Annotated in this window: 38 protein-coding genes and 2 tRNA genes; 28 read left to right on the top strand and 12 right to left on the bottom strand. The window is 65.2% G+C overall.

The features are described 5' to 3' along the window. The 11 genes from QM612_RS09105 to cysN form a co-directional block, all read left to right on the top strand. Positions 1-206 (top strand): hypothetical protein (locus QM612_RS09105; protein ID WP_415253579.1); only part of this gene is annotated, 206 nt, incomplete at its 5' end. Then, a complete protein-coding gene (locus tag QM612_RS09110) occupies positions 203-724 on the top strand; it encodes a hypothetical protein (RefSeq protein WP_415253580.1) in 522 nt (173 codons plus the stop codon). The genes QM612_RS09105 and QM612_RS09110, both read left to right, overlap by 4 nt. A gap of 1 nt (position 725) precedes the next feature. After that, positions 726-998: a hypothetical protein gene (locus tag QM612_RS09115; RefSeq protein ID WP_415253581.1), complete on the top strand. Its 273-nt coding sequence runs from the start codon at positions 726-728 to the stop codon at positions 996-998. A gap of 2 nt (positions 999-1,000) precedes the next feature. Then, positions 1,001-1,627 carry a hypothetical protein gene (locus tag QM612_RS09120; protein WP_415253582.1) on the top strand — a complete coding sequence of 209 codons (627 nt, stop codon included), beginning with the start codon at positions 1,001-1,003 and terminating at the stop codon, positions 1,625-1,627. Between the two features lies 1 nt (position 1,628). Further along, a complete protein-coding gene (locus tag QM612_RS09125; RefSeq protein ID WP_415253583.1) occupies positions 1,629-2,450 on the top strand; it encodes a hypothetical protein in 822 nt (273 codons plus the stop codon). Beyond that, positions 2,447-3,046, top strand: coding sequence for a hypothetical protein (locus QM612_RS09130; RefSeq protein WP_415253584.1), 600 nt, complete (start codon positions 2,447-2,449; stop codon positions 3,044-3,046). Before QM612_RS09125 ends, QM612_RS09130 begins: the two co-directional genes overlap by 4 nt. Beyond that, positions 3,043-3,219, top strand: coding sequence for a hypothetical protein (locus QM612_RS09135; protein ID WP_415253585.1), 177 nt, complete (start codon positions 3,043-3,045; stop codon positions 3,217-3,219). Before QM612_RS09130 ends, QM612_RS09135 begins: the two co-directional genes overlap by 4 nt. Positions 3,220-3,609: 390 nt before the next feature. Beyond that, positions 3,610-3,696 (top strand) — tRNA-Leu (locus QM612_RS09140). 129 nt (positions 3,697-3,825) lie between these two features. Further along, a complete protein-coding gene (locus QM612_RS09145; protein WP_415253586.1) occupies positions 3,826-5,451 on the top strand; it encodes an FMN-binding glutamate synthase family protein in 1,626 nt (541 codons plus the stop codon). Positions 5,452-5,486: 35 nt separating this feature from the next. Further along, positions 5,487-6,392: a sulfate adenylyltransferase subunit CysD gene (cysD, locus tag QM612_RS09150; protein WP_415253587.1), complete on the top strand. Its 906-nt coding sequence runs from the start codon at positions 5,487-5,489 to the stop codon at positions 6,390-6,392. Further along, complete coding sequence (cysN, locus tag QM612_RS09155; protein WP_415253588.1) at positions 6,392-8,296, top strand: sulfate adenylyltransferase subunit CysN; 1,905 nt, start codon at positions 6,392-6,394, stop codon at positions 8,294-8,296. The genes cysD and cysN overlap by 1 nt, the downstream gene beginning before the upstream one ends. A gap of 45 nt (positions 8,297-8,341) precedes the next feature. Here the strand turns inward: cysN and QM612_RS09160 are convergent. Further along, positions 8,342-8,416: transfer RNA gene (locus tag QM612_RS09160), tRNA-Val, on the bottom strand. 76 nt (positions 8,417-8,492) lie between these two features. Between QM612_RS09160 and QM612_RS09165 the strand changes: the two genes are divergently transcribed. The 4 genes from QM612_RS09165 to crcB all read left to right on the top strand — a co-directional run bounded on the left by QM612_RS09165 (position 8,493) and on the right by crcB (position 11,268). Beyond that, positions 8,493-8,639 carry a hypothetical protein gene (locus tag QM612_RS09165; protein ID WP_415253589.1) on the top strand — a complete coding sequence of 49 codons (147 nt, stop codon included), beginning with the start codon at positions 8,493-8,495 and terminating at the stop codon, positions 8,637-8,639. Between the two features lie 142 nt (positions 8,640-8,781). Continuing rightward, positions 8,782-9,399 carry an outer membrane lipoprotein chaperone LolA gene (gene lolA / locus QM612_RS09170; RefSeq protein WP_415253590.1) on the top strand — a complete coding sequence of 206 codons (618 nt, stop codon included), beginning with the start codon at positions 8,782-8,784 and terminating at the stop codon, positions 9,397-9,399. A gap of 115 nt (positions 9,400-9,514) precedes the next feature. Beyond that, on the top strand, positions 9,515-10,876 hold the full coding sequence (locus QM612_RS09175; protein ID WP_415253591.1) for a replication-associated recombination protein A: 1,362 nt from the start codon (positions 9,515-9,517) through the stop codon (positions 10,874-10,876). Then, positions 10,876-11,268, top strand: a complete 393-nt coding sequence (crcB, locus tag QM612_RS09180) for a fluoride efflux transporter CrcB (RefSeq protein WP_415253592.1) — start codon at positions 10,876-10,878, stop codon at positions 11,266-11,268. The genes QM612_RS09175 and crcB overlap by 1 nt, the downstream gene beginning before the upstream one ends. On the opposite strand, the gene QM612_RS09185 is transcribed toward crcB, so the two are convergent. Further along, entirely contained in the window at positions 11,265-11,459 is a 195-nt protein-coding gene (locus tag QM612_RS09185; RefSeq protein ID WP_415253593.1) for an oxidoreductase-like domain-containing protein, read from the bottom strand. The two genes, crcB and QM612_RS09185, sit on opposite strands and share 4 nt — an antisense overlap. 120 nt (positions 11,460-11,579) lie before the next feature. Between QM612_RS09185 and QM612_RS09190 the strand changes: the two genes are divergently transcribed. Further along, entirely contained in the window at positions 11,580-12,887 is a 1,308-nt protein-coding gene (locus QM612_RS09190; RefSeq protein WP_415253594.1) for an amidohydrolase, read from the top strand. On the opposite strand, the gene QM612_RS09195 is transcribed toward QM612_RS09190, so the two are convergent. From QM612_RS09195 to QM612_RS09215, 5 genes are read right to left on the bottom strand one after another with little or no spacing between them, the layout of a single operon-like run. Beyond that, positions 12,872-13,798: a 2-dehydro-3-deoxygalactonokinase gene (locus QM612_RS09195; protein WP_415253595.1), complete on the bottom strand. Its 927-nt coding sequence runs from the start codon at positions 13,796-13,798 to the stop codon at positions 12,872-12,874. The two genes, QM612_RS09190 and QM612_RS09195, sit on opposite strands and share 16 nt — an antisense overlap. After that, positions 13,795-14,685, bottom strand: a complete 891-nt coding sequence (locus QM612_RS09200; protein WP_415253616.1) for an SMP-30/gluconolactonase/LRE family protein — start codon at positions 14,683-14,685, stop codon at positions 13,795-13,797. Before QM612_RS09200 ends, QM612_RS09195 begins: the two co-directional genes overlap by 4 nt. A 13-nt stretch (positions 14,686-14,698) precedes the next feature. After that, positions 14,699-15,850, bottom strand: coding sequence for a galactonate dehydratase (gene dgoD, locus QM612_RS09205; protein ID WP_415253596.1), 1,152 nt, complete (start codon positions 15,848-15,850; stop codon positions 14,699-14,701). Further along, on the bottom strand, positions 15,847-16,476 hold the full coding sequence (locus tag QM612_RS09210; RefSeq protein ID WP_415253597.1) for a 2-dehydro-3-deoxy-6-phosphogalactonate aldolase: 630 nt from the start codon (positions 16,474-16,476) through the stop codon (positions 15,847-15,849). The genes dgoD and QM612_RS09210 overlap by 4 nt, the downstream gene beginning before the upstream one ends. Further along, positions 16,476-17,216: an SDR family oxidoreductase gene (locus QM612_RS09215; protein ID WP_415253598.1), complete on the bottom strand. Its 741-nt coding sequence runs from the start codon at positions 17,214-17,216 to the stop codon at positions 16,476-16,478. The genes QM612_RS09210 and QM612_RS09215 overlap by 1 nt, the downstream gene beginning before the upstream one ends. 227 nt (positions 17,217-17,443) lie before the next feature. On the opposite strand from QM612_RS09215, the gene QM612_RS09220 reads away from it, so the two are divergent. From QM612_RS09220 to QM612_RS09275, 12 genes are all read left to right on the top strand, one after another. Continuing rightward, entirely contained in the window at positions 17,444-18,415 is a 972-nt protein-coding gene (locus QM612_RS09220) for a LysR family transcriptional regulator (RefSeq protein WP_415253599.1), read from the top strand. Between the two features lie 191 nt (positions 18,416-18,606). After that, positions 18,607-21,555 (top strand): TonB-dependent receptor, encoded by a 2,949-nt coding sequence (locus QM612_RS09225; protein WP_415253600.1) that lies wholly within the window; start codon positions 18,607-18,609, stop codon positions 21,553-21,555. 102 nt (positions 21,556-21,657) lie between these two features. Next, positions 21,658-23,838 carry a cellulase gene (locus tag QM612_RS09230; protein WP_415253601.1) on the top strand — a complete coding sequence of 727 codons (2,181 nt, stop codon included), beginning with the start codon at positions 21,658-21,660 and terminating at the stop codon, positions 23,836-23,838. Continuing rightward, a complete protein-coding gene (locus QM612_RS09235) occupies positions 23,835-25,739 on the top strand; it encodes a sialate O-acetylesterase (protein WP_415253602.1) in 1,905 nt (634 codons plus the stop codon). Before QM612_RS09230 ends, QM612_RS09235 begins: the two co-directional genes overlap by 4 nt. Positions 25,740-25,750: 11 nt before the next feature. Next, on the top strand, positions 25,751-27,394 hold the full coding sequence (locus QM612_RS09240) for a DUF5597 domain-containing protein (RefSeq protein WP_415253603.1): 1,644 nt from the start codon (positions 25,751-25,753) through the stop codon (positions 27,392-27,394). A gap of 11 nt (positions 27,395-27,405) precedes the next feature. Further along, complete coding sequence (locus tag QM612_RS09245) at positions 27,406-30,252, top strand: TIM-barrel domain-containing protein (protein WP_415253604.1); 2,847 nt, start codon at positions 27,406-27,408, stop codon at positions 30,250-30,252. Positions 30,253-30,259: 7 nt separating this feature from the next. Next, positions 30,260-32,683 carry a glycosyl hydrolase family 95 catalytic domain-containing protein gene (locus tag QM612_RS09250; protein WP_415253605.1) on the top strand — a complete coding sequence of 808 codons (2,424 nt, stop codon included), beginning with the start codon at positions 30,260-30,262 and terminating at the stop codon, positions 32,681-32,683. 25 nt (positions 32,684-32,708) lie between these two features. After that, positions 32,709-34,199: a xylulokinase gene (gene xylB / locus QM612_RS09255; RefSeq protein WP_415253606.1), complete on the top strand. Its 1,491-nt coding sequence runs from the start codon at positions 32,709-32,711 to the stop codon at positions 34,197-34,199. 34 nt (positions 34,200-34,233) lie between these two features. Continuing rightward, positions 34,234-35,568 carry a xylose isomerase gene (gene xylA / locus QM612_RS09260; RefSeq protein ID WP_415253607.1) on the top strand — a complete coding sequence of 445 codons (1,335 nt, stop codon included), beginning with the start codon at positions 34,234-34,236 and terminating at the stop codon, positions 35,566-35,568. A gap of 33 nt (positions 35,569-35,601) precedes the next feature. Next, complete coding sequence (locus QM612_RS09265; protein ID WP_415253608.1) at positions 35,602-37,035, top strand: sugar porter family MFS transporter; 1,434 nt, start codon at positions 35,602-35,604, stop codon at positions 37,033-37,035. Further along, positions 37,032-39,614: a glycoside hydrolase family 3 protein gene (locus QM612_RS09270; RefSeq protein ID WP_415253609.1), complete on the top strand. Its 2,583-nt coding sequence runs from the start codon at positions 37,032-37,034 to the stop codon at positions 39,612-39,614. The genes QM612_RS09265 and QM612_RS09270 overlap by 4 nt, the downstream gene beginning before the upstream one ends. A gap of 51 nt (positions 39,615-39,665) precedes the next feature. After that, positions 39,666-41,228, top strand: a complete 1,563-nt coding sequence (locus QM612_RS09275; RefSeq protein ID WP_415253610.1) for a sodium/sugar symporter — start codon at positions 39,666-39,668, stop codon at positions 41,226-41,228. A gap of 21 nt (positions 41,229-41,249) precedes the next feature. Here the strand turns inward: QM612_RS09275 and QM612_RS09280 are convergent, their stop codons facing one another. From QM612_RS09280 to QM612_RS09300, 5 genes are all read right to left on the bottom strand, one after another. Next, positions 41,250-43,598 carry a Tex family protein gene (locus QM612_RS09280; RefSeq protein ID WP_415253611.1) on the bottom strand — a complete coding sequence of 783 codons (2,349 nt, stop codon included), beginning with the start codon at positions 43,596-43,598 and terminating at the stop codon, positions 41,250-41,252. After that, complete coding sequence (locus tag QM612_RS09285; RefSeq protein WP_415253612.1) at positions 43,595-43,723, bottom strand: hypothetical protein; 129 nt, start codon at positions 43,721-43,723, stop codon at positions 43,595-43,597. The genes QM612_RS09280 and QM612_RS09285 overlap by 4 nt, the downstream gene beginning before the upstream one ends. Positions 43,724-43,782: 59 nt before the next feature. Then, a complete protein-coding gene (locus tag QM612_RS09290) occupies positions 43,783-45,066 on the bottom strand; it encodes an MFS transporter (RefSeq protein WP_415253613.1) in 1,284 nt (427 codons plus the stop codon). Positions 45,067-45,146: 80 nt separating this feature from the next. Beyond that, entirely contained in the window at positions 45,147-46,238 is a 1,092-nt protein-coding gene (dinB, locus tag QM612_RS09295) for a DNA polymerase IV (protein ID WP_415253614.1), read from the bottom strand. Positions 46,239-46,269: 31 nt separating this feature from the next. Further along, positions 46,270-47,300, bottom strand: a 1,031-nt coding sequence (locus tag QM612_RS09300) for a hypothetical protein (protein WP_415253615.1), incomplete at its 5' end; no start/stop codon positions are given.

Raw genomic sequence — 47,300 nt, forward strand, 5'->3', positions numbered from 1 at the left:
CCGAGGGCAGGACTTACGACACGCTGGTCACCCAGCTTGGTGACCGGATCAATGCGCAGGAATCGCGCCTGATTTCGCTGGAAACAGGGCTAGACCAAGAGCGCGATGCGAGACGGCAGGCGGAAGAAAAGGTGTACGAACTGACCATGCGCATGATGCGCTTGGAGTTTGAGTTGCGGAAACACAACATCGAGGTGCCGGAATGAACGCCCTGCTGCTGCGCGCATTCTGGCCGGTGTTGATCGCATCCCTGCTGGTGTTCGGCGGCTGCCGGTGGCAAGCCAAACTGGATGCGGGCGAGATTGCCGAATTGAAGGCGACGCATGCGGCCACGCTGGCCGAGATTGCGGAAAAGACGCGCGTTGCCGCCGACAAGGCAGTAGCGGCGCGCATTGCTTACAGCGACAAGGCATTGGCCGACCAAGCGGCCTATCAGAAGGGGGTCAATGATGCGTATGCGCGAGGGAATGCTGTTGGGGCTGCTGTTGCTGCCGGGACTGTGCGGGTGCGCGAGGTCTGGCGGGATCAATGTCCGGCCACCGCTGCCGGGAAAGGCTCCGAACCTGCTGGAAGGGATCAGCCCATCACTCAAGGCCGAGCAGACGCTATCGGGCGAATTGTTGGATACGGCGGGCAGTGGGACGCGACCTATGCCCTTGCCATCCATCGATTGAATCAGGCGCAGACCCTGCTGAACGCCTGCTACGAACAACCGGGAGACTGACATGGCAACAACCGAACTGCTTGCGCCGACGACTGCTGCGGGATCAAGCGCCGCCTTCACCGTGACGGATACACCTGTTCCGGTGGCGATCAAGGCAGATTACAAGGACATTGGCTCTGACTGGATTTCCATTGAGCGCAAGACAAGCGGCGGTCACTGGCTGGCCGTGGGTCGCCTGACGCGCGAAGTGCCGGCGCTTGTTGTGGAAGGGGCGGGTGAGTACCGCGCCACCAAGCGGCCATCCGAGCATGCCATCGGAGCCGATCAGGGCTGACGATGGGCAGGCATCGCGTCCCGAAGTGGAATAACCCGCTTGCGTCTGTGGTTGTTGAGGACGGCGCAACCATCGGTGCAACGTTCGGCGTCGATCTTCGCTGGCCGAGTGGCGCGTTGGTGCAGGCATCGGATTTCCAAGGTGCGCAGTCTGGCGCGGGAAGCGTGACGTACTGGCGCACGATCATGGAGACGCCGCCGAATGTCACGGCGCTTGGCGCAACGAACACGACCGGCCTGTATGTCGTGACTGGCGCAGGAACGAGCGTGACGCGGGCGCTGGTTGTTGATGTTGCCGATCTGACGCTTGCGAACGGCAATGGCGCAGCGGGCAATCCTGCGCTGGCGCTGGCCGAAGTCCCGGATGCCGGCGGCGGCGCATTGCTGAAAACCGCCTTCGACACGAAGGGCAGGAAAACGGGCAGTAGTGCCGCCACGACTGACGACCTCGCCGAAGGCGCGGCAAATCTCTACTTCACCGACGCGCGCGCTGACGCGCGCGTTGATGCATTCAAGGCTTCACTTCCTGCACTCACTGACGCTGTTGATGACGCCGCTGCTGCCGTTGCTGGCGTTGCTGTCGGCGGAATGTACCGCAATGGCTCTGCCCTGATGATCCGGATTTCCTGACATGAACATCACCCGCCCGATCATCCAGCCGATCTGCCGTGCGCTTACCGAAGGCGGGGGTGGTAGTGCGCCCGCCCCATCACTCACCGATCAACTCCGCACTGCCCTGTTCTCCAACGGCGAGATGGGCGGCATGTGGGATGCACTGCGTGCCGACGCACTCTGGCAAGACACAGCAGGCACCACCCCGGCAGGCGTGCTTGACCCTGTGGGGCGTATGGATGACCTGTCGGGGAACGGCAAACACGCGGTGCAAGCCGCTTCTGCGAAGCGACCGCAGCGTATCGCTGCGGGCCTGCTGTTCGACGGCATCGACGATAAGCTTGTCACCCCAAGCATCGACCTGTCGGCGGCGCAGTGCGTGATCGCTGCCGCGCTGTTCGAGCCGCTGAGCACAACCGCAAACTACCCGCCATACTTCACGCACTCTGGGTTGCCGTGGCAGGCAAACCCATCCATAGCCTTTTTTGGGCGTTCGTCAAGCGGTATCGTCGTCGCTACCCGAGCAGACTATATGTCTGCCGGAAAAGAACTCGCGGTTGTGCTTGCGCAGCAACAGATGGTTGCTGTCTCAAGACGCAACGCCCCTGCGCTAGCCAGCGCGTTGTACGGCAGATGGCAGGGCGCGAACTTCGTCGCCACGCAGGGTTCTATTCCGGCCACTGCGCTCCCCAACACGCCGGTCTACATGGGCCACGATCCACTGAACTGGGGCTACAACGCTAACTACAAGCTCAAGCGTGCGCTGATCGCTGCGGTTGCATCACCGCCGGATGCAACTCTGATTGATCTTGTCGATGCGTGGCTGGGAGAAGTTGCATGAGCATCGTTGCCATCATTCCCGCTGCCGGCCTGATCGTTGCGAATGCGGCGCTGGAAGCGCAAGGCTTCGGCCCCGGCAATTTCAGCGTCACCAGCTATGCGCTTGGTCGCCCAAGTCATGCAGCGCTGCATGCGTGGCCCGATGCTGCGCTGCAAGCCGCCATCGCTGCGCTTCCGGGCGTCGTCATCGACAACAGCGAGGGCGATCCCGGGCAGCGCACCAAGGCGCTCATCGAAGCACAGGGCGCGCAGTGGGGTAGCCAAGCCCCGGCCTACGCCGGCACGCTCACCGCCGGCACGCTCTACCGCTACAGCGACGACAGCTTGTGGTGGTGCATCCAGCCATACGACACGGCAGTCTTTGCCGATCACCCCAGCACGTACCCGGCACTGATCCGCCGCGCCCGCCGGCCCGGTGTCGCAGAGCCGTGGGTACAGCCGATGGACGCGCTGGACGCCTACAAGCTGCTCGACCCGTTTACCGGTCAGCCAGAGGTCTGCACGCACGCCGGCAAGACATGGCGGGTCAGTCAAGCAGACGGCGCAGGGAACAACATCTGGGAACCGGGAGCATTTGGTTGGAGCGAGGAATCATGAGAAACAGGTACCGCAAGTTCGGCGAAGCGAAGCACTACCGCTTCCGCGTCATCCGGCACCCGAACACGGGCCGGCTAGTGCCGGCGCTGTACACCCGCGATGCTGACCTCGTGGCCGTGGAGCGAGCGGCGAGGCAGCCCGAGGACAGGCCGTGGTGGGCGCGGTGGTTGTAGGTTCCGCATTCGCACACAGCCCCGCGTCACAGCTTGTTATTGGCCGTTAGTAATTTCACTAAACGCGGAAATACAATCGGGTGGCCGGCAGCCTATTTGCTCAAATCCAATTCGGACTGCAAATCCGCGTACGCCGGTTCAATTCCGACCTCGGCCTCCATCTTCCGATGGGAAATCGAAAGCCCCGCTTCGGCGGGATTTTTCTTTGGGCGATGTTGGGTCATCGCGTGCAACCGTGACGGGTAGGCGTACCGGCGACACGCCGCAAGTACGTCCATGTAGGCTAATCGGCGGCATCCGTGCCGCCGATTGTCTCCGGCACGCCTCCACATCACGTTCGCTTTCGCGCATTACGCCTTCGGAAGCCTTCGCGTTAAGCTTCCACCGCAAGCCCGGATGGCGAAACTGGTAAACGCAAGGGACTTAAAATCCCTCGGTGGCAACACCATGTCGGTTCGATCCCGACTCCGGGCACCAGCAAACAGCTCGCAGTTGGGTCTCCATGGCGCGCGGCGGCGCGTTGCAGTGAAGTGCAACGTGTAGCCAGTCGCGGCGCGGTTCGACCCCCACTCCGGGCACCATCTCCACGCCGCCGCAGGAGACGCCGTGTCCCGCTACAGCGCCTACATCGCCAGCATCGTGCTGGCCGTCCTGTCCCTCCTTCTTGCGATGCACATGCCCGGCTGGTGGTGGGGCGTGGCGATCTTCGGCGCGCTGGCCGTGCTGGGCACCATCGACCTGCTGCAACGCAAGAGCACCCTGCGGCGCAACTACCCGCTGCTTGCGCATTTTCGCTACGGGCTGGAATCCATCGGCCCGGAGATCCGCCAGTACTTCATCGAATCCGATCTGGCCGAAGTGCCGTTCTCGCGCCAGCAGCGTGCGCTGGTCTATCAGCGTGCCAAGCGCGTCAACGACGTGCGCCCGTTCGGCACCCAGCGCGACGTCTATGGCATCGATTACGAATGGATCAATCATTCGATGCTGCCCAGCAAGGTGGACGATGCCGATTTCCGCATCGTGATTGGCGCGGAGCGGGCGCAGCCCTATTCGGCCAGCGTGTTCAACATCTCGGCGATGAGCTTCGGCGCGCTGTCGGCGGCGGCGGTGCGTGCTCTCAACGCGGGTGCGAAGCGGGGCGGCTTCTACCACGACACCGGCGAAGGCTCGATTTCGCCCTATCATCGCGAAGCCGGCGGCGACCTGGTGTGGGAGCTTGGCTCCGGCTACTTCGGTTGCCGCAATGATGATGGCAGCTTCAGCGAGCAACGCTTCACCGCGCAGGCCAGCGATGCGCAGGTGAAGATGATCGAGGTGAAACTGTCGCAGGGTGCCAAGCCAGGCCATGGCGGTGTGCTGCCGGCACCCAAGGTCAGCGCGGAAATCGCGGCCACGCGCGGCGTGCCGATGGGCGTGGATTGCGTGTCGCCCGCACGGCATTCGGCCTTCGATTCGCCGCTGGGCCTGCTGCGTTTCGTGGACAGGCTGCGCGAACTGTCGGGCGGCAAGCCCACCGGTTTCAAGCTGGCCATCGGCCATCCGTGGGAATGGTTCGGCATCGCCAAGGCGATGCACGAAAGTGGAATCCTGCCCGATTTCATCGTGGTCGATGGTGCGGAAGGCGGCACCGGCGCTGCGCCTGCGGAGTTCATCGATCACGTTGGCGTGCCGATGCACGAAGGCCTGATGCTGGTACACAACACGCTGGTCGGCCTTGGCCTGCGCGAGCGCATCCGCATCGGCGCAGCAGGCAAGGTGGTCAGCGCCTTTGACATCGCGCGCACGCTGGCGATGGGCGCGGACTGGTGCAATGCCGCGCGTGGCTACATGTTCGCGCTGGGCTGCATCCAGTCGATGAGTTGCCATACCGACCGCTGCCCGACCGGCATCGCCACCCAGAACCCGGCGCGCTGGAAGAAGCTGGTCGTGCCGGACAAGGCCAGCCGCGTGGCGGAGTTCCATCGCAATACATTGCACACGCTGTGCGACCTGCTGTGCGCCGCCGGGCTGGAGCATCCCGACCAACTGGGGCCGGAACACATCCTGCGCCGCGTCTCGCCCACCGAAGTGCGTTCGCTGGCGGCGCTGTACCGCTTCCTGCGTCCGGGCGAACTGCTGGACGGGCGCATTCCGGAGCACGCCGTGTTCCAGGACTTCTGGCAAGCCGCTCGCAGCGATGCCTTCATGCCACCTGAGCATGTCATGCGCCTGCGCAGCGGCAAGTCGGCTTGATACCCTGTGCGGCCTGGCCCAACGCTTGTCCGCACTTGAACGTTTCGCTGTCCCATCTTGATCGCCTCGAAGCCGAGAGCATCCACATCCTGCGCGAGGTTGCGGCGGAGTTCCGCAACCCGGTGATGCTGTATTCCATCGGCAAGGACAGCTCCGTGCTGCTGCACCTGCTGCTGAAGGCGTTTTATCCCGCGCGTCCGCCAATCCCGCTGCTGCATGTGGATACCGGCTGGAAGTTCCGCGAGATGATCGCCTTCCGCGACCGCCGCGCGGCGGAAACCGGTGCCGAGCTGCGCGTACACATGAATCCCGACGGCGTGGCACAGGGTATCGGCCCGATCAGCCACGGTGCCACCGTGCATACCGACGTGATGAAGACGCAGGCGCTGAAGCAGGCGCTGGATGCGGGCGGTTTCGATGCCGCCATCGGCGGTGCGCGCCGCGACGAGGAAAAGTCACGTGCCAAGGAGCGCATCTTCAGCTTCCGCAATGCCCAGCACCGCTGGGACCCGAAGACCCAGCGCCCCGAGCTGTGGAACCTGTACAACGCCCGCATCCACAAGGGTGAGTCGGTGCGTGCGTTCCCGCTGTCCAACTGGACCGAGCTGGACGTGTGGCTTTACATCTACCGCGAGAAGATCCCGGTGCCGTCGCTGTACTTCGCCGCGCAGCGCCCGGTGGTGGAACGCGATGGCGCGCTGATCCTTGTCGATGACGAGCGCCTGCCGCTGCGCGATGGGGAAACGCCGATGACCAGGCGCGTGCGTTTCCGCACGCTGGGCTGCTATCCGCTGACCGGTGCCATCGAATCCCAGGCCGACACGCTGGAAAAAATCATCGCCGAGATGCTCGTCGCCACCACTTCGGAACGGCAGGGCAGGGTGATCGACCACGATCCTTCCGCTTCGATGGAAAAAAAGAAGCAGGAGGGCTATTTCTGATGAGCCTGCACAACGACGCCAACGCGCAGGTTGCCGCCTACCTGCAGCAGCACGAGGACAAGGGCCTGCTGCGCTTCATCACCTGCGGCAGCGTGGACGATGGCAAGAGCACCCTGATTGGTCGCCTGCTGCATGACACCAAGCTGCTGCTGGACGATCAAGTCGCAGCGCTGGAAGCCGACAGCCGCCGTCACGGCACCCAGAACGGCGAGATCGACTTCGCCCTGCTGGTGGATGGGCTGGTCGCCGAGCGCGAGCAAGGCATCACGATAGACGTTGCCTACCGTTTCTTCGGCACCGAGCGGCGCAAATTCATCGTTGCCGATTGCCCCGGCCACGAGCAGTACACCCGCAACATGGCCACCGGCGCTTCCACCGCCGACCTCGCCGTGGTTCTGGTCGATGCGCGCAAGGGCCTGCTGACGCAGACGCGCCGGCATAGCTACATCGTGCAACTGCTCGGCATCCGCCGCGTCTTGCTGGCGGTGAACAAGATGGATCTGGTCGGCTTCGATCAGGCCACCTTCGATGCCATTGCGGGCGAGTACCGCGCGCTTGCAGCGCAACTCGGCATCGACCATGTCGAATGCATCCCGCTGTCCGCGCTGCGCGGCGACAACATGATCGAACGCTCGGCGGCGATGCCGTGGTACGCAGGCCCGACCTTGCTGGAGCATCTGGAAACGGTGCCGGTCGCGCAGGCCGATGCCGCTGCCGGCTTCCGCATGCCGGTGCAATGGGTGTGCCGGCCCAACCAGGATTTCCGTGGCTTCGCCGGCACCGTGGTGGCGGGTCGCATCGCGCCGGGCGATGCCGTGATCGTGCTGCCGTCGGCACGCCGTTCCACGGTGGCGCGGATCGTCACCGCCGATGGCGACCTGCCAGCCGCCATCGAAGGACAGGCAGTGACCATCACGCTGGCGGATGAGGTGGATGCCAGCCGTGGCGACGTGATTGCCGCAGCGTCCAACCCACCGGAAGTCGCTGACCAGTTCGCCGCGCATCTGCTGTGGATGGGCGATGAGCGCCTGTTGCCGGGCCGGCCCTACCTGCTGAAGATCGGCGCGCGCACCGTGGGCGTGTCGGTCACCGAGATCAAGCACAAGATCGACGTCAACACGCAGGAGCAGCTTGCCGCCAAGTCGCTGGAGCTGAACGAGGTGGCGTACTGCAACCTGCATCTCGACCAGCCGGTGCCGTTTGCCCCGTATGCCGAGAATCGCGCGCTGGGTGGCTTCATCCTGATCGACCGCCAGACCAATGCCACCGTCGCTGCCGGCACGCTGGACTTCGCCCTGCGTCGCGCCGGCAATATCCACTGGCAGCATCTGGACGTGGACAAGGCCGCGCGCGCGCGGATCAAGCACCAGCAGCCGCGCTGCCTGTGGTTCACCGGCCTGTCCGGTGCCGGCAAATCGACGATCGCCAATCTGGTCGAGAAGAAATTGCTGGCGCTGGGCAAGCACACCTATGTGCTGGACGGCGACAACGTGCGTCATGGCCTGAACAAGGATCTGGGCTTCACCGACGAGGATCGCGTCGAGAACATCCGCCGCGTGGCCGAAGTCGCGCGCCTGATGACCGATGCGGGCCTGATCGTGCTGGTCAGCTTCATCAGCCCGTTCCGCGCCGAGCGCGACATGGCGCGCGCGTTGTTCGAGCAGGGCGACTTCCTGGAAGTCTTCGTCGATACCCCGCTGGCCGAAGCCGAGCGCCGCGACGTGAAGGGCCTGTATGCCAAGGCCCGGCGCGGCGAACTGCGCAATTTCACCGGCATCGACTCGCCCTACGAAGCCCCGGAAGCCCCGGAACTGCACCTGCGCCCGGAAGATGGCGACGCCGTCGCACTGGCGGATCGCGTCATCGCCGCACTGGGATTGGACGTCCCGGATCACCATCTTTGAACTGCGGATACGAAAAAGCCGGCCATTGGCCGGCTTTCGTTGATCTGGTGGGCGGTGCAGGGTTCGAACCTGCGACCCTTGCCGTGTGAAGGCAATGCTCTACCGCTGAGCTAACCGCCCGGTTGGGCCGCGCATTGTACATGAATGGCGGCGGTGTTCAAGTATCTACACCTTGGCATGCGGGTTTGCTGCAGCGATGGCGATGCGTCTGGACGCGCCGATTCCGTTGCTGCTGGTGGCGTTCGTGCTGCTGTGCATCGGCTGGTATCTGCTGACGCGCAGGCAGGAGCGCGCGGTGGCGTTCTTCCGTCGTCTGCGCGGCGGATCAGCGCACGCCGGTTGACGGACAGATAGATCGCCGGGAGTCCGCTCCGCCGCTCGCAATGCGTCGTCGCGTTCCTCCCGATGCTCTGTATGTGATTCACGCCAACATCCCATTCAGCTTGCGTCGGACACACTCCTCGCCAACGCTGCAGGAGACCCGCATGAAGATCGCGACCGTCACTTTTTCCGCTGCGCTGCTGCTGGCTGCGGGCTTTGCCCATGCCGGTGCGCGCGATGATTTGAACAGCTTCACCAAGGGCCTGAAGGGGCTGGACGGGCAGTTCAGCCAGCAGGTGTTCGACCCGCGCGGCAGGCAGAAGGAAAGCAGCAACGGGCGGGTGGCGGTGTCTGCGCCGCGCCTGTTCCGCTGGGAATACGTCAAGCCCTATCCGCAGGTGATCGTGGCCGATGGCCAGACGGTGTGGGTTTATGACCCCGATCTTGCGCAGGTGAGCCGGCGTCCGCAGGGCGAGGAAGAAGCCAACAGCCCGCTGGCGATCCTGCTCGATCCTTCCAAACTCGACCGCGATTTCATCGTCAAGGAAGCTGGCAAGGCGGATGGCGTGGAGTGGTTGAACATCGCCCCGAAGCAGGCAGAGGCCACCTTCAAGACCGCGCGTCTGGGCTTTGCCAAAGCCGGGCTTGCGCGCATGGAATACGTCGATGCGCTGGGCCAGCGCACCGTGATCGCGTTCAGTGGCTGGAAGCGCAACCCGGCGTTTGCCAGGGACACCTTCGTGTTCAAGCCGGCCAAGGGCGTGGATGTGATCGGCGGTTGATGCATTTTCGTCATTCCCGCGAAAGCGGGAATCCAGGGGCACTGATGCATTGAACAGCAACGTTCATGGATTCCCGCCTTCGCGGGAATGACGGGCAAACGCATAGAATCAACAAATGCCCGTCTCTCGCACGGCTTCCGAACCCCTTGACCTGCTGAGCGGCGGCAGCGACGCACTGCGTCCGCTGGCCGAGCGCATGCGCCCACGGGCGCTGGACGACATGGTGGGCCAGCGCCGCCTGCTGGCACCGGGTTCGGCGCTGCGCCGCGCGGTGGAAGCGGGCAGGGTGCATTCGATGATCCTGTGGGGGCCACCCGGCTGCGGCAAGACCACGTTGGCGTTGCTGCTGGCGCAGTACGCCGATGCCGAGTTCGTGGCGATCTCCGCCGTGCTGTCCGGCCTGCCGCAGGTGCGCGAAGTGCTGTCGCAGGCGCAGGCACGTTTCGATGGCGGGCGACGGACGGTGCTGTTCGTCGATGAGGTGCATCGCTTCAACAAGGCGCAGCAGGATGCCTTCCTGCCGCATATCGAACGCGGCACGATTGTGTTTGTCGGCGCGACCACCGAAAACCCGTCGTTCGAACTGAACTCCGCGCTGCTGTCGCGCTGCCGCGTACATGTGATGGAAGCGGTGTCGGCGGACGATATCGCCATCGCATTGCAGCGTGCGCTGGACGATGCGGAGCGCGGCCTTGGCGGGCGTGGTATCCGCATCGCCGATAGCGCCTTGCGCGAGCTGGCGACTGCTGCCGATGGCGATGTGCGCCGTGCGCTGACCTTGCTTGAAATCGCCGCCGACATTGCAGAAGGCGAGGCCGGCGAGATCACCGAAGCCAGCCTGTTGCAGGTATTGGCCGACCGCACCCGGCGTTTCGACAAGGGCGGCGACCAGTTCTACGATCAGATCTCGGCGCTGCACAAATCCGTGCGCAGTTCCAACCCGGACGGTGCGATCTACTGGCTGGCGCGCATGCTGGATGGCGGCTGCGACCCGTCCTACCTGCTGCGGCGGATGACCATCATGGCGGTGGAGGACGTGGGGCTGGCCGATCCGCGTGCGCTGGAAATGGCGCTCAACGTCTGGAATGCGTTTGATCGCATCGGTGCGCCGGAAGGCTATATCGCGCTGTCCAACCTAGCCATCTACCTTGCCAGTACGGCCAAGTCCAACGCCAGCTACATGGCACTCCGCGCGGCGCGTGCGGACATCGCCGCGCTGGGTACGCAGCCGGTGCCGATGCACCTGCGCAATGCGCCCACCCGATTGATGAAGTCGCTGGGCTACAGCGAGGGTTACCAGTACGACCACGATGTCGAAGGCGGCATCGCCCTCGACCAGACCGCCTTCCCGGACGAGATGGGCGAGCGCGTCTATTACCAACCTGTTGCGCGTGGCCTTGAGATCAAACTCAAGGAAAAACTCGATGCACTGCGCGAGGCGCGGGCGCAGGCGTGCAAGCAGCGGGGCGTGCGTTGATGGGAAGCTGGCCGCAGCAATTGTTGCTGGTGATGTTCGGCGGCGCACTGGGCGCGGCGGGGCGGTTCTGGCTGGGCGGCGCGATGCTGCGGCAGTTCGGCAACAGCATTCCGTGGGGCACGCTGGCGGCCAACCTGATCGGCTCGTTCGCGGTCGGTTTCATCGCGGTGTGGCTGGAAGGTCGCGGGCCATCGGCGCTGTACTGGCGCGCGTTCCTGATCGTCGGTGTGATCGGCGGCCTGACCACGTTTTCCGCGCTGATGCTGGAAACCTTGCTGCTCACGCGCGCGAGCCGCAACGATGCCTTGCTGGCCTATCTCGGCGGCACGTTGCTGGCGGGTTTCCTGCTGGTCTGGGCCGGCGCGCGCCTGGCTGACATGCTGCGCGGTTAATTTCGGCCTGCCTGTTCGTCGGCATCTGGATGGCGCAGCCGCCACGCTGCCAGCGCCTGCCGGTACGCCTCCAGTTCTTCGCTGTAGCTGTCGAACACGCAGGGGTCGCAGCCGCTTTCGCAGCAGTCCGACGGCAGCGGCGCTTCGGGCGGGATCGGGCGCGGATCGATGTCGGCAAGCTGCGTGCTCATGTCCGCTGATTATCGCGCGCACGGTCGGGCTGCGCGTTGCCGCCGATCCGGATCGAGGTGCAGTCGCGGCATGGTAGCGGAAATGGTTAGGATGGCTGCACATCCACCGGGGAAGCTGCCATGCACGCAAGCAAGAAACTGCTCCTGTCCTGCATTCTGATGGCTTCGGCCTGTGGTGTGGCCGCGCAGGATGCGCAACGCCCCGAGGTTGCGGCATCTGCACAGCGCCTGCAGGGCAAGGTGGTGGCATGGCGGCGCGACATCCACCAGCATCCGGAACTTGGCAATCGCGAAACGCGCACGGCGCAGCTGATCGCCGATCACCTGCGCAAGCTTGGCCTGCAACCGAAGACCGGCATTGCCACGACGGGTGTCACTGCGATATTGAAAGGCGGCAAGCCCGGCCCGCGCATCGCACTGCGCGCCGACATGGATGCGCTGCCGGTCACCGAACGCGCGGATGTGCCGTTCGCCTCGAAGGCCACCAGCACGTTCCGTGGCGAAACCGTCGGCGTGATGCATGCCTGCGGCCATGATGCGCATGTTGCGATCCTGATGGGCGTGGCCGAGGCGCTGGTGGCGATGAAGGATCAGTTGCCGGGCGAAGTGTTGTTCGTGTTCCAGCCTGCCGAGGAAGGCGCGCCGGATGGTGAGGAAGGCGGTGCCAGCGAGATGCTGGCGCAGGGCATCTTCCGTGATTTCAGGCCCGAAGCCGTGTTCGGCCTGCACGTGTTCTCCACGCTCAACGTCGGCCAGATCGGCGTGCGTGGCGGGCCGCTGATGGCGGCGTCGGACCGCTTCAACATCGTGGTCAAGGGCCGGCAGACGCACGGCTCGCGGCCATGGGGCGGCATCGACCCGATCGTCGCCGCCGCCGACGTGGTCGGCACGGCGCAAACCATCGTCAGCCGTCGGCAGAACATTTCGAAGCTGCCGGTGGTGGTGACCTTCGGGGCGATCAAGGGCGGCATTCGCTACAACATCATTCCCGATGAAGTGGAACTGGTCGGCACCATCCGCACCTTCGATGACGGCATGCGCCAGCAGGTGTTTGCCGATCTCGACAACGTCGCCAAACATGTGGCTGCCGCGCATGGCGCAAGCGTGGTTGCGAAGGTGCCGGACTCGACCGGAAACCCGGTGACGGCCAACGATGCGGCTTTGACCGCCAGGCTGCTGCCCAGCCTGCAGGCCGTGGTTGGTGCCGACAACGTCATCGATCCGGGCCTGAACATGGGCGCGGAAGACTTCGCCTATTACGCCAGGGAAGTGCCGGGCCTGTTCTTCTTCGTGGGCGCAACCCCGAAGGGGCAGGACGCCGCCACCGCACCCAGCAACCACTCGCCGGAGTTCTATCTGGACGAAGGCGCGCTCGACGTTGGCCTGCGCTCGATGCTGCAGCTGACGCTGGATTATTTGCGCGAATGATGTGCCGCGCGCCGCTTCCACAGGGCGTGCAGGCCGCTGGCGACCAGATCTTCCGGGTGCCGTTGCACGCCGATGCCCAGCGCGATCAGCGCGTGCGCGTATGTGGCCAGCAGGCGGTCGCTGCCCACCAGATGCACTTGCGCGGGGCGCGGCGTGCGCGGCGGCGCATCCGCGGCGATCAGGGCGGCGGTATGCAGTTCGTGGCCGATCAGCAGGCCTGACAGGTAAGACGGCAGGGCGGTTTCGCTGAATTGCTTGAACAGGCCGGTGGTGCGCACGCCGAACAGCTGGTGCAGCAGACCGCCTGTTTCCATGCTGCGCTTGATGCCGGCATCGAATGCCAGCGGGTCGAAGCGGGCATCCTCGGCGGGCATCAGCTTGCCCAGGATGCTCTGATGGCGCAGCAATGCGTAGAGTTCACCGGTGATGGCGGTGGCGATCCGCACGATGCGGCCATCGCGCAGGCAGACCCATTTGCTGTGGGTGCCCGGCAGGCAAACCAGATGCGTGCCGCTGGGCAGTGCGTCCAGCAGTGCGACCAGCTGGGTTTCCTCGCCACGCATCACGTCCGGCACGGAGTCGGAGGTCATGTCGCACATGCCGGGCACGATCCATGCCTCGCGTCCGGGCAGGGCCTTCGTCGTAAGGCGCAGCATGCCGCGCGCCAGCTCGTCGCTGCCGGCAGGGCACGGGAGGTAGGGCACTTCCTGCCAGCCGCCACGCGCGCCGACCATGCCGCACAGCAGGATTTCGGTATCGTCCCAGCCGCTGATTTCAGCGGCCAGTACTTCGCCGAAGCGGCCCGCGCAGGCCAGTGCGCCCTGGTCGCTGCGGCGGCGTTCGCGCACGCGGCCATCGCCGTCCATGCGGTACAGGCGCAGGTTGGTGCTGCCCCAGTCAACGGCGATCATTGCAGCCGCACCCGGTCTTCGCCGCGCTCGAGCACGCGGTCAAGCTTGCAGGCAAACACGCTGCCGGCGTGGGGCTGCGCTGCCAGCGCTGCCGGGTCGAGTTCGTCACGGGCGGTGCTGATGTACAGCGTGTCGCCTTGCAGCGTGCAGCAGGAGGGTTGCGACGTGGGCAATTGCACGATGGCGCTCATGCTGCCGTCGGGCAGGTAGCGCACCACCCGGCACGCGCCCCATTGCGCGTTCCACAATGCGCCTTCGGCATCGATGATGGCGCCGTCCGGCGAAGCATTGGCTGCGTCCAGTTCGACGAAGGTCCGCACGTCGGCCACCTGCGCCGTCGCCGCGTCGTAGTCGCAATGCAGGATGCGCGGTTCGAGTGAATCGCAGAAATACATCCGCGTGCCGCTGGCATCGAAGCAGATCGAATTGGGAATCGCCGCAGCTGGCAGCGCCAGCTGGCGCAGGCCGTGCGCGGCAGTGAACTGGTAGAAGCGGCCAGCGCGACGCCGATCCGGCCATTCGCTCTTGGTGCCGAACACGAAGCCGCCATGGCGGTCGGCGCGGCCATCGTTGATGCGCGTGTGCGCATCACCGGCCTCGACATCGGTCAGTTTTTCAAGCAGCAGCTGCGGCGCATCCAGTTGCGCTTCCACGTCGCTGGCATAAAGGCCTTTCGCCAGGCCCAGCAGCAGCCGGCCATCCTCGGCCAGGGCCAGGCAACCCAATGACGCGGGCAGCGGCCAGTGGCGGGTGTCGCCGGTGGCCGGGTCGTGCCGCCACAGTTGCGCGGCGATGATGTCGGCCCAGTACAGCACGCGCCGGCGTTCGCACCACAGGATGCTTTCGCCCAGCGTGCAGGGGCTGTCGATGGCAAGCGTTGCGTACATCGTGGTTATCACGTCACCACTCGGCCACGCTGCCGTCGGCGTGTCGCCACACCGGGTTGCGCCAGCGTGGCGGCTGCTTGCTGGCTTCGATCAGGCGGGCTTCGTCGATTTCAACGCCCAGTCCCGGTTTCGGCAGGGCGGCGATGCAGCCCTGGTCGTCGCAGCGGAAATCTTCCTTGTTGAGCACGTAATCCAGCAGGTCCGCGCCTTCGTTGTAATGGATGCCGATGCTCTGTTCCTGGAGCATCGCGTTGTAGGAAACGAAATCCACCTGCAGGCACGCGGCCAGCGCCACCGGGCCAAGCGGGCAGTGCGGGGCCAGTGCCACGTCAAAGGCTTCGGCCATCGCGGCGATCTTCACGCATTCGGTGATGCCGCCGGCATGCGACAGATCCGGTTGCAGGATCGACAGGCCACCTGCGGCCAGCACCGGCTTGAACTCGGTGCGCGAATACATGCGCTCGCCGGCGGCAAGCGGGATGGGCGTGGCATCGGCCAGCGTGCGGTAGTGCTCCCATTGCTCGGCCAGCACCGGTTCCTCGACGAACAGCGGCCGGAACGGAGCCAGTTCGTGCAGCAGCACGCGCGCCATCGGCACGCTGACGCGGCCGTGGAAGTCGATGCCGAAATCGACCGTATCGCCCAGTGCCTCGCGGATGTGCGCCACCTTCGCCACGGCGGCATCCACCGCGCGCGGGCTGTCGATCAGTTTCAGCTCCTCGGTGCCGTTGAACTTGAAGGTGTCAAAGCCCTGCGCCCGGTATTGGCGCATCTGCGCCACGATGTCCGCCGGACGGTCGCCACCGACCCAGCGGTAGGTCTTCATGCGGTCACGCACGCAACCGCCCAGCAAGGTGTGAACCGGCACGCCCAGGGTCCTGCCCTTGATGTCCCACAGCGCCTGGTCGATGCCGGCGATCGCGCTCATCAGGATCGCGCCACCGCGATAGAAGCCACCGCGATACAGGACCTGCCACAGGTCGTTGATGCGCGCGGGATCCTGGCCGATCAGATAGTCCGCCAGTTCATGCACGGCTGCTTCCACCGTGCTGGCGCGGCCTTCGATCACGGGTTCGCCCCAGCCGGTCACGCCCTCGTCGGTCTCCATCTTGAGGAAGAGCCAGCGCGGCGCGGCATGGAAGGTGCTGATGCGGGTGATCTTCATGCAGTGTGATCCAGATAGGCCTGACGGAAACGCCGCGCGTGTTCGCGCGTGCGCTCGACCGGTTGGCCGGGTTTGTAGAGTTCGCCGCCGATGCCCGCGCCCACGCAGCCGGCGGAGAGGTAACTGGCGATGGCCTCGGGCGTCACGCCACCGACGGCGAAAATGGGCGCCGGCGGCAGCACGCTGCGCAGGCTGCGCACCATGTCCGGGCCGTAGAGTGCGGCAGGGAAGAGCTTGAGTATCTGCGCGCCGGCATCCAGTGCTTCAAAGGCCTCGCTTGCGGTGGCGAAGCCGGCGGCTACCTGCAGGCCGCGCTTGACCGCATGCCGGATCACCGGCTGGCAGGTGTTGGGGGTGACCATCAGGCGTCCACCCGCGTCCACCAGCGCATCCGCATCCGCGTTGGTCAGCACCGTGCCCGCGCCGATCATCGCGCGCTCGCCAAACGCGTCCACCGCGCTGCGCACGCTGCGCGCCCAGTCCGGCGAATTGGTCGGGATCTCGATGGCGTCGTAGCCTTCTTCCACCAGTGCGCCCACATGCGCGGGCACCTCGGCAGGCGTGATGCCGCGCAGGATCGCGATCAGCGGCAGGCGGAACGGCAGGCTGGGTGCTGGCGTGACCATCAGTCGTGATACACCTGCGAGCGGCCACCGTCGATCAGGATGTCGGTGGCATTGATGAAACGCGCCTCGTCGCTGGCAAGGAACAGCGCGGTATGCGCCACTTCCTCCGGCGTGCCGATGCGCTTGGGCGGCAGCAACCGGGTCTGGCGTTCGCGCTGCTCGGGCTCGCGCTGGAACCATGCCTCGATGCGTGGCACCAGGATCAGGCCGGGCGAGATCGAGTTCACCCGGATCCCGCGTGCGGCGTATTCGATGCCCAGCGCCTTGGTCATGCCCAGCAATGCGTGTTTGGCGACCGGGTAGGGGAACGCACCGGGGATGATCCGGTGCCCATGCACGGACGCGATGTTGACGATGCTGCCTGCACCCTGCGCCAGCATGGCGGGCAGGACAGCGCGGGTGACATGCCACGCGCCGCGCAGGTTCAGGTCCATGCAGCGCTGCCAATCCGCATCGGACAAGGCCTGCGGCTCGGCGAACACGTCCGCGCCTGCGTTGTTGACCAGCACGTCAATGCGGCCATGGGCCTGCAAGGTGGCCTGCACGGCGGCATCCACCGCTGCGGCGTCGGTAATGTCGGCGATGCGATGGTCGATGCCCGGCGCGGCATCCTGCACCTGCGCGCGATCCAGCCCGGTGACCTGCGCGCCATGGCGGGCGAACAGCTGCGCCGTCGCGGCACCGATGCCGCTGGCCGCGCCGGTGACGATGGCGATCTTGCCTGCCAGCCGCCCACTCATCGCAGCTTTCCTGCGGTGGCCGGTATGGCGAAGATGTGAACGGGTTTGCACGGCTGCAGCATTGCGTCTTTCTCCTGGCTTCGCGTCGTGAGCCCTTCGCCGGTTGGCGGCGCGGGCCTTCCGGGCCCGAAGCGTGGCGTAAGCCTCGCGTGGCAAGCTATATACTGCAAATGAAATTATTCAAATAATATATTCGTTGACAGAATACGTGTGCAGAGGGAGGCCTCATGATCCACCCCACCACCGGCTGGTTTGGCGCAACCCGCCTCAAGACCCGCCATCTCCTGCTGCTGCTCCACCTGTACGAGCAGCGATCGGTATTGCGCGCCGCAGAAGCCGCCAACATGAGCCAGCCGGCAGCCTCCAAGCTGCTGGCGGAAATGGAGCAGCTGCTGGGCGTGCCGTTGTTCGAGCGGCATGCGCGCGGGGTGGAGCCCACCTGGTACGGGCAGGTGCTGATCCGGCGCGCGCGCGCGGCCCTGTCCGAGATTGGCCGCGCCCATGACGAGATTGCCGCGTTGCGCAGCGGGCGGATCGGCAAGGTGGCGATCGGCACCGTGGTCAACCCCGCCACCACCCTGGTGCCGCTGGCCATCGCCGAGGTCAAGCGCGAGTTCCCGGACATCCTCATCAAGGTGGAGATGGACTACAGCCGGCCGCTGGTCGCCAGCCTGCTGGATGGGCAATTGGATATCGTGATTGGCCGCATCATGGACCCGGAAGGCGCGGCCGAGCTGGACTTCGAGCCGCTGGCGGACGAGCCGCATTCGGTGATCGTGCGCGCCGGCCATCCGCTGACAACGCGCGAGCGGCTGACCCATGCCGACCTGATCGAGCATGGCTGGATCATGCCGCCGGAGGCCAGCGTGCTGCGCTCACGCCTGCATGCCGCCTTCCTGGAAAACGGGCTGCCGCTGCCGCAGGACATCGTGGAAACCGCGTCCTTGCCGCTCATCATCCATCTTCTTCGGCATAGCGATATGCTCGCAGCGTTGCCTGAGGAGTCGGTCGGCCCCTATCTGCAAACCGGGCAGATGCAGGTATTGCCGATCGAACTGGGGGTGCGGATGGAGGCCTTCGGCATCGTCCGACGGCGTGACCAGTTGCTTTCGCCGGGTGCCGAGCGGATGTTGCAGGCCCTGCGCTCGACCGCAAGGCGGATCTATCCGCCGGTGGCGGGGGATGCCCGGATCGACTGAGGAAACGAGGTATTTCAAAACAAGATAGGTCGTTGCGATTATTTTATTTGCATGGCATGACAGCGGTGGTCAAGCTGCGCCCGTCCTGATGCGCGCCCGACGGCTTGCGCGGGATTTCCGGACGGGCGTGCCCGTCCGGCCACAACTATCATGTCCTGTCACGCTGTCATGTCTCCTGGGAGGGAAAGACCATGTCCATGCGTTATCGCCCCGCTTGCAATCTGCGCCACACCATCATCGCCACGAGCATCGCCATGATGCTGGCGGCACCTGCGTTCGCGCAGGACAGCACTGCCAACACCACCGACACCACCGGCGCAACCGACCTGGACAAGGTGGTTGTGACCGGCATCCGCGGTTCGGTGTACAAGGCGCAGGACATCAAGCGTGACGCCGACACCTTCGTTGATTCGGTGACCGCACTGGACATCGGCGCATTGCCCGACCGCAGCGTCACCGAGACGCTGTCGCGCATCCCCGGCGTGACCATCGACCACTTCCTGTCCGCTGGCGATCCGGAGCATTTCTCCGCCGAAGGCAATGGCGTGCAGGTGCGCGGCCTGACTCAGGTGCGCTCCGAGCTCAACGGCCGCGACAGCTTCTCCGCTTCCGGTGGCCGCAGCCTGAGCTTCGGCGACGTGCCATCCGAACTGATGGGCGGCGTGGACGTGTTCAAGAACCAGAAGGCCGACATGATCGAAGGTGGCCTGGGCGGCACGGTGAACCTGCGCACGTTCATGCCTTTCGACTTCAAGGACAGGAAACTAAGCGCGTCGGTGAGCGTGAACAAGGGTGACTTCGCCGAAAAGCTGAGGCCGTCTGCCTCCGTGCTCTACAGCAATCGCTGGGCCACCGACGCCGGTGAGTTCGGCATCCTGGTGGACATCGCCCATTCGAAGCTGGCCACCCGCACCGATGGCATGTTCGTGCGGCCGTTCTTCAATACCGCCCACAGCGACGTCAATGATGACGGCACCAATGAATCGCTGTGGCTGCCGCGTGGCGCAGACTGGCGCACATTGAATTACGAGCGCGAGCGCAATGGTGCCTATGCGGCGTTCCAGTGGCGTCCCAACAGCAACATGGAGTTCTTCGCCACCGCCTTCCAGAGCAAGTACGACGAACTCTGGTTCGAGGACGCGATCTTCGTCTCCAACGACCCCACCCAGGTGATGGTGGATGCCAGCCAGCCCTACGAGCTCAACGGCGACGTGTTCGTGTCCGGGCGCATGACTCAGAACGGCGGCGTGCCGATGGGCACCGACATCCGTGCCTCTAACCGCGCGTCCAAGACCACGGATTACTCCGCTGGCTTCAAGTGGGTGGTCAGCGACCACATCGACCTGTCCACCGAGCTGCAATACATCAAGGCCAGCACCAACAGCCTGGACTCCACCGTGTCGCTGGGCGTCAACGTGCCCTACATCGATATCGACCTGAGCGGCGGCAGGCCGCTGATCGGCATCGACGACCAGTTCACCGGCAACTCCGCGAACTACTACTGGGGGTTCACCATGGACCACCAGGATCGCAACGTGGCCGAGGAGCTGGCGTGGCGGGCCGACCTCAAGTACAGCTTCGACAGCGGCTTCGTGCGTTCGGTCAAGGTGGGTGTGCGCACCACCGACCGCGACGCCACCAGCATCGACACCGGCTACAACTGGAAGCCGGTGTTCCAGACCTGGATGCAGTGGTGGGCGTTGCCGGGCGGGGTGCCGCTGCCGGGCCTGGACCTCAACAGCACCGTCAATTCCAGCCTGGTGCATCTCAACACCTTCCAGAACTTCTACCGTGGCGACGCCAATACCCCCGGCACCTTCTACGCTCCGATCCTGGCCACGGCGCTTGGGTATCCGGCCAGCTACAAGGACATCCACGACGCCGCCGTTCCGTACTACATCAACGGTTGCGGGTACGGCCAGTACTGCCCGTTTGTCAGCACATCGCTGGACAACGAGGCCTTCCGCAACGTCCAGAACGAGAAGACCCGCGCCGCATACGCCATGCTCAACTTCGGCCTGGACGATGTCTTGCTCGAAGGCAACGTGGGCGTGCGCGTGGTGCGCACCGAGAACTCCGCCAGCGGCTACCTCATCTATCCGAACCTGGCGCTTGCGTCATACCTCGGCGCCGGCGAATCCGAACCGATCAGCGCGCGCAATTCCTACACCGACGTGCTGCCCAGCTTCAACCTGAAGTGGGAACCGAAGAAGGACCTGATCGTGCGCTTCGCCGCGTCGAAGGCGATCGCGCGCCCGAACTTCAGCGACATGCAGGCCTACCAGATCCTCAATGCCAACGTGAAGTCCGGTTACACGCCGGATGACGGTGCCACCACAGTGCCGCTGGACAAGCTGGACCTGACCGGCAGCTCCTATGACAACCCGTACCTGACGCCGATGAAGGCCGACCAGTTCGACCTGTCGCTGGAGTGGTACTTCGACCCGGACCACGGCGGCATGGCCTGGGTGAACCTGTTCCACAAGGGCGTCAAGGACTATTTCCGCCGCCAGGCCGAGCTGGTGACCTATCCGGGCGCGGACGGCAACGACTACGACTACCTGATCACCCGCCCTGTGAACGTGGGCACGGCGCGCATCGACGGTGCCGAGATCGGCTGGAACCAGTTCTTCGACTTCCTGCCCGCGCCGTTCGACGGCTTCGGCATGTCGGCCAACTACACCTACATCGACAGCGTGACCCGCGTCCCGTACGCCGCGGGCGTGGATCCGATCGACACCGACGGTTCCACCTTCGGCACGCTGCCGGCGGACGGGCTGTCGAAGAACTCGTACAACATCGCCGCGTTCTACGAGAAGAACAAGTGGCAGATTCGCCTGGCCTACAACTGGCGCAGCCAGTTCCTGCTGTCGATTGGCTCGAACGGCTACAACGGCAACGACCTCTACAACGGGGTGGCGATCCCGTGGAAGCTGCCGGTATTCAGCGACAGCTACGGCCAGCTGGACGGGTCGATCTTCTACAAGTTCAACGACCACGTGCAGGTCGGCCTGGAGATGAACAATCTCAATAACGCCGAACAGCGCACGATCATGTGGCAGAACGGTGCCGGCAACCATGTCACTTCCTGGTACGTCAACGATCGACGCTACGCAGCGACGTTCCGTTTCACGTTCTGATCGCCAGATGGCCGGAGGGAGAGGCCGCTACTCTCCTTCCGGCGTTTCGCGGGTGTGCTCCACGCATGGCGCGCCTGCCCTCACGCCGTGCCGGAAAACCCGATGCGCAAGCTTCGCCTGACATTTGCCTTCCTTGCGTTGCTGCTGGCGTCTGCTGTGGCGGCAAAGGAAGAGTTCGCTGCATACCGCTGGAAGAACGTCGCCATCGGCGGTGGCGGGTTCGTCACCGGGCTGGTGTTCCACCCGCATGAAAAAGGCCTGCTGTACGCGCGCACCGACATGGGTGGCGCATATCGATGGGTGCCGGCGGAAAACCGCTGGCAGCCGATCCTCGACTGGATGGGCGAGGACGACAAGGGCCGCTTCGGCATCGAAAGCCTGGCGCTTGATCCCTCCGATCCCGACAAACTGTACCTGGCCGTTGGCACCTATCTGAATGCCAACGCCAGCAATGGCGCGATCCTGCGCTCGTCCGACCGTGGCGCGAGCTTCCAGCGCAGCGCGTTGCCATTCAAGCTGGGCGGCAATGAACAAGGGCGCGGCAATGGCGAACGGCTCGCGGTGGACCCGCACGATGGCCGGGTGTTGCTGTTCGGCACCCGCGCCAATGGCCTGTGGCGCAGCGATGACAGCGGCGCAAACTGGCGCGAGGTAAGCGCTTTCCCGGCCATCGCCAAATCGCCGGCTGCGGCGGCGAAGGTCTGGAACGGCACGCAAGCCATCGGCATCGCCTTCGTCGTCTTCGATGCGCAAGCGCGCAAGGTCTATGCCGGTGTGTCAACGCGCGAGACTTCGCTGTATCAATCCAGTGACGGTGGCCTGAACTGGCAGGCCGTGCCCGGCCAGCCCACCGGCCTGCGCCCCAACCACATGGTGCGCGACGCGCGCGGCCGCTGGCTGCTGAGCTACGGCGACGAGCCGGGGCCGAACACGATGAACAACGGCGCGGTGTGGCGCTTCGATCCGGCGGATGGCAGCTGGGCCGACATCACGCCGGTACCGCAATCCAGCGACCCGAGCGGTGCCGGTTTTGGCTGGGGCGCGGTGGCGACCGACCCGCGCGATGCCGATGTCATCGTTGCCAGCACGTTCAACCGCTACGTTCCGCGTGATGACGTGTTCCGCAGCGTGGATGGCGGCAAGCACTGGAAGTCCACGTTCGACGGTGCGCAGTTCGATTCGGCCAGCGCACCATGGACACAGGGTGCGCGCCCGCACTGGATCGGTGACATCGAGATCGACCCGTTCGACCCGGATCGCGTGTGGTTCGTCACCGGCTATGGCGCGCTGGCGTCGCGCAATGCCCGCGCGTTCGACAGTGGCAGCGCGATGCAATGGGACTTCCCGATGCGCGGTTTCGAGGAAACCGTGCCACTGGCGCTGGTCAGTCCGCCCGAAGGCGCGCATCTGGTCAGTGCGCTGGGTGACATCGACGGTTTCGTGCATGACAACCTGGACGTGGCGCAGCCGCGTTTTTCCGGCGTGCGTTATTCCAATACCGAAAGCCTAGCGGTGGCCGGGCAGGCACCGAACATCATGGTGCGCACCGGTTACTACCATGGCGGCGCGAACGGTATCGTGCGCGCGGCATGGTCGAAGGATGGCGGTCGCAACTGGACGGCATTCGCCACTGAACCGCCGCAAGGCGATGGCGGCGGGAACATCGCGCTGGCGGCGGATGGCAAGCGCGCGATCTGGCAGCCGCGCAACGGTGGGCACTGGATCACGGCGGATTTCGGCGGGCGCTGGCAGGCGGTGAAGGGCCTGCCGAAGACGGCGCTGGTGGTGGCCGATCTGGTTGACGAGGGCATCTACTACGGTTTCGATGCGATCACCGGCAACCTGTACGTCAGCGGCAATGGCGGCGTGGAGTTCAAGCAGGCACAGGGCAGCATCGGCGAGATCGGGGACTGGTTCCGCGCCGAGTTGCGCCCGCATCCGCAGCGCAGCGGCGAAGTCTGGATCGCCGCCTCTTGGCGCGGCCTGCTGCATTGGTCGCCGGGCAAGCTGGAACGCTTGCCGGGTGTCGAAAACGCCTATTCCATCGGCTTGGGCAAGCCGGCGAAGGACGGCGCGCCGCCGGTGCTGTTCGTGTACGGGCAGGTCGGCGGCAAGACCGGCTTGTATCGCTCCGACAACGGCGGCAAGCGCTGGCATCGCATCGACAATGATGCGATGCGCTTCGGCGGCGTGATCCGCCATGTCACCGGTGACCCGCGCGTGCATGGCCGGGTGTATTTCGGCACCGAAGGGCGCGGTATCTGGTACGGGGATTCGCCATGAAGCGCGCGCTGGGATTTCTGGTACTTGCCGGCATGGTGCTGCCGCTGCGTGCAGCGGAACTGCCGCGCGTGTTCGCCGATGGCATGGTGCTGCAGCGCGACCAGCCGATTCCGGTCTGGGGCCGCAGCGCGCCGGGCGCGAAACTGCGGGTGACCCTGGATGGCAGGAAGGCGAAGGCAAACGCCGACGCCGCCGGCAACTGGCGTGTGCTGTTGCCGCCGCATGCGGCCGGTGGCCCGTTCGAGCTGCGCATCACGGACGATGGAAAAACACAGGTTGTGCGCGACGTGCTGGTGGGCGACGTGTGGCTGGCGTCGGGGCAGTCGAACATGGAATGGCCGATTGCGCAGTCGCGCGATGCCGAGGCCGAAATCCAGCGCGCCACCGACCCGCTGATCCGCCATTTCAAGATTCCAAAATCATGGGCCGGCGAGCCGCAATGGCAACTGGCCGGTGGGCAATGGCAGGCAGCGTCGCCGCAAGTTGCCGGCAGTTTTTCCGCCGTCGCGCATTTTTTCGCGCGTGAACTGCGCAAGAGCACGGGCGTGCCCATCGGCATCATCGACAGCAGCTGGGGCGGCAGCAACATCGAAGCCTGGACCGATGCGGCCACGCTGAAATTGTCCGCCGATGACGTCGCCGCGCAGGCCGCAATGCTGGAAGCGCGCGACCGTGAATCCCTGCGACAGACGCAGGCCAACACCGCGCGCTGGCCAACGCCAGTCGATGACAGCGACTGGTCGCAGGCCACGCTGGACACCTCCGCATGGGCCGAGCTGCCGGTGCCGGCATTGTGGGAAAGCGCCGGCTGGAACGGGATGGACGGCATCGCCTGGTATCGCGCCGAGTTCGATTTGAATGCGCAGGAAGCCCGCGCCGGCGTGAGCCTAGGCGTGGGCCGCATCGACGACAGCGACACCACCTGGGTCAACGGCGTGCAGGTCGGGCAGACCCGGATGCAGTACAACCAGGTGCGTGTTTATGCGGTGCCGGCATCGGCGTTGCGGGCGGGCCGCAATACGATTGCCGTGCGCGTGGAAGACACCGGCGGCGGTGGCGGCATCCACGGCCAGCCGCAGGAGGTGTTCGTGCAGCCAAACGGCGGTGCGGCGCGCGTGCTGGCCGGTACGTGGAAGTTCCGCCCGGCCAGGGTGACAGTGGCGCTGGTGGACGACAAGAACCAGCACCCCACCTTGCTGTACAACGCGATGATCCACCCGTTGCAGCCCTATGGCTTGCGCGGGGTGATCTGGTATCAGGGCGAGAGCAATGCCTATGCCTTGCAGGCGGCGCGTGATTACCGCGATCAATTTCAGTCGATGATCGGGCAGTGGCGCACGCAATGGCAGGCACCTGCGCTGCCGTTTTTGTGGGTGCAACTGGCGAGTTTTGGCAGTGGGGTGGATCGCGGGGCGGACAGCCCCTGGGCGCTGCTGCGCGAATCGCAAACAGCGGCGCTGCGGCTGCCGGCCACCGCACAGGTGGTGAGCATCGACATCGGCGACAGTCACGACATTCATCCGCGCAACAAGCAGGACGTGGGCAGGCGTCTGGCATTGGCGGCGCGCCATGTCGCCTATGGCGAGTCGCTGGTGCATGCCGGGCCGATGCAGCGTGGCGTGCAGTTCGATGGTGATGCCGTGCGCGTGCAGTTCGACAATGGCGGTGCGGCCCTTGCGGTGCGTGGCGACGGCGAATTGCGCGGCTTTGAGTTGGCTGGCGATGACCGCGTGTTCCATCCGGCGCGTGCGCGCATCGAGGGCGATGCCGTGATCGTGCGCAGCGACGCGGTGCCCGTGCCGCGTGCGGTGCGTTATGGCTGGCGCGATGATGCCGCAGACGCCAACCTCGGCAACGCCGAAGGCCTGCCGGCTTCGCCGTTCCGCAGCGACGATTGGTGATGGCGATGGCAATGACAGGCAGGGCTTGGTTCGGGTTGCTGCTGGGCTTGTTGCTGGTGGCGTGCAGGCCTTCCGGTGATGTGCCGGCATCGGCATCGTCAGCGCCCGCGCAGGAAGCGCCCATGCCGCAGATCGTCAGCAAGGACGGTCGCCATGCGCTGCTGGTTGATGGCAAGCCGTTCCTGATCCTGGGCGCACAGGTCAACAATTCGAGCAACTGGCCGCAGGCGCTGGATGCGGTATGGCCGGCCATCGACGCGCTCAAGCCGAACACGGTGATGGTGCCGGTGGCGTGGGAACAGGTCGAGGCGGTGGAAGGCCGGTTCGATTTCTCCTTCGTCGATGCCTTGCTCAAGCAGGCGCGCGAACATGACGTGCGGCTGGTGCTGCTGTGGTTCGCCAGCTGGAAGAACAACGGCCCCAACTACGCGCCGGCCTGGGTCAAGCTGGACAATGCGCGTTTCCCGCGCGTGGTCACTGCCGACGGGCGCACGCTCAATTCGCTGTCGCCGCATGCGCAGGCCACGCTGGATGCGGATCGCAAGGCATTTGTGCAGTTGATGCGGCACCTGAAGGCCAATGACCCGCAGCGCACCGTCATCATGGTGCAGCCACAGAACGAGCCGGGCACCTACGGCAGCGTGCGCGATTTCTCGCCGCTGGCGCAGAAGGTGTTCGAGGGGCCGGTGCCGCAGGCCCTGCTGGACAAGCTGGGCAGGCAGGCGGGCACATGGCGGGAGGTCTTTGGCAACGATGCCGACGAGTTCTTCCACGCCTGGCACATCGCGCATTACATCGACCAGGTGGCCAAGGCGGGCAAGACCGAATACCCGCTGCCGATGTACATCAATGCTGCGTTGCGCGGGCCGTTCAACCCCGGCCAGCCGGGCCAGTACGCCAGTGGCGGGCCGACCGACAACGTGCTGGATATCTACAAGGTGGCCGCGCCGCATATCGACCTGCTGGCACCGGACATCTACATGCCCGAATACACGCACTACACCACGGTGCTGGCGCGTTATGCGCGCGCGGACAATCCGCTGTTCGTCGCCGAAACCGGCAACAGTGCCGAATACGCGCGCTATTTCTTTTCCGCGCTGGGGCAGCAGGCCATCGGCTGGTCGCCGTTCGGCATGGATTATTCGCATTACTCCAACTGGCCGCTGGGCGCGAAGCATGTGGACAGGCACGCGCTGGAACCGTTCGCGCTGAACTACGCCATCGTGCGGCCGGCCATGCGCGTGATCGCGCAGGCCAGTCTTGATGGCAAGGTGCGCGGTACTGCGGAGCAGCCCGGCCAGCCGGTGCAGAGGCTGCAGATTGACGAGCGCTGGAACATGGTGGTGACCTACGGTGTGCCGCAGTTCTGGTTCCAGGGCGAGCCGCCGGGCAACCCGGAACCGGTGGGCCGCGCGCTGGTGGTGCAACTGGGGCCGGATGAGTTCCTGGTGACCGGGGCGCATGCGCGGATCAACATCGAGGCTGCCGATCCGGCCATCGCCGCGCGGCAGATCTACGACTTCGTTGACGAAGGCACGTACGACGCCAACGGGCAGTGGCAATTCCGCCGCCGCTGGAATGGCGACCAGACCGACTACGGGCTCAACTTCTCCGGCGTCCCGCAGTTGCTGCGGGTCAAGCTGGCGACCTACTGATGGAAAGAGGCATGAAGACGATGCGAATGATGCGATGGACGGGCCTTCTGGCCGCAGGCTTGCTGGTGCAGCCGGCGCTGGCGCAACACGTGGAAAAGCAGGCCGATGGCGTTGTGGTGCATCCGGCGCGGCCGGGTGCCGCAGTCGTGCGCGTGCAGGTGGTCGATGAGCGCATCGTGCGCGTCAGTGCAGACCCGGACGGTGATTTCCAGCGCAGCGCCAGCCTGATGCGCGTTCCCGGCGCTGGCAACACGCCGGCTTTCAGCGTGCAGCAGGATGCAGATGGCGTCACCGTGAAGACGGCGGGCATCTCCGCGCGGATCGCGCTGGACAACGGCCAGGTGCGCTTTTTCGATGCGGCGGGCAAGCCGCTGTTGAGCGAACGCAGCGACGGGCGCGTTTTCACCCCGGTCACCATCGAGGGCAAACCCTACCTGAGCCTGCGCCAGCGCTTCGAGCCGAACGCGGACGAAGGCCTGTACGGCACCGGGCTGCACCAGAACGACTGGATGAACCTGAAGGGCCGTGATGTCGAGCTGCTCCAGCACAACATCGATAAGCCAATCCCGTATCTGGCTTCCAGCAAGGGCTACGGCATCCTGTGGGACAACAATGCGATCACCCGCTACGGCGATCCGCGCGGCCTGCGCCCGCTTCCGGAAACGCTGGAATTGTTCGATGCCGATGGCAAGCCCGGTGCGCTGACCGCCACCTACAGCATCAATGGCAAGCAGAAGTTGCGCCGTCGCGAAGCGCAGGTGAACTACCAGTTCCGCAGCGATTACGAACGTTTCCCGAAGAAGGCGATCAACAAGAAGCAAGGTGGCCGCAGCCTGGTGACGTGGGAGGGCAGCATCGCGGCCAGAACCACGGGCACGCACACGTTTTCGCTGTTCAACAGCGAATACGCGAAGCTGTGGATCGACGGCAAGCTGGTCAAGGACACGTGGCGGCAGAACTGGAACGCATGGCACCACGAGTTCGCGCTTGAGATGAAGGCCGGCGAAAAACACGCCGTGAAGCTGGAATGGAACACCATCGACCCGGCCTATCTGGCGCTGCTGCACCGCGACCCGTTGCCTGCCGATGAGGCGCAGGATCTGTCGATCTGGTCCGAAGCCGGGCAGATGATCGATTACTACGTGGTGGCCGGCGGCAATGGCGATGGCGTGCTGGCCGGTTATCGCCGGCTGACCGGCAAGGCGACCTTGTTGCCGAAATGGAGCTACGGCTTCTGGCAAAGCCGCGAGCGCTACAAGACGCAGGCCGAACTGACCGGCGTGCTCGACGAATATCGCCGGCGCAAGCTGCCGATCGACGCCATCGTGCTGGACTGGAGCTACTGGCCGGAGAATGCGTGGGGCTCGCACGACTTCGACACGAAATTCTTCCCGGATGCGGAAGGCATGATCCGGCACGTCCACGACCAGCATGCGCAGATCATGATTTCGGTGTGGCCGAAGTTCTACCCGACCACCGAGCACTACAAGGAGCTGGACAAGGCCGGGCACATCTACCAGCGGCCGGTGCAGCTTGGCATCCGCGACTGGATCGGCGAAGGCTACGTCAACAGCTTCTACGATCCGTATTCGAAGGATGCGCAGGACATCTTCTGGCGGCAGGTCAATGCCAAGCTCAACAGCAAGGGCATCGATGCCTGGTGGCTGGATGCCAGCGAGCCCGACCAGCAGGACAGCATCGACATCGATGAGCGCAAGGCGCGCACCACGCCGACCTCGCTGGGGCCGTCCGCCGAGTACTTCAATTCCTATCCGCTGGCGCACACCTCGGGCGTGTATCGCGGTTCGCGCGAGCAGGACCCGGACAAGCGCGTGTTCATCCTGTCGCGTGCGGCGTTTGCCGGCATGCAGCGCAACGCGGCGGCGTTCTGGAGCGGCGACATCGTGCCGACCTGGCAGAACATGGCGCAGCAGGTGGGTGGCCTGGTGAATGCCTCGATGGCCGGCATTCCCAATGTCAGTTTCGACATCGGCGGGTTTGCGCCGGAAAACCGCTACATCAGCCAGGACCCGGCGCATGTCCCGGAATGGCGTGAGCTCAATCTGCGCTGGTTCCAGTTCGGCGCATTCGTGCCGGTGTTCCGCCTGCATGGACAGTTCCCGTATCGCGAGATCTGGGAGATCGCGCCGGAAGGCACGCCGCACCATGACAGCTTCGTGCATTACCTGAAGCTGCGTTATTCGCTGCTGCCGTACATCTACACGCTGGCCGGCGATACCTGGCATCGGGATGGCACCATCCTGCGCACGCTGGCGATGGATTTCCCGAACGATGCACAGGCGCGCGACATCGCCGATGAATACCTGTTCGGCCCGGCCTTCCTGGTGGCGCCGGTCACGACCTACAAGGCGACCTCGCGCCCGGTGTACCTGCCGGCGGGCAGCGACTGGTACGACTTCCAGACCGGCCAGCGCCATGCCGGCGGGCAAACCCTGGATGCCGCCGCGCCGCTGCAGCGGATGCCGCTGTTCGTGCGCGCCGGTGCCATCGTGCCGCGCACGGTGGTGCAGCAATACGTTGACCAGACGCCGGATGCGCCGCTGACCATCGAGGTCTATACCGGCGCTGACGGCACGTTCTCGTTGTACGAGGACGATGGCCGCAACTACGGCTACGAACGCGGTGAGTTCAGCCGCATCCCGCTGACATGGGACGACAAGGCCGGGGCACTGCGCATCGGCGCGCGCGAAGGCCGTTACCCCGGCATGGTCGAGAAGCGCCAGATTCGCGTGCGCTGGATCGATGGCCCGCGCGCGGACGCAGGCACGCTCGAGCCGCAGGCCGATGCCAGCGTGGAATACGACGGTCGCGCCCTGGTCGTGAAGAAGAAGCGTTGAGCCGGCGATGAAGCTGGGGCGGCGTGATTTGCTGAAATCGACGGCAGCGGCGCTGGTCGTTGCCGGTGCGGGCGGCGCTGCGAAGGCGCAGCCCGCTGGCAAACTGGCCGCGGCCCGCACTGGTGCGGCCCGAACGGGCGCTGCCGCGATGACAGCTGCCGCGCCTTCCGCATCGCCCATGCGGCTGTGGTATTCGCGCCCGGCCACGCAATGGGTCGAAGCCTTGCCGCTGGGCAATGGCCGTCTGGGCGCGATGGTCTGGGGTGGTGGCCGCTACGAACGCCTGCAACTCAACGAGGACACGCTGTACGCCGGTGGCCCTTACGATCCAACGCCGAAGGAGGCGCTGGCTGCGCTGCCTGAAGTGCGCCGGCTGTTGTTCGCAGGCCGCTATGCCGAAGCCGAGGCATTGGCCGACGCGAAGATGATGGGCCAGCCGATCAAGCAGATGCAGTACCAGCCGCTTGGCGAACTGCAACTGGATTTTCTGGAAATTGCCGAAACCAATGGCTACCGGCGTGAGCTGGATCTGGATCGCGCGCTGGCAACAAGCAGCTTCGAGGCGCGCGGCATGCAGCACCGGCGCGAGGTGCTGGTTTCCCCCGTCGATCAATGCATCGCCGTGCGCCTGACCGGCGACCAGCCCGGCCGCATCGGCGTGCGCATCGGTTTGAACAGCGACCATGTGGAAGCCACGGTGGATGCCGATGGCGACGATGGCCTGCTGCTGCGCGGGCGCAATGGCAGTGCGCATGGCGTGGACGGTCGCCTGCGGTTTGCCCTGCGCCTGCGCGTGCTGGCAAACGGCGGCAGCACGCGCCGCGTGGGCGGGCGCATCGAGGTGCGCGAGGCCGACGAAGTCCTGCTGCTGCTGACCGCCGCCACCAGCTTTGTCGATCACGCGCATGTCGATGGCGATCCTGAAGCAATCACCCGCCGGCAGCTTGCCGCCGCCGCGCACAAGCCGTGGGCCGAGCTGCTGGCCGCGCACGTGGCCGAACACCAGCGCCTGTTCCACCGCGTGCAGCTTGACCTGGGCCATGCCCCGGAGGCCATCGCCGCGTTGCCCACCGATGCGCGCGTGGCGCGTTTCGCCGAAGGTGGTGACCCGGCGCTGGCGGCGCTGTACCACCAGTTCGGTCGCTACCTGCTGATCTGCTGCTCGCGGCCCGGCACCCAGCCTGCCAACCTGCAAGGCATCTGGAACGACCTGCTTTCGCCGCCGTGGGAAAGCAAGTACACCATCAACATCAACACCCAGATGAACTACTGGCCGGCCGAGGCCAATGCGCTGGGCGAATGCGTTCAGCCCCTGCAGGCGATGATCGAAGACCTGTCGCGGACGGGGGTGGAGACCGCGCGGCGCATGTATGGCGCGCCGGGCTGGGTGGTGCATCACAACACCGACCTGTGGCGGCGCACCGCACCAGTTGATGGCGCGAAGTGGGGCATGTGGCCGACCGGCGGCGCGTGGCTGCTGCAACACCTGTGGGATCGCTGGGATTACGGCCGCGAACCGGGCTACCTGCACGCGATCTGGCCGCTGTTCAAGGGTGCCGCCGAGTTCTTCGCCGCCACACTGGTGGAGGACCCGGGCACCGGGGCGATGGTCACCGCGCCATCGATCTCGCCGGAAAACATGCATCCTTTCGGTGCGGCGTTGTGCGCCGGCCCGTCGATGGACGCGCAGATCCTGCGTGACCTGTTCGACCGCAGCATCGCCATTGCCGGCATGCTGGGCGTGGATGCGGCACTGTCGGCCAGGTTGGCGACGCTGCGCGAGCGCCTGCCGCCACACCGGATCGGCCATGCCGGGCAGTTGCAGGAATGGCAGCAGGACTGGGACATGGACGCGCCGGAACTGCAGCATCGCCACCTCTCGCACCTGTACGCACTGCATCCCTCCAGCCAGATCAACGTGCGTGATACGCCGCAACTGGCCGCAGCCGCGAAGCGCTCGCTGGACATCCGTGGCGATGAAGCCACCGGCTGGGGGATTGGCTGGCGCTTGAACCTGTGGGCGCGGCTGGGCGATGGCGAGCGCGCGCATCGCGTGCTGCAAAAACTGCTCAGCCCCGCACGCACCTATCCCAATCTGTTCGATGCGCATCCGCCGTTCCAGATCGACGGCAATTTCGGCGGCACCGCCGGCATCACCGAAATGCTGCTGCAAAGCTGGGGCGGCAGCATCTTCCTGCTGCCGGCCTTGCCCAGCGCCTGGCCCGACGGCAGCGTGCGCGGGCTGCGCGTGCGCGGCGCGGCGCGGGTGGACATGCAATGGCAGGCCGGCAAGCTGCAGTGGGCCAGCCTGCATTCCGATCGTGGCGGGCACTATCAATTGGCGCATGCAGGGCGCACGCTGGACGTGGAACTGGCCGCAGGTGCATCACTCACCGCACGCTTGCGCGGCAATGCGCTGGTGGCGGCATGAACATGGACACAGGAGCACGCCCGGCATGACACTCGTAGCTGGCATCGACGCGGGCACGCAAAGCCTGAAAGTGGTGGTGCATGACGCGGAGCGCGGCATCGTGGCGACGGCCAGCGAAGCGCTTGCCCTGCATTGTAGTGACGACGGCAGCCGCGAACAGGATCCCGCTGCGTGGGTGGCGGCAATGCAGGCCTGTTTTGCCCGCATCGATCCGCAACTGCGCGCACGCATCGCCGCACTGGCGGTGTCCGGGCAGCAGCACGGCTTTGTTCCGCTGGATGCAGGCGGCAACGTGCTGGCGCCAGCCAAGCTGTGGTGCGACACCAGCACCTCCCGTGAATGCACGCAGATCATGGATGCCGTGGGCGGCGCGGCGCGCTGCATCGAACTGGCCGGCAATCCCGTCCTGGCCGGCTATACCGCATCGAAACTGCCGTGGACGCGCACGCATCGCGCCGATGTGTATGCACGCCTGGCCACGATCCTGCTGCCGCACGATTACCTGAACTTCGTGCTGACCGGGCAGCGCTTCTGCGAGTGGGGCGATGCGTCCGGCACCGGCTGGCTGGACGTGCGCACGCGCACATGGTCGCAGGCGATGCTGCATGCCACCGATCCCGACCGCGACCTGTCGGCCTGCCTGCCGCCGATTGCCGCGCCGGATGCCTTGTTTGACCTGCATGCGCCAGCGGCCGCGTTGCTGGGCTTGCCGGCAACGGTGAAGGTGGCGGTGGGCGGTGGTGACAACATGATGGCCGCCATCGGCACCGGTTGCGTCGAGCCGGGCCGGCTGGCGATGAGCCTGGGCACGTCCGGCACGCTGTTCGCGTATTCCGATGTGCCGGTGATCGATGCCGATGGCGCGTGGGCGGCATTCTGTTCGTCCACCGGCGGCTGGCTGCCCTTGATCTGCACGATGAACTGCACGGTGGTGACGGAACAGGTCGCGAAGCTGTTCGGTTTCAGCAGCCGTGATGGCGATGCGCACGTCAACGCCACCGCGCCGGGTGCAGACGGCCTGACCCTGCTGCCATTCCTCAACGGCGAGCGCACGCCCAACCTGCCGCTGGGCAAGGGTGTCGTTGCCGGGCTGGACATGCACAACATGACGGCATCGCACTTTTATCGCGCAGCAATGGAAGGCGCGAGCTTTGCGCTGAAGTACGGGTTCGATGCCTTCGTCGCTGCCGGCATGCGCTTCGAGCGCATCGTGCTGACCGGCGGCGGTGGTGGCAGCGCGGCGTGGCGGCAGATGATTGCCGACATCTTTGGTCTGCCGGTGGACGTGCCGGAGCAGGCCGAAGGCGCGGCATTCGGTGCCGCCTTGCAGGCGCGGTGGGCGCTGATGCGCAGCAAGGGCGATGCCGCGTCCATTGCCGACGTGGTGCGCAGGCACGTGACCATGCATCCAGCGCAGGCCACCAGGCCCGATCCTTCGCGTGCGGCGGCCTACGCGCAGGCATATCAACGTTACCTGCGCCATCTGGGCGCGGTTGCACCCTTGTATCGCGGTTGATTTTTTCCCAAAACGAACAGGCAGGAACGCCAACATGAGTAGCCAGTATTTCATCGGCAACAGCGAATATTTCCCCGGCATCGGGCGCATCCCGTTCGAGGGCCGCGATTCGGACAACCCGCTGGCGTTCAAGGTCTATGACGCCAACAGGCTGATCGGCGGCAAGAGCATGCGCGAGCACCTGCGCTTCGCGGTTTGCTACTGGCATACCTTCTGCAATGCAGGCGCGGATCCGTTCGGCCCCGGCACGCGCCGTTTCCCGTGGGAAAAGGGCACGCCGATGGCGACGGCGGAAGCCAAGGTGGATGCGGCGTTCGAGTTCTTCACCAAGCTCGGCGTGCCGTACTACTGCTTCCATGACGTTGACATCGCACCGGATGCCGACGACATCGCCACCTATGAAAAGAACCTCAAGCACATGGTCGCACTGGCGAAGCAGCGCCAGCAGGCCACCGGCGTGAAACTGCTGTGGGGCACGGCCAACCTGTTCTCGCACCCGCGTTACATGAATGGCGCGGCCACCAATCCGGATTTCAACGTGGTCGCGCGTGCTGCCGTGCAGGTCAAGGCGGCGCTGGAAGCCACGGTGGAGCTGGGTGGCGAGCATTACGTGTTCTGGGGCGGGCGCGAAGGCTATGCCTGCCTGCACAACACCGACATGAAGCGCGAACTGGCGCACTTCGCCCGCTTCCTTACCGCGGCGCGCGATTACGCACGCAGCATCGGCTTCACCGGCAAGTTCTTCATCGAACCCAAGCCGATGGAGCCGATGAAGCACCAGTACGATTTCGACAGCGCCACCGTCGCCGGCTTCCTCAATGCGCACGGCTTGCAGGACGATTTCATGCTGAACATCGAGGCCAACCACGCCACGCTGTCCGGCCACACCTTCGAGCATGATTTGCAGGTTGCCAGCGACCATGGCCTGCTGGGCAGCATCGATGCCAATCGCGGCAATGCGCAGAACGGCTGGGATACCGACCAGTTCCCGACCGACCTGTACGACACCGTTGGCGCGATGCTGGTGGTGCTGCGCCAGGGTGGGCTGGTCGGTGGCCTGAACTTCGATGCCAAGCCACGCCGCGAATCCACCGACATGGAGGATCTGTTCATCGCCCACATCGGCGGCATGGATGCCTTCGCGCGCGGGCTGGAAGTGGCGTACAGCCTGCTCAATGACTCGCCGTGGGAGCAGTGGCGCAGCCAGCGTTACGCAAGTTTCGACGCGGGCGCAGGCAAGGATTTCGCCGCCGGCAAGCTGGGGCTGGCGGAACTGGCCGGCCTTGCCGCGAGCAACGGCGAGCCACGGCAGACCAGCGGCAAGCAGGAACGCTACGAAAATCTGCTCAATCAATATCTGCTGCGCTGAACGCGGCCCATCAGCTTCCTGGGAGGGAACGACATGTCCACCATCAAGGCAGGTGCCGCGCAGGGCGGCGATCACACCGGTGAAAACACCGGCTTCATCATCCTCATCAGTTGCGTTGCCACCATCGGCGGTTTCCTGTTCGGCTTCGACAGCGGCGTCATCAACGGCACCGTTGACGGATTGCAGCAAGCCTTCGGTTCGACCAAGGCGGGGCTTGGTTTCGAGGTCGCTTCGATGCTGCTGGGCTGTGCCATCGGCGCGTTCTTTGCCGGTCGCCTGGCCGACCTGTACGGTCGCCGCAGCGTGCTGCTGATCGCCGCGCTGCTGTTCCTCGTCTCGGCGCTGGGCGCGGGCGCGGCGACGACCTCGACCATGTTCGTGCTGGCGCGCGTGATCGGCGGTTTTGCGGTGGGCGCGGCCAGCGTGATGTCGCCGGCCTACATCGCCGAAGTCGCCTCCGCGCGTTATCGCGGCAGGCTGGCCACGGTGCAGCAGATCGCGATCATCAGTGGCCTGTTCTGCGCCTTCCTCAGCAACTATCTGCTGGCCAAGACGGCAGGCGCATCCACCGAGGTGTTGTGGGCCGGCCAGCCAGCCTGGCGCTGGATGTTCTGGATGATGGCGATTCCGTCCGTGCTGTTCCTGCTGCTGCTGCTGTTCATCCCGGAAAGCCCGCGCTACCTGGTGGTGAAGAAGCGCAAGGACGATGCGCTGAAGGTGCTGACCAAGCTGTACGGCACCGCAGAAGCGCAGTCCAAGCTGGTCGAGATCGACGCCTCGCTGTCGGCTGACCATCATCGCCCGCAATTGTCCGACCTCATCAACAAGGCCACCGGCAAGGTGCGCCCCATCGTCTGGCTCGGGATCGGTCTTGCCACCTTCCAGCAGTTGGTCGGCATCAACGTGGTCTTCTACTACGGCGCGGTGCTGTGGCAGGCGGTGGGTTTCTCCGAGAGCGATGCGCTGCTCATCAACGTGCTGTCCGGTGCGCTCAGCATCGGTGCCTGCATCATCACCGTGCTGCTGATCGACAGGATTGGCCGCAAGCCGCTGCTGTGGATCGGCTCGCTCGGCATGTCGGTGACGCTGGCGTTGCTGGTGTGGGCGTTCTCAAGCGGCTCGCTGGTCGATGGACACCTGCAGTTGCCGGGTGGCATGGGCACGCTGGCGCTGGTGGCTGCCAATCTCTACGTGATCTTCTTCAACGTGTCGTGGGGGCCGGTGATGTGGGTGATGCTGGGCGAGATGTTCCCCAACCAGATCCGTGGCTCCGGCCTTGCGGTGGCGGGTGCGGCGCAATGGACTTCCAACTTCGCCATCACCGTGACCTTCCCGATGTTGCTGGCCGGCATCGGGCTTGCGGCGACTTACGGCATCTATCTGGCGTCGGCGATCATCTCGGTGTTCTTCGTGGTGAAGTACGTCCATGAGACCAAGGGCAAGGAACTGGAGCAGATGGAAGGATGAGCGGCATGTACAGCAGATCGTTCAGGCGCGCGGTGCTGACCGCATCCCTCGTCATTGCCGTTGCCGGTTGTGGCGGTGCAGGGAAGAACGCCCCGATTGCGGATGCGCCGGCTGTCGATGCCGCCGCTGACGGCAGCATCCATCCCGCGCAATGGCCTTCCGTGCAAGCGCCGTTGCCGGTCGATCCTGCGCTGGAAAAACGCATCGACGCATTGCTGGCGACGATGACGGTGGAGGAAAAGGTCGGCCAGATCGTGCAGGGTGACATCGCCAGCGTGACTCCGGATGACGTGCGCAAGTACCGGCTGGGCTCGATCCTGGCCGGCGGCAGTTCCGATCCCGGTGGCAAGTACAACGCCGCGCCGGCCGATTGGCTGGCCCTGGCCGATGCGTTCTGGGAAGCGTCGATGGACACGCGCGATGGCGGCAAGGCCATCCCGATCCTGTTCGGCATCGACGCCATGCACGGCCAGAGCAACGTGGTCGGCGCGACCCTGTTCCCGCACAACGCCGGTCTGGGTGCGACCCGCAACCCGGAACTGTTGCGCCGCATCGGCGAGATCACCGCAGCGGAAACGCGCGCCACCGGCATGGAATGGGCGTTCGCGCCGACGGTGGCGGTGCCGCAGGACCTGCGCTGGGGCCGTGCCTACGAAGGCTATTCGGAGAACCCGCAGGTGGTCGCGCAATTCGCGGCCGCCATGGTCGAAGGACTGCAGGGCAAGGCCGGCGCACCGGACTTCCTCGATGACCGCCATGTGATGGCATCGGTCAAGCATTTCGTTGGCGATGGCGGCACCACCGGAGGCAAGGACCAAGGGGATACGCAGACCAGCGAGGCGCAGTTGCGTGACGTGCATGCCGCCGGCTATGTCACTGCACTGCGCGCCGGTGCGCAGTCGGTGATGGCCTCGTTCAACAGCTTCCACGGCAACAAGATGCACGGCCACAAGCCACTGCTGACCGATGTGCTCAAGGGCAGGATGCAGTTCGACGGTTTTGTGGTGGGCGACTGGAACGGCCATGCCCAGCTCCCTGGTTGCAGCACCACCGATTGCGTCGCCACCTTCGATGCGGGCCTGGACATGGCGATGGCCCCGGACAGCTGGAAAGGCCTGTACGAAAGCACCTTGCAGCATGCGAAGGACGGCACCTTGCCGCAAGCACGGCTGGACGATGCCGTGCGGCGCGTGCTGCGGGTGAAGTTGCGCATGGGGCTGTTCGAGAAGCCGAAGCCCTCGCAACGCGCGCTGGGTGGCAACTTCAAGCTGCTGGGTGCGCCGGAGCATCGCGCGGTGGCGCGGCAGGCGGTGCGTGAATCGCTGGTGCTGCTGAAGAACAACAATGGCTTGTTGCCGCTGCGCACGCAGCAGCATGTGCTGCTGGCCGGCGATGGTGCCGACAACATCGGCAAGCAGGCCGGTGGCTGGACATTGAGCTGGCAGGGCACCGGCACCACGCGCGCGGATTTCCCCAATGCCGATACCATCTGGCAGGGGTTCGAGCGTGCGCTCAAGGCCGGCGGCGGCAGTGCCGAACTGGCGGTGGACGGCAAGTACCGCAGGAAACCCGATGTGGCGGTGGTGGTGTTCGGCGAAGATCCCTATGCCGAGTTCCAGGGCGACATTCCCAATCTGCTGTACAAGCCCGGCAACGACACCGACCTTGAACTCATCAAGCGCTTGAAGTCCGATGGCATTCCGGTGGTGGCGGTGTTCATCAGTGGCAGGCCGTTGTGGCTGAACCGCGAGATCAACGCCGCCGATGCCTTCGTCGCCGCATGGTTGCCGGGCTCCGAAGGGGCAGGCGTGGCCGACGTGCTGTTGCGCAAGCCGGATGGCGGCATCGCCCATGATTTCAAGGGCAAGCTGGCGTACTCGTGGCCGCGCACGGCGCTGGATGCCGCCGCCGGCAAGCGCGGGAACGATGCGTTGTTCAAGTTCGGCTACGGCCTGAGCTATGCCGTCGATGGCGCGCTTGCGCCCTTGCCGGAAGCCTCGGGCGTGTCCGCCGAACAAGCGGCCAGTGGCGTGTATTTCGCGAAGGGGCGTCCGTCACTGGGGCTGGCGTTGCAGCTTTCCAGCGCCGCGCAGCCGGACATGCCGGCGACCACGGTGCCGGCCATGCTGTCCGATGGCAGCCTGAAGATCAGTGCGGTCGATCACCTGGCGCAGGAAGACGCGCGCCGCCTGCAATGGTCGGGCACGGCGCCTGCCACGGCCAGCCTGCTGTCGGCAACGCCGCTTGACCTTGTGCGCGAAAGCAATGGCGACCTGCAACTGCAACTGACCCTGCGCCGCAATGGCAACGCAACCGCGCCGCTGTGGCTGGGGGTGACGTGCGGCAATGGCTGCGCCGCGCGAGTTGACCTGCACGCGGCGCTGCGCGCATTGCCGCAAGGCGAATGGAACACGCTGGGCGTGCCATTGAAGTGTTTTGCCGCGGCAGGCGCTGATCTTGGCAAACTGCACAAGATCGCGGTGCTGGAAAGCGCCGCAGCGCTGGACGTGTCGGTATCGCGCATTGCACTGGGCGCGGCCGATGCGAAGGTGGTCAGGGTGGAGTGCCCGGTCACCTGACCGGGCCGGGTATCTGCAACATCACGTCAATCACAACGATGGGGAACAGCCGTGGGCTTGTCGTCACTTGATATCGCAATCGTGCTGGCCTATCTGGCCGGCATCTTCGTACTGGCGCAATGGGTATCGCGCGAGAAGGGCGGGCACGCCAAGGATGCGAAGGATTATTTCCTTGCCGGCAAGTCGCTGCCGTGGTGGGCCATTGGTGCATCGTTGATCGCGGCGAACATTTCCGCCGAGCAGATCATCGGCATGTCCGGTTCCGGCTATGCGATCGGCCTTGCGATTGCATCGTATGAGTGGATGGCGGCGGCGACGCTGCTGATCGTCGGCAAATGGTTCCTGCCGGTGTTCCTGCGCAATGGCATCTACACCATGCCGCAGTTCCTGGAACAGCGTTACGGCACCCGCATCCGCACGTTGATGGCGGTGTTCTGGCTTGGCTTGTACGTGTTCGTCAACGTCACCTCGATCCTGTGGCTGGGCGCGATTGCCGTGAACCAGGTCAGCGGCATGGACCAGATGCTGGCGGTGGTGCTGATCGGCGTGTTCGCACTGCTCTACCAATTGTATGGTGGCCTGAAGGCGGTCGCGCTGACCGACATCGTGCAGGTCTCGCTGCTGGTGCTGGGCGGGCTGCTGGTCGCCGGCCTGACGCTGAGCCAGCTGGGCGATGGCGCGGGCATCGTCGCCGGCTTCCACAAGCTGTGGGACGCGCAGCCCGGCCACTTCGAGATGATCCTGAGCAAGGACAACCCGTTCTACAAGGATCTGCCCGGCATCAGCGTGCTGATTGGCGGCATGTGGATCATGAACATCAGCTACTGGGGTTTCAACCAGTACATCATCCAGCGCGCGCTGGCGGCGAAGGACATTGGCGAAGCCCAGAAGGGCGTGTTGTTTGCCGCCTTCCTCAAGCTGCTGATGCCGGTGATCGTGGTGCTGCCGGGCATCGCGGCGGTGATGCTTGCGCCGGGTCTGGACAAGCCCGACCAGGCCTATCCCACGATGATGCGGCTGCTGCCGACCGGCATCCTGGGCCTTGTGTTTGCGGCACTGGTGGCGGCGATCGTGGCGTCGCTGGCGTCCAAGATCAATTCGGTGGCAACCATCTTCACCCTCGATTTCTACGCCAAGGGCAAGCGACAGCCGGCGCAGGCCGAACTGGTGCGCGTGGGCCGCATCGCCGCCGTGGTTGCGGTGGTGCTGGGCATCCTTGCCGCCAAGCCGCTGCTGGGCAGTTTCGATCAGGCATTCCAGTACATCCAGGAATACACCGGCTTCTTCACCCCGGGTATCGTGGTGATCTTCATGCTGGGCCTGTTCTGGAAGCGCGCCAACGAAGCCGGCGCACTGGCCGCTGCCATCGGCTCGTTCCTGCTGTCCATCGTGCTGAAGCTGGCGTGGCCGACGCTACCGTTCATCGATCGCGTGGGGCTGGTGTTCCTGCTGGCGCTGGCACTGGCCGTGGTGGTGTCGCTGCTGACCCGGCATGCGCCGGAAAAGGACACCATCCACATTCGTGACGTGAATTACCGCACCAATGCCACGTTCAACATCGGTGCAGTGGCGGTGCTGGCCATCCTGGTCGCGCTTTACACGCTGTTCTGGTGAGCTGATGCCTGCGGCGCAGCCTCAGCTGCGCTTCAAGCCTTGCAGCGCATCCGCCATGGCACTGTTGAACGGTGCATTCCGTGGCGGTTGCGCTGCCGGGTGCGGCCCGCGCGGTGCGTTGTTGTTGTCGCGGCGGGCAGGGCGCTCGTCGCGCCTGGCATCACTGCGCGCCTGGCCGACGGGATCGTCCATGCGCCGGGTCAGCGCGATGCGCTTGCGCGGCACATCGATTTCAAGCACCTTCACCTTGACGATGTCGCCGGCCTTCACCACCTCGCGCGGGTCTTTCACGTAGCGGTCGGACAGTGCGGAGATGTGGATCAGGCCGTCCTGATGCACGCCGATGTCCACGAACGCGCCGAACGCGGCCACGTTGCTGACCACGCCTTCCAGCACCATGCCGGGGCGCAGGTCCCTGATGTCTTCCACGCCGTCGGCGAACTGCGCGGCCTTGAACTCCGGGCGCGGGTCGCGGCCCGGCTTTTCCAGCTCTTTCAGGATGTCGCGCACCGTGGGTTCGCCGAAGCGCTCGTCGGTGAATTGCGAAGGTTTCAGCGAACGCAGGAAGGTGGTATCGCCGATGATCTGCTTCACCTGTTTTCCGCCGGCGGCAAGGATGCGTTCGACAACGGGATAGGCTTCCGGATGCACGGACGAGGCATCCAGCGGCTGTTCGCCGTCATTGATGCGCAGGAAGCCGGCGCACTGCTCGAAGGTCTTGTCGCCCAGGCGCGGCACCTTCAGCAGCGCCTTGCGCGAGGGGAATGCGCCGTGCTGGTCGCGATACTGCACGATGTTGTCGGCGACCGTCGCAGACAGGCCGGACACGCGCGCCAGCAGTGCGCCGGAAGCGGTGTTCACGTCCACGCCAACCGCGTTCACGCAGTCCTCCACCTTCGCGTCCAGCGCGCGGGCAAGGCGGTATTGATCGACATCGTGCTGGTATTGGCCCACGCCAATGGCCTTGGGTTCGATCTTCACCAGCTCGGCCAGCGGGTCTTGCAGGCGGCGCGCGATGGACACCGCACCGCGCAATGACACATCGAGGTTCGGGAACTCCTTCGCCGCCAGCTCCGATGCCGAATAGACCGACGCGCCAGCCTCGCTGACCACGATCTTCTGCATCTTCAATTCAGGTACAAGCTTGAGCAGGTCGCCGGCCAGTTTGTCGGTTTCGCGGCTGGCGGTGCCGTTGCCGATGGCGATGAGCTGCACGCCATGCGCGAGGCACAGCGTCTTCAGTGCGGCCAGTGATTGGTCCCACTGCTTGCGCGGTTCATGCGGATAGATGGTGTCGGTGGCGACCAGCTTGCCGGTGGCATCGACCACCGCCACCTTCACGCCGGTGCGCAGGCCGGGGTCGAGGCCCAGCACCGCCTTTGGGCCGGCGGGTGCGGCCAGCAGCAAGTCTTTCAGGTTGTCGCCGAACACGGCGATGGCTTCGCCTTCGGCCTTTTCGCGTGCCTGATTGAACAGGTCGAGCAGCAGGTGCAGATGGATCTTCGCGCGCCATGCAAGCCGCACCGCGTTGCGCAGCCATGCATCGCTTGCGCGCCCGCGTGCCTCGATGCCGGCGTGCAGGGCGATGCGGCCTTCGGCATAAAGATGACCGGCTTCGGCATCTGCACCGGGATCGAGTTCCAGTTGCAGGAACTCCTCGCGCCGCCCGCGCAGCAGCGCCAGCATGCGGTGTGAGGGAATCTTCGCCAGCGGTTCGGCGTGGTCGAAGTAGTCGCGGAACTTCTCGCCTGCGGCTTCCTTGCCTTCGACAACCTTCGAGCGGATCAGCCCCTCGCTTGCCAGCCACTGCCGCAGTTCACCGAGCAAGGCCGCATCTTCGCCCCAGCGTTCGATCAGGATGGCGCGCGCGCCTTCCAGTGCAGCCTTGGCATCGGCGACCCCCTTGTCGGCATCGACGAAGCCGGTGGCGAACTCCTCCGGTACGCGCGTGGGATCTGCAAGCAGGCCATCGGCCAGCGGCTCCAGCCCGGCCTCGCGCGCGATCTGCGCGCGGGTGCGGCGCTTGGGCTTGTAGGGCAGGTACAGGTCTTCGAGGCGTGACTTGCTGTCGGCGGCAATGATCTCGGCGCGCAGCTCATGGGTCAGCTTGCCTTGTTCCTCGATGCTGGCAAGGATCGCCGCGCGGCGTTCTTCCATCTCGCGCAGGTAGGTCAGGCGCGTTTCCAGGTTGCGAAGCTGGGTGTCGTCCAGCCCGCCGGTCACTTCCTTGCGGTAGCGGGCGATGAAGGGGACGGTTGCGCCTTCGTCCAGCAGGCCGACGGCGGCTTGCACCTGCGCGGTCTGCGCGCCGATTTCCTCGGCGATGGTGGAAGCGATCTTGCGGGCAAGGGCGGGGGACAGCTCGGTCATGCGGATGCAGTCAATTGCGGAAACGGGAACTGCAATTGTGGCTGGCGCATCGCTGCTGCAACAGCTTGACAAAAATCCTCGTCATTCCGGCGCAAGCCGGAATCCAGTTTTTTGTTTCCAGTCATCGAAGCAAATTCAACCAGCAAAGGCTGGATTCCGGCTTGCGCCGGAATGACGGAAGGGATTACGCGGATACCTCGCGTTTCTCGCGCCACTCCACATACAACCCCAGCGCCACGCCGAGTGCCGCCATGGCGACGATGTAATGCATCGGCGCTGCCGGGTTGTCCTTCATCGCAAGGCTGAGCAGGACTGGCGTCAGGCCACCGGCGATGGCATAGGCCACGTTGTACGAGAACGACAGCCCGGAAAAGCGCACTGGCGCGGGAAAGCCACCCAGCGCGATGGCCGGGATCATCGCGGTCACGCCCACGGCACTACCGGCGATGGCGTAATGCCATTGCGAATACGCGCTGGCCTGCGCTTCGCGATAGAACCACCAGAACGCAACGCCCAGCAGCAGGCTCCACAGTGCCAGCACGCGGCCTGCGCCGTAGCGGTCGGCCAGCGTGCCGGCAATCAGATTTGCCGCCATCGCCGCAAGCACGGCCAACGCATTGCCGGCCAGCGCGGCATCGCGGCTCACGCCCATGCCTTGCAGGAAGGTCGGCATCATCAAGATGGTCACCACCACGGCAGCGGTGAGCAGCCAGGTCAGCAGCATGCCCAGCACCACGGCACCTGCGTGGTCGCGCACCACCGCCTTCAGCGGCAACTCCGCAGACAGCGCACGGCGCTGCTGCATTTCCGCGAACACCGGCGTTTCGTGCAATTGCCGGCGCAGCACCATCGCAAGCAGGCCAAACACGCCGCCAAGCACGAACGGCATGCGCCAGCCCCATGCCAGCAACTGCGTCTCGTCGAAGGCGGCATTCACCGCGCGTGCCACCAGCGAACCCAGCAGGATGCCGCCCAGCAGCCCCAGCGACAGCGAACCACAGGCAAGATTGCGATGACGCGGGGAGACATGCTCGCTGACGAACACCCACGCGCCCGGCGCTTCACCGCCAATCGCCGCGCCCTGCATGATCCGCAGTAGCAACAGCAACAACGGCGCGGCCACGCCGATCTGCGCATAGGTGGGCAGCAGGCCCATCAGCAGCGTGGGGATGGCCATCAGCAGGATGCTGAGCATGAACATGCGCTTGCGCCCGGACATGTCGCCGAAGTGCGCCATCACGATGCCGCCCAGCGGCCTTGCCAGATAGCCGGCGGCGAAGATGCCGAAGGTCTGCACCAGCGTCAGCCACTGCGGCATGTCGGCGGGGAAGAACAGCCGCCCCATCGTGGTCGCGAAGAACACGAACACCACGAAGTCGTAGAACTCCAGCGCGCCGCCGAGCGAGGCCAGTGCGAGGGTCTTGGTCTGCTGCCGTGACAGGCCGGTGGTGGGTTGGGTCGTGGTCATGGTGCAAGCGTATGCGAAGTTGGGGGCTTTGTAGATGCCGAGCTTGCTCGGCAGAAAGGCATGCGGAGCAAGCTCCGCATCTACAAGAACAAATCGTCCTGTACCGCGCTGCCATCCGGTTCGGCAAAGCCGGACAGGCCGATGCCAACCAGCCGGTACAAGGTGCTTGCGGGCAGGTTCACGCGCTCGCGCAGCTTGCAGGCGATATTGGCCAGTGCGATCTCGCTGGTGGGCGGCTCCGGGCCGGTCAGGCTGCGGGTGAGGATGCGGAAGTCGGCGGTTTTCAGCTTCAGTACCACGGTGCGGGCGATGCGCTCCGGGTGCTGCGTGCGTTCGCGCAGATAGCCGGCCCAGGTGCCGGTGGCGATGCGGCGGATATGCGGCTCCAGTGCGTCCAGCGGAAGATCGGTGGCGAAGGTGTCCTCGCTGGAAATCTGCAGGGTGGGGCGTTCGGTTTGCACGTCGCGGTTGTCGATGCCGAATGACAATTCATGCAGGCGGCGACCCCAGCGCCCGAAGCGCGCTTCGAGTGCATCGGCGTCGAATGCGCGCAGGTCGGCGCAGGTGGCGATGCCAAGTTCGGCGAGCCTGGCTTCCATCACCTTGCCCACGCCCGGCAGGCGACCCACTGGCAGCGGCGCGAGGAAGGCATCGACCATGTGCGGCTTGACCACGAACTGCCCGTTGGGTTTGTTCCAGTCGCTGGCGATCTTGGCGAGGAACTTGTTGGGCGCGATGCCGGCAGAGGCAGTGAGTTGCGTTTCTTCACGGATCGCATTGCGGATGTGGCATGCAATCGCGGTGGCGCTGCCGAGGTCGATCTTCGGCGTGGTCACGTCCAGATACGCTTCGTCCAGCGACAGCGGTTCGATCAGGTCGGTGTGCCGCGCGAAGATCGCATGTACCTGCTTCGACACCGCCTTGTAGCGGCTGAAATCCGGCGGTACGAAGACGGCATCGGGGCAGAGCCGCTCCGCGCGTACCGCCGGCATCGCCGAACGCACGCCGAACTTGCGGGCTTCATAACTGGCCGCGCACACCACCGAGCGCGTGCCGCGCCATGCAACGACGACAGGCCTGCCGCGCAGCGCGGGATCGTCGCGCTGTTCCACCGATGCGTAGAACGCATCCATGTCCACGTGGATGATCTTGCGTTGCCGGGCGCTGCTCACGCGGCGATTTTATGCCGCAGGTGGCGTGGTTTCAGCGCCAGAACACGATGCGATCAAAGCCGGGGTCGGGGCTGTCCTTCCATTTGTGGCTTTCCACCGGCGGGCGGGCGACGTGCAGTTCATGCCGGCCGGGCGGCAGGGCACGCACGTCGATCATCGCCAGCAGGGCCGGGCGGTCGGTACGGGCATCGCTGGAGATTTCGTAACGGATGCCTGTCTGCGGTTTGCCATCCAGCGTTACCGCATGCAGTGCGCCAACACAGGCCAGCAGGGCGTCGGCGTGCTTTGCTTCCAGCGTGGGGGCGGGTGTCTTGCAGGTGCGCATTGCGGGATTGTTGCGACGCGGGTTGTACGGTACCACCAGCCTCAGGTACGGGCCGGTGACCACCATGCCCTGCACGTAGGGGGTATTGCCGTCGCGTGCGGGATTGCGTTGGTCGTCGTAATGCGCCGGCATGATGCGGGCATTGTCGTTGTCCGGGAACAGGCCGTAGTTGCCGATCACGTCCGGTTTCTGGATCAGCGCGAACGACGCGCCGACCCCGCACAGTGACAGGAACATGATGCCGTAAGTGAGCGTCAGCATCCGCTGCTTGTCGTCGTTGGTCGTCAGCACGGACATGATGGCGTTGCTGTTGATGCCCATGCCAACGCGAGCTGACCATCTGAACACCGATTCGACCATCCGATGCACCCGGCTACCCGGCTGTAGCCTGGTACCGTACGTGCGATCGATGACGATGGCCGTCAGGAACGGAAGGATGGCCAGCACGAACAACACAGCAAACAGTTCCAGCGGCTTGAACTCGATGCCGAGCAGCGAGGCCAGCAGGTTCAATGCCAGCATGCTTCCGCAAAAGATGACACCAACCACGACGAACAGCGTGGCGATCATCACCCCGATGGCGAAGGTCACGCTGGCCCGGCTGTCGGCACGCTTGATGGCGGTCTTGATGCTGTTGTCGCGGCCACGCTCCACGCTGGACTGGATCGGCCCCATCTTCATCCTGTGCATGCGCACGCCATCCGGATACACCGCATGGATGCCGATCAGCGCGATCC

The organism is Thermomonas sp. (genome assembly GCF_047606765.1).
Lineage (GTDB): Bacteria > Pseudomonadota > Gammaproteobacteria > Xanthomonadales > Xanthomonadaceae > Thermomonas.

Bases quoted from the DNA above. Each gene is read 5' to 3' on its own strand.
- QM612_RS09110 (WP_415253580.1), top strand. From the start codon at position 203: ATGAACGCCCTGCTGCTGCGCGCATTCTGGCCGGTGTTGATCGCATCC.
- QM612_RS09115 (WP_415253581.1), top strand. From the start codon at position 726: ATGGCAACAACCGAACTGCTTGCGCCGACGACTGCTGCGGGATCAAGC.
- QM612_RS09120 (WP_415253582.1), top strand. From the start codon at position 1,001: ATGGGCAGGCATCGCGTCCCGAAGTGGAATAACCCGCTTGCGTCTGTG.
- QM612_RS09125 (WP_415253583.1), top strand. From the start codon at position 1,629: ATGAACATCACCCGCCCGATCATCCAGCCGATCTGCCGTGCGCTTACC.
- QM612_RS09130 (WP_415253584.1), top strand. From the start codon at position 2,447: ATGAGCATCGTTGCCATCATTCCCGCTGCCGGCCTGATCGTTGCGAAT.
- QM612_RS09135 (WP_415253585.1), top strand. From the start codon at position 3,043: ATGAGAAACAGGTACCGCAAGTTCGGCGAAGCGAAGCACTACCGCTTC.
- cysN (WP_415253588.1), top strand. From the start codon at position 6,392: ATGAGCCTGCACAACGACGCCAACGCGCAGGTTGCCGCCTACCTGCAG.
- QM612_RS09165 (WP_415253589.1), top strand. From the start codon at position 8,493: ATGGCGATGCGTCTGGACGCGCCGATTCCGTTGCTGCTGGTGGCGTTC.
- lolA (WP_415253590.1), top strand. From the start codon at position 8,782: ATGAAGATCGCGACCGTCACTTTTTCCGCTGCGCTGCTGCTGGCTGCG.
- QM612_RS09175 (WP_415253591.1), top strand. From the start codon at position 9,515: ATGCCCGTCTCTCGCACGGCTTCCGAACCCCTTGACCTGCTGAGCGGC.
- crcB (WP_415253592.1), top strand. From the start codon at position 10,876: ATGGGAAGCTGGCCGCAGCAATTGTTGCTGGTGATGTTCGGCGGCGCA.
- QM612_RS09185 (WP_415253593.1), bottom strand. From the start codon at position 11,459: ATGAGCACGCAGCTTGCCGACATCGATCCGCGCCCGATCCCGCCCGAA.
- QM612_RS09190 (WP_415253594.1), top strand. From the start codon at position 11,580: ATGCACGCAAGCAAGAAACTGCTCCTGTCCTGCATTCTGATGGCTTCG.
- QM612_RS09195 (WP_415253595.1), bottom strand. From the start codon at position 13,798: ATGATCGCCGTTGACTGGGGCAGCACCAACCTGCGCCTGTACCGCATG.
- QM612_RS09200 (WP_415253616.1), bottom strand. From the start codon at position 14,685: ATGTACGCAACGCTTGCCATCGACAGCCCCTGCACGCTGGGCGAAAGC.
- dgoD (WP_415253596.1), bottom strand. From the start codon at position 15,850: ATGAAGATCACCCGCATCAGCACCTTCCATGCCGCGCCGCGCTGGCTC.
- QM612_RS09210 (WP_415253597.1), bottom strand. From the start codon at position 16,476: ATGGTCACGCCAGCACCCAGCCTGCCGTTCCGCCTGCCGCTGATCGCG.
- QM612_RS09215 (WP_415253598.1), bottom strand. From the start codon at position 17,216: ATGAGTGGGCGGCTGGCAGGCAAGATCGCCATCGTCACCGGCGCGGCC.
- QM612_RS09220 (WP_415253599.1), top strand. From the start codon at position 17,444: ATGATCCACCCCACCACCGGCTGGTTTGGCGCAACCCGCCTCAAGACC.
- QM612_RS09225 (WP_415253600.1), top strand. From the start codon at position 18,607: ATGTCCATGCGTTATCGCCCCGCTTGCAATCTGCGCCACACCATCATC.
- QM612_RS09230 (WP_415253601.1), top strand. From the start codon at position 21,658: ATGCGCAAGCTTCGCCTGACATTTGCCTTCCTTGCGTTGCTGCTGGCG.
- QM612_RS09235 (WP_415253602.1), top strand. From the start codon at position 23,835: ATGAAGCGCGCGCTGGGATTTCTGGTACTTGCCGGCATGGTGCTGCCG.
- QM612_RS09240 (WP_415253603.1), top strand. From the start codon at position 25,751: ATGACAGGCAGGGCTTGGTTCGGGTTGCTGCTGGGCTTGTTGCTGGTG.
- QM612_RS09245 (WP_415253604.1), top strand. From the start codon at position 27,406: ATGAAGACGATGCGAATGATGCGATGGACGGGCCTTCTGGCCGCAGGC.
- QM612_RS09250 (WP_415253605.1), top strand. From the start codon at position 30,260: ATGAAGCTGGGGCGGCGTGATTTGCTGAAATCGACGGCAGCGGCGCTG.
- xylB (WP_415253606.1), top strand. From the start codon at position 32,709: ATGACACTCGTAGCTGGCATCGACGCGGGCACGCAAAGCCTGAAAGTG.
- xylA (WP_415253607.1), top strand. From the start codon at position 34,234: ATGAGTAGCCAGTATTTCATCGGCAACAGCGAATATTTCCCCGGCATC.
- QM612_RS09265 (WP_415253608.1), top strand. From the start codon at position 35,602: ATGTCCACCATCAAGGCAGGTGCCGCGCAGGGCGGCGATCACACCGGT.
- QM612_RS09270 (WP_415253609.1), top strand. From the start codon at position 37,032: ATGAGCGGCATGTACAGCAGATCGTTCAGGCGCGCGGTGCTGACCGCA.
- QM612_RS09280 (WP_415253611.1), bottom strand. From the start codon at position 43,598: ATGACCGAGCTGTCCCCCGCCCTTGCCCGCAAGATCGCTTCCACCATC.
- QM612_RS09285 (WP_415253612.1), bottom strand. From the start codon at position 43,723: ATGACTGGAAACAAAAAACTGGATTCCGGCTTGCGCCGGAATGACGAG.
- QM612_RS09290 (WP_415253613.1), bottom strand. From the start codon at position 45,066: ATGACCACGACCCAACCCACCACCGGCCTGTCACGGCAGCAGACCAAG.